A 57,671-nucleotide genomic window follows, 5' to 3' on the forward strand; every position below is an offset into this window, starting at 1 on the left:
CCTCTTGCCTTCATCAAGGAGGTCTTCGCGCAGGAAAGTGAGGTTTTGGCGGATGTCCGCCGGGATGGCTTCATCAAGCGGCGTGAGCGCCCACTCGGTGGCGTTGGGGCCTTGGTCTTTGATGACCTCAATGCGGGGCTGGTTGGCGTCGGTTTTGATGGTGGCGAGAGATGGCGCCAGTGTCGGCAAAGGTGAGGAAAGGTCTTTGATCCGAATGTTGCGGAACTGCACTGGCCCGCGCGGATGAGCTTGGAGGCCGATGAAGCCTGCGGGCTGACGAAGCCCGGTAAAATCGTTGATAACGGTGTCATTCAAACTGACCACAACCCTGTTCCCAGTGACGGTGATCTCCAAATCGTTCCAATCGGCTCGGAGCTTCACTCCCGCCTGAGCATCTTTGAAATTGTAAATGGACCCGGTAGGTTGATCGTTTGCTCCTGGTTCAGTAATGGCGACTTCATTGCCTTGTTTCGATGGGATTGAGGCATCATTGCCTGGGTTTTGAAAACGGAAGAAAACACCCGAGTTGTATTCACGACCCTTTCCTTGAAACTCGAGCCTCAATACGAAATCGGTGAAAGGTTGGGACGAAAACCATGAAAAGCCGTTTCCTTTTGATGAAGACATCGTGGCTTCTCCGTTCGATACGCGCATTCCGCCTGGGCCAACATGACTCCAGCCACCGAGATGATCGTTATCGAAGATGGGCGTGAATCCAAGCTCGACAGTGGCGTGAGCAAATGTTGAGAGAAGAATCAGGGAGGCGATGAGGTATTTCATAGAGCTGGGAGCAGATTCGGAAGATGAAGCGGGAGGTTGCGGGGAAAATGTTGTTTTCAAACAGTGATTCGCAGGCCGAGTGGGCGGGTTGCCAACAAAAACATCACTTCACTGGCGGCGACTGCCGCAGGGCTTCGCGGAACTGGGCGTAGAGGGTGTCGAGGGTCTTGCGCACGGCTGCGGTGCGGTTGGCCCAGTCCACTTTGATGCTCTGTTTTTTCACATCGGCCTCGGCTCCCTGCTGCTGGCGCAGCGCGGTGCGCTGGGACTGTTCCCGCTGATATTGCGGCCAGCTCATCATGTAATTCCGCCGGGCATCCAGGGCCTGGGTGCTGGTCTTCTGATTCGCGTCCGCTTGTGCGGAGCGGTAGCCCGCCGTGACAAGGGTTTGTTCCCGTTCGTCCAGCGCGGCGATCATGGCGGTGCAGAGCTGGTGCGCGGCGCGGTAGGCGTCCTGGCCGGCCCTGGGCTTCTGCTTGTATTCGTCCAGCAAGTCTTCGCGCAGGTAGGTGAGGTTCTGGCGAACGTTCGGCGGCACGCCTTCGTCCAGCGCGGCGAGCACCCACTCGCTGGCGTTGGGCGCGAGCTGGGAGAAGGTTTCCAGCAGTGGCTGGTTGGGATCGAGGGTGAGCGCAGCAGTGGGGGCGGCGGTGAGTTGTTGTGGAGCTGACATGGATGAAGCTCCAGCAGCAAGGGCGGCACCACCCGCTCCAATCACTCTCGGCGAACTGTTGCCTCCGGGTCTGGGCTCTCGTGCATAGGCATCAAATGCGGCGGCAATCCCTGCCTGGGCGGCGTTGCCCCGGTGAAGGATCATGCGGTTGGACAGCACGATGTCTTCCCCCTGCCTGAGGGTGATGCTGCCGTCCGGGGCCGACTTGTCGATGCTGCGCTGACCGAACGGATTGGCGGCGAAAAGTCCGTACGACCGGACATGCCAGCGGGTGGGATAGCGAAAACTGGACGGGTGATTGAGCATGGCGACCCCGACGACTTCCCCCGCCACCGGACCGGAGTAGTCACACCAACTGGCGGCTTTGCCCCATGCATTGTTGTTGGTGTCTCCATGGCTGTTGACGATGGTTCCGCCTTTCCCAGCATCGACGGCCATGCTTCCGGCGATCCGGATGCAGAAGCCGGCTTCCTTGGCATCGAAGACGACGACTTCCCTGCCGGAAGCCGTCAAGCGCAGGTCGGAATCAATGATCCGCGCACCCTGTCCGCCTGAGAATGTCATCCGATGCGCCATTTCGCAGACCTTGCGCCCGGCACCATCGAGAATGTCGCAAAGATCCACGATGACCGCCTTCGCCGCATCCGCGTGCAACTCCGCATACTTTCGATGCTGTATTTTTCCCAGCGTCGGAGCACCCTTGCCTTTTCCGGGCTGGTAAGTTGACGGCTCCTCCCATGTGTCCGCGCCTCCGATGTTCTGATGGGCAAAGTAGATGCCACGATGCTGCGGATGGTCCGTCGGATCGCCTGGGACGCTTTTCATGGGAAAGCCTCGCGTAATCTCATGCCCGCCCGGCGCGATCACGTTTTTCAGGAAGGGTTTGTTGGCCTCGTTCACCACATACTCCGCCAGTGGTGCGCCCGCGTATTCGATGATGGCACCATCTCCCGGTGTGGCGCGGATTGAGAAGCCTGCGGCGGCGTGAGACGAACTCGATGTCGTCCAGATCAGAAAGCAGGCGTATGGCAGAAGGCGAGAGCGGGTCGTTTTCATAAGGTCTTGAGGGAAACAAGGGGCAATGACGGATGCAGAACACGAAAGCAGGCTCATCGCATCGCTTCGCGAAACTGCCGGTAGAGGTTGTCGAGGTAGGAGCGCATCTGCGTGGCGCGGGTGGCCCATTCGACTTTGAGGCGTTCCTTCTTCACGTCGGCTTTGTCCGTTTCACTTTCCCGCAGGGCGGAGCGCTGGGACTCTTCACGGGCGTACTGGGGCCAGCTCATCTGGTAATTCCGGCGGGCGTCGAGGGCTTGATTGGATGTCGCTTTGTTCGCATCCGCCTGAGCTGACCGGTAACCGGCATTCACGCGGGCCAGTTCGCGCTGGTCGAGTGCTGCGAGGAGCTTGTCGCAGTAGTCGGAGGCTAGCTTGTAGGCCGCCGGGCTGGCTTTGGCGGTTTTTTTGCCTTCGTCGAGCAAGTCCTCGCGCAGGAAGGTAAGGTTCTGGCGAATGTCAGCGGGGATGGCCTCGCCCAGCGGCGTGAGCGCCCACTCGGTGGCGTTGGGGCCTTGGTCTTTGATGACCTCGATGCGCGGCTGATTGGCATCGGATTGAATCATCGCCAAAGGTGCGGCGGGTGAGGCAAAGGCTGCGGGGAGGTCTTTGATGCGGACGTTGCGAAATTGCACGGGGCCTTCTGCGTTGCTTTCTAGGCCGATGTAGCCGGACAGGCTTTTGCTCCCAGTGAAATCATTCACGGTTTGGCCATTGAGCTTCACTGTATAGCGCTGGCCGGAGACAGTAACTTCCATCTCGTTCCAGTCTCCAGTGCGGACGGCGTCCAAAAACGCAGGTTGAAGGCCCCAGATGGCACCAGTTGATCTGCCGAGTCCGCCGCTGGAGTGTCGAATGCCGACTTCATAGCGGCTTTCTGCCAACGCATTGATTTCACCTGAGATGGAAGGGATGCGCAGCCACACTCCCGAATTGAACTCCGTTTTCATCCCTTTGAATTCGAGCTTCAAAGTGAAGTCGGCGAAAGACCTGCTGCCAAAGACAGCGACTCCCCATTTTGATGGAGAGAGACAAGTGGCGATTCCGTTTGCGATCTTCATCTGCCCCGGGCCGCTTTGCTGCCAAGCCGAAGCATTTGGTCCTTCAAATAGCGAAACAAACCCAGGCTCCACGGCAGCATGGAGTGAAGTGGCGAAGAGAATGGAGAGGAGTGCTTTCATGGGAGAGGAGTTCAAGTTCAAAGAGTGATTCGCAAAGCGAGCGGCAGGGTTGCAGCGGACGAAAACTTTTTCACCGCAAGTTGGGATAGCCGCATAGCACGGCATGCAGAACGGTTTTTTCTGTGGTTATCTCGTCTCTTGCGGTGGGTGACTGGATTGGGAAGAGTTCATCGCCGCAAGGCTTCACGGAACCTGGAGTAGAGGGTGTCGAGGCTGCGGCTGAGTTTGGCGCTTTGGGCGGCCCAGGCGACTTTTTGGGCTTCGCTGGCCAGGGCGGTGCGGGATTGGTTTTGTTGGGCGAGGGCGCTGCGTTGATCGCCTTCGCGGGCGTATTGCGGCCAGCTCATCATGTAGTTGCGCCGGGCGTCGAGGGCCTGGTTGGTGTGGGTTTGGTTCGCGGCGGCCTGGGCATCGCGGTAGCCGGCGGCGACACGGGCGAGGTCACGCTCGTCGAGAGCGGTAAGGAGGGCCTGGCAGAGCTGCCAGCCGGCGCTGTAGGCGGGAATGGGGGCGGCGGGTTTGGACTTGCCTTCATCGACGAGATCTTCACGCAAGAGTGTGAGGTTCTGGCGAATGTCGGCGGGCACGGCTTCATCAAGCGGGGCGAGCACCCATTTCATGGCGTTCACTGACTGGGCTTTGAGGATGTCGATGCAGGGGGGAGCCGGTTCGGCGGCTGGAGGCGTCGGGACTGGGGCGGGAACCGGCTCCTGTGGCAGTGGTCGCTGAGGTGTGGTCACTGCAGCCGTCGTGGGAACAGGCTTTGGTTCCGTTTTGGGGGGCACGGGCTCGGGCTTCACCTCCGGCGGTTCGCGGGTGGGTGGTGGCATGGGCTGCGTGATAGCGGGAACGGATTCAGGCGGTGGCGAGGCTGCTGTCTGTCGGTCCTTGTTGCCAAAGAGGATGGCGGTTCCCCAGCCGAGTCCGAGAATCAGCAGGGCGAGGGCTGCCCATGTGAGTGCCTCGAAAGCAGAGCGGGTCTTCTTGGGCGGCGGTGCTTTCGGTTTGGGAGCACGGACGGGATGCCGCGGCGCGGGCGCCGGCTGCGGCGGGCGGGTGGTTCGGATGCTGCCCACGGCGTCACGCAGCTCGCTGACACGCTGGTAGCGGCGCTCCGGCTCCTGGCGCATGGCTTTGATGACGACCTCATCCAGCCGGGCATCGATGTGGGATTTGATGGAAGGCAGGTCAAAGGCTCCCTGTGGGCGTGTGCCCGTCAGCATCTCGTAGAGCATGACACCGAGAGCGTAGATGTCGGCGCGATGATCGGCTTTGCCCTGCCACTGTTCGGGTGCCATGTAGTCGGGCGTGCCCATGACGGCATTCGTGGCGGTGAGCTGGCTATGGATGGAGGAAAGCGGGCGGGCGAGGCCGAAGTCGGCCAACTTTGCCCGGCCATCGCGGGTGATGAGCACATTGGCGGGCTTGATGTCGCGATGCACGACGCCCTGCGAATGCGCGTAATGCAGCGCCTCACAGATCTGCATGGTGAGTTCCAGCGCCTGATCCGGTTCCAGCCGCTGACCGTGCAGGAGGTGCGCAAGGTCGGTGCCATCGACGAACTCCATGACGAAGTACAAGTGCCCTTGGCTCGTCTGCCCAAAGTCGAAGATGGCGACGATGCCCTGATGGCTGAGGCTGGCGAGCGTCTGTGCCTCGCGCTCAAAGCGGGAGGTAAACTCCGCATTCGCCGAAAACTCCGCCGGCAGCAGCTTGATGGCCACGGGACGCTTCAGCGAGGCTTGTCTTCCTTTGTAAACCGCCCCCATGCCTCCACGACCGATGAGTGCCTCGATCTGATACTGGGGTAGCATTTCCGCCAACTGTTCCGGCGTGGGCGGCTCCCACGGCGCGGCGGGTGTCGTGCCCGGCACCCCTTCCAAAGCTCCGCGAATCAGATCGCTGGCGGGATTTCCAAACAGAGGATCGTCTTGGGGAGGGAAGTCGGACATGCTTCAAGAAGGGTTTCAGAGAGCAGATTCGGAAAGGCGGGCTGCCGGTTGCATGCCAGATCGAAAAATCAGCAGCGCGGATTCATCAGCTCCCGCAGCTCGGCGGTGACGGCCTCGGGGGTGGGATCATCCAGCGTGGCTGCCACCTGTTCGCGGATGAGCTGCTGACATCGGGCACGCAGGCGGGAGATGTCGCTTTTCAGCGTGCCCTCGGGGCGGCCGAGTTCCGCCGACAGCTCCGCGAGCTTGGCATCGCCTTTCCCAGTGATGAATGGGGCCAGCGCGGCAAAGAGGGCGGCCAGTCCGCGCTGCTCGTAGTCGGCACGGAGCTGCCGCATGGCGTTGGTGACCACTGTTTCCATCCACTGGCGTTGGAAGGCCACGACGGGCGTGGTCTCGTCCACGGGCTCTGCGAGGAGGGCCTGAGTCTCGCTCAGATCGGCCATGCGGGCCACCTGGCCGGCTCCACGTTTCCGGGCCATGTCGTGGCGGTGACGGTCGATGAGGAATCCCTGCAGCTTGGTGATCAGGAAGGCGCGCAGCTTCACTTTGAGACATGACGCATCCACAAAAGCGTTTTTGGCGAGCAGGTGCTCGAAGAAGGCCTGCTTCAAATCCTCCGCTTCTTCGATGGCGTGGCCCTTTCGAAGAATGAAGGCCACGACTGGCCGTTCATAGAGGCGGCAGAGCTCGTTCAGCGCCTGATCCGAGCCGGGGAGACCCTCCGCCACGGCGAGACGCACCATGCTCCACGCCGTGGGCGGAAAAGCGGGTGCCGCTGACTGGGGAGCGGAGGAAGTCATCGCGCCGGGCCTTTAACAACATTTGCTGGCCGGTGGCTAGATGAAATCCCCCCGGATCAGCAGATTGTTGCCTCGATCCTTGGGCGAAACCGGAAGATGAGCCGGTTTGAAGCTTCCCGCATGAGGAGGGCGGGAGGGCGATGTCGTTAATCGTCGCCGTCTCCGGCGGAGATGTTGCCGTAGAGCTCGGGAAAGCGGCGTTCGAGGGACTTTGGCGTGATGTAGCCGATGAGCTGGGCCTCATGCCAGTCGGCGAGGCCCCAGTACTCGTGGGGGAAGGCCATGATGACGGCGGCGCAGGTGGGCATCTTCGGGATGTTCGCACGGGCGAGGATCTTTTCGGCGAAGTCGTGCATGCCGGGGTTGTGGCCGAAGATCATGGCGTGATGCCAGCTCTCATCGAAGGCACGCATGAGGTCGAGGATGCGCTCCGCCTCGGCGAGGTAGAGTCCGGATTCGAGCCTGAGGTTTTCCACGGGGAGCGAGAGCGTCTCCCGCACGACCTGTGCCGTGGTGAGCGCCCTCAAGGCGGTGCTGCTGACGAGGTGGTCGGGAACGGGCAGCAGGGCAGGGGAGCCATTCCCCCCGAAGTAGGTGCGGTGCAGAAAAGTGGCGACTGCGGGTGCGGCCCGCTTTCCACGGTCGTTCAGCGGCCGATCATGGTCCGCGAGCCCAGGCTGTCCCCAGCTGGACTTGGCATGGCGCATGATCGTGAGGTATTTCATTTCGAGCGAAGAGCGGAGGGCGGAGGGCGGAGGGATGAAAATGACGAATGACGAATGGCGAATGACGAATGAATGACGAAGCTCCAATCAACGAAAGCGGCGATGTTGCACGCGTCCGGTGGCGTTGAGGCATTCGGCATTGGGGGTTCGTTCGTCATTCGGATTTCATCATTCGTCATTTGCCAGCGCCGCTGACACAAAGCGTGCCGCAGCACGTCACACGGCGACTTTCTCCAGTTTGATTGGGTAGGTTTGAAAAGCGTTCCACTGGCAGACGATGAGATCACCAGTGTCGAGCACGCAGACATCGTGCCCATGGTCAAAGACACGCTCAGCCTGCATGAGCGGCTTCAATTTGCCGTCTTCATACACAGGTTCGGTGCCGCCGGGGGCGCTGACGACCTGGTTTTTCGCGTCGAGGATGACGGTGAAGCCGCTGGGGTTCTGAGGGAGCTTGTTGATGTCGGGCGTTTTGGACCAGCAGACGCCAGCATAGAGCTCCTGGCCGGCGATGACGGGACGACAGACCATGGCGCCGGGCACGGGCAGGGTTTCGAGGTGTTTGCCGTCGAGGGTGAAGCGCTGGAAGCAGTTGTCCGCGCGTGAGGTGACGATGACTGTGGCTTTGTCGGCGCCGTTCCGGGTGTCGATGGCGATGCCGTGGGCGTTGTTGAGGCGCTGTTCCGCAGGAACGCCGTCCTTGCCGCCGAAGCGCTGGATGAACTTGCCGCGAGCATCGTAGCGCAGCACAAACTGCGAGCCGTAGCCGTCGGCGACGTAGATGTCGCCGTTCGGTGCGATGGCAGTTTCGGTGGGATTGAAGACCATGTCCGGCTCGTAGGCTCCGACACTCATGGGATGGCTGATGGAGAAGATTTCTTTGCCCGTGAGATCGATTTTCGTGATGCGGCCGGTCTGACGATAGCCGCCGCTGCCGCTCTTCCAGAGGCCGCTGTCGGTGACGAAGAGGAATTCCTCGCCGTTTTCATTCGAGAGCGTCAGTCCATGGCCGCCGGGCCACACGCTGCCCCAGGAGTCGAGGATGGTGCCATCGGGCTTGAAGATGAGCATCTGGTTGTCCCAGTGGTCGCCGATCATGAAGAGGCGGCCGTCTTTGACCTGGACCATCTCGTGGCAGTTCAGGATGGGATGGTGGCGGCCCTGGCCGGCGGGCACCCAGTCCTTGTTCACCTTGTAGCGGAACGATCCGTGCCCGATGACGACGTCCTTCTTCGGATCGGGAGCGGCACGCAGCGTTTCAGTGAACGTGGCTGCCGCGGCGGTGCCCAGGCCGGCGAAGAGAAAGTGGCGTCGTGTTTTCATGCGAGTGGTCAACCTTTGTCCCAAGCACGGTCACGCGACTTTTCAATTCCGTTTCATCATCGTGGCGACGCGATGCACGGTCTGCGTGAGTTCGCCGGCCTCGTAGGGCTTTGGCAGCACGCCGACGAAGCCACGCTCCAGGAAGACCATCTGCACCTCCTGGGTGACGCTGCCGCTGGTGCAGACGATGCGTGCCTCAGGATCGAGGTGAAGGATCTCAGCGGCCGTTTCGGTGCCGTTCATGCCGCCGCGGAGGGTGAGGTCCATGAGCACGACGTCGGGCGGGGTGCCGGTGCGGAAGAGACTTTGATAGATCTTCACGGCATCCTGGCCGTTGTCGCACTGGACGACCTCGTAACCGCAGCGGGTGAGGATCATGTTGGCCACTTTGCGCAGGTCGTCCTCGTCATCGACGATGAGAACCTTGCCCTTGCCGTGCTTGAGCGGAACAGGGGCCGCATCGGCGGGACTGAGGGGCTTGGTGCTGCCGGAACCTTCCGCAGCAGGCAGATACACACGGAACTCCGTGCCGACGTTCGGGGTGGAGGTCACGCGGATCTCGCCGCCCATCTCATCGATGAAGCGTTTGCAGGTGGTGAGGCCGATGCCGTTGCCATCCGCCTTGGTGGTAAAGGATTCGCGGAAAAGACGGCCCAGGTTTTCCCGGGCGATGCCGCAGCCACGGTCGCGCACGACGAGCAGCACATGCGGTCCCGGCTTCAACCGGCCATCGCCCGTGCCGCCGACCATGTGGTTGTGCGCCTCGACATCCATGTAGCCGCCGCGTGGCATGGCCTGGATGCCATTCATGACGAGGTTTTGCAGCACCTGGCTGAGTTTCACCGGATCAGCCAGGGCGAGGCGCAGGTTGTCGTCCTGACGCACGCACACGTGGACGTTCGAGCCGGCGCCGGCGAATTCCACCGTGTCGCGCATCAGGGCGGAAAGATCCGTGGGCTCGTGCTTGCGGGGCACCGCTTTGGACGCGGTGACGACCTGGGAGGTGAACTGCTTCGCGCGCTTCAGACCGGCAAACACAGCCTGCAATTCATGCGCGAGCGCGGGATGCTCCTGCACCTGCTGAATCAGTGCGGACAACCGCACGGTGACGGGACCGAGAAGGTTGTTCACGTCATGAGCGATGCCCTGGGCGAGAGCCGCCAGGTTTTCTTTGCGCAACTGCACCGATTGCGCGTCCAAATCTTCCACAGCAGGCTTCGGGTCGGCCTTGGCAGGCGCATTCGGCTGCGCCGGACTGATGAGAATGGTGAAATTGAGCAGCTTGCGCAGGCTGTTGAACACCGCCCGCACCCGCCACTTGCAGGGGATGGGAGCCTGGGTGCGCAGGCTCTGCAAAGCGCACTCACATTCATGGCAGCCGCCGTTTTGCACTGCCTGCTGGAGACTGGCCTGCAACGTGGTGGCATCCTTGTCACCAGCCACGAGATCGTTCAGGCCCAGGCCACGCAGGCCGGTTTCCGGGTCAGCGCCAGCCAGCATCGCGGCGGCGGCGTTGCTGAAAAGGACCTTGGGACCGCATTTCGGGTCACTGGGCTCGCTTTCGACGATGACCACGCCGTCAGTCACCTGATCGAGAGCCACCCGGAGGTAGTAGTTGGCCACTTTGAGCTGCTCCAGGCTCTGCTCCATCTCGGCGACCGAGGCGGGAGAGGAGTTGGAAGCAAGTGGCGCAGTGGTCATGGAATATCCGGTCAATTCCGTTCCATTTAGCAATCTACGATAATTAATACAACTTTAATTTTTGATATTCTGAGTTTTTCTGACTCCCACTTTTGAGAGTGAATGTTTTCAGTGGCTCTTATTCCAAGGGCCTCCCGGTCTCAAAAACACCTTGCCACTCAGGCCTTCTCGTCTAGCATCCGCGCCCCTATGTCCAAAAACGCTGGTATCGCCAAGACGAGGAAAGCTGTCGCCAAACGATTCAAAGTCACTGCGACGGGTAAAGTGCTGCGCCGCAAACAAGGCAAGCGCCATATCCTGCAGAACAAGAGTCGCAAGCGTAAGCGCAACCTCGGCAAAGTCGCCCTTGTGGCGGAAGTCGATGTGAAGGCGATCAAGATGAACCTCCCGTTCCATTGATCCCCTCGCCGGTTCCCAACTGGAACCACGATGTGCTCGCCTGGCTCCCTTCGCACGGAGCCTTCGCTCAGGTGAGGCGGCGCATCCTCTCCCAACAAACAGCCTGATCACTGACAGAAACACATGCCAAGAGCCACCAACTCCCCCGCCAGCCGGAAGCGCCGCAAGCGCGTGCTGGCAAAAGCCAAAGGTTACCGCGGATTCCGCAGCACGCACTTCCGCTACGCCAAAGACGCCGTCCGCAAGGCGGAAACCTATGCAACCCGCGACCGCAAGGCCAAGAAGCGCAGCTTCCGCAACCTCTGGGTCCAGCGCATCAACGCCGCCACCCGCCCGCTCGGCCTGAGCTACTCCCGTTTCATGGAGGGCCTCAAGGCCGCCGGCATCACCCTTGACCGCAAAGTCCTCGCCGACCTCGCCGTCAAGGATGCGGGTGCCATCGAAGGCCTCGTCCAGCAGGCGAAAGCCGCGCTGGAATCGAAAGCTTCCGCCGCGAAAGCGTAACCTTCCAGGCATCACCAGGATTTCCCAGCAGCCGGAGCTCACGCTCCGGCTGTTTTTTTGTGAGGCGTTCCATTGCGGAGAGACATGGAAGTGGAACGAACGCCTGCCGGATTGCGGTGTCAGAGACGGCCCACCTCCGCCTTTCCGACGGCCTCCTTCGGAAGTCTCCCTCTGCTCAATGCGCCCCAAAACATCACGTCGTCAGATCCTTCGCGGCCTCACCGCCCTGGCTGTCGGCGGCTCCTCAGCCGCCATCGCCGCAGATCGCAAGCAACTCCAGATCGAACGCGTCGAGGTTCCTGTTCCTGGTCTGCCTCCGGCCCTGGATGGCTTTCGCATCGGCCAGTTGAGCGATCTTCACCTGGAGCCATACACCACGGCGGAGGACATCTGGAAGAGTGTGCAAGCCTGCAACTCGCTGAAGCCGGACCTCATTGCCCTCACGGGAGATTTTGTCACCAATAACACCCGTGCAGCGCCGCTCGTGGCGGACATTCTGTCGCACTTGGAGGCACCGCACGGCGTGCATGCCAGCCTGGGCAATCACGATTTCTGGAGCGGTGCCGCGGACGTCGTGCGTGCGTTGCACGAACGGAAAATCCCCGTGCTCAGCAATGACACGCGCCGTGTTCAGACCGACGTCGGCCCGCTCTGGCTCGGTGGAATTGATTCCGTTTACGTCAACAAGCCGGATGTGCGCAAAACACTGCAGCACTGGAAGCAAACCCAGCCACTGGTGCTCATGATGCACGAACCTGACGCGGCGGACGTCATCGCCGCGGCTGGCGTGAAGGCCCTGCAACTCTCCGGCCACACCCACGGCGGACAGCTTGTGTTTCGCGGCAAGGAACCCATGTCTCTGCGCCGTGCACGGCATGGCAAAAGATACCTCGCCGGCCATTACCGCGTGGGAGGGCTGGAATTGTATGTGAATCGCGGCATCGGCTGTGTCGGTCTGCCGTTGAGAATCGGCTGTCCGCCGGAAGTGACAGAGCTGGTGCTGCGCAGTCCGGAAATCGCCCGGGCGTGAGGCGTCGAGGCGGCACATGGCGCCCTCCCGAAGGTTGCGCGTGGCCCTGGGCGCAGCTAAGTGGCCGGTTCCAATGCTCTCCCAACTCGATTCCCTCAAAACCGACGCCCTCGCCGCGCTTGTCGCCGCGCAGGATGAAGCCGCGCTCGAAGCCGTGCGTGTGAACTTCCTTGGCAAAAAAGGCAGCGTCACCGCGCTCAGCCAGGGCATGAAGGACGTGCCCGTCGATCAGAAAAAGGAAGTCGGTGCCAAACTGAACGACGTGCGCACCGCCATCACCGACGGCATCGAGTCAAAGAAACTCGCACTGCAGGCCGCGCTCGATGCAAAAGCCGTCGAAGGCATCGACATCACGCTTCCGGGCCGTCCGGGCACCGGCAATGGCGCTTTGCACCCGCTCACGCAGATTCGCGATCTCGCCATCCGCACGCTGCGTCGTCTCGGCTTCATTTTGGCCGAAGGACCGGAGATCGAGACCGAGTTTCACTGCTTCGATGCGTTGAACACACCCGCTGATCACCCCGCCCGCAACGAGAAGGACACCTTCTACCTCCCCGATGGCCGCCTGCTGCGCACGCACACCTCCAGCGTGCAGATTCGCACGATGGAAGCCGCGAAGTCGCTCCCCATCCGCATCATCGCACCCGGCGCCGCGTATCGCCGCGATGAGATCGACGCCACGCACCTCAGCGTCTTCAACCAGCTCGAAGGCCTCTACGTCTCCAACGACGTCAGCCTCGCCGATCTCAAAGGCACGCTCGAAGCCTTCTTCCGCGAGATTTTCGGCCCGAACACCGCCGTGCGCTTCCGCCCGCATTTCTTCCCCTTCACGGAACCGAGCTTTGAGATCGATGTGAAACTCGAAGCGAAGGGCAAAGACGCTCGCTGGATCGAAATCGCCGGCTGCGGCATGGTTGACCCCGCCGTCTTCACCGCCGTGAACAAATCCCGCGGCGACAACCTCTTCGATCCCGAGACCACCACCGGCTTCGCCTTCGGCCTCGGCCTCGACCGCCTCGCGATGATCCTCCACAGCATTACCGACATCCGTCACCTCATCGAAAACGACGTCCGCTTCCTCCAACAGTTCGCCGCTTAAAACTTCATGGACGCTCGATTTCACCGCAGAGGAGCAATGAGGCAGAGGACGCAGAGAAATTCATAAAACTCTGCACTCTCTGCTCCTCCGCCCCTCTGCGGTAAATCCGAACGTCTCACCGATCTCTTTCCAGCTATGCAAGTCTCCCTCTCCTGGCTCAGCACTCATCTCGATCTCAGCAGCTACACCGTTCCGCAGCTCTCGGATCTCCTCACCTTCGCCGGTGTCGAGGTCGAGGGCATCGAAGAACGCGGTGTGACCACCGACAAGGTCGTCGTGGCGCAGATCGAGTCCTTCGTGCAGCATCCGAATGCCGACAAACTCAGCGTCTGCCAGGTCAACGACGGCACCGGCATCCGCCAGATCGTCTGCGGCGCGAAGAACTTCAAAGCGGGCGACAAAGTGCCGCTCGCGCTCCCCGGAGCCGTTTTGCCCGGCGGATTCACCATCAAAGAAGGCAAACTCCGTGACGTGGCGAGCCTCGGCATGATGTGCAGCGGCAAAGAACTCGGCCTTGGCGAAGATCACAGCGGCCTGCTCATCCTGGATGCCGAAACGACCATCGGCACGCCCTTCAACCAGCTCGTGCCCTCCGATGTCGTCTTCGACCTCGAGATCACACCGAACCGCCCCGACCTCCTCAGCCATCTGGGCCTCGCCCGCGAGCTCAGCGCCCTCACCGGCATGCCGCTCAAAGGCCAGCGTGATTACAACAAGACGTCCACGCCGACGAAACTTGAAACTTTAAACCTGAAACTTGAAACTCCCTCCGCCTGCCCGCTTTACACCGCACGCCTCATCAAAGGCGTCAAAGTCGGCCCCAGCCCCGAGTGGTTGCGCCGCCGCCTCGAAAGCATCGGCCTGCGTCCCATCAACAGCATCGTGGACATCACGAACTTCGTCATGATGGAGATGGGCCAGTCGTTGCACTGCTTTGACCTCGACAAGCTCAGCGGCTCCATCGTCGTGCGCAACGCCAGCGAAGGTGAGCAGATGCTCGCGCTCGACGGCCAGAGCTACACGCTGCTGGCCGACGATCTCGTCATCGCCGATCAAAAACGCGCCGTCGCCATCGCCGGCGTCATGGGTGGCGAAGAAACCGGCGTCACCGAAGCCACCACCAACGTGCTCCTCGAAGCCGCGTGGTTCACGCCTTCGAACATCCGCCGCACCTCGCGCCGACTCGGCCTCAGCAGCGACAGCAGCTACCGCTTTGAGCGCGGCATCGATCCGCAACAAGTCGCCGGCGGTTCCGAACTCGCCACCAAGCTCATCCTCTCCATCGCCGGCGGCACCGCGGAAGACGTGCTGCACGTCGCCGGTGAAGCGCCCGCTTTGACCGGCGAGGTCACGCTCGATGAAGACCGCGCCCGCAAGCTCCTCGGCACGCCCGATCTCACCGGCGATGAAATTCACGCCATCCTCGAAAAACTCGGCCTCGGCAAAAAAGCCGCCACGAAGCACGAGAGCCGCTGGCACATCCCCAGCTATCGCGCCGATTTGCAGCGCCCCGTCGATCTCATCGAGGAAATCGCCCGCGTCATCGGACTCGACCGCGTTCCGTCGAAAATGACCGCCGTCGCCGTGCCCAGCGATGCCACCGATCGCGCTTACGACTTCGCGATGACGATCCGTCAGGCCTTGGTCAATCGCGGCTGCTTTGAAGCGCAAACACTGCGCCTCATCGCCGATGCGCAATTGCCCGACACCCTCGGCGGCGGCACCGGCGTCGCCGTGAAAAATCCGCTCAGCGAAGACCACACCACGCTGCGCCCCAGCATCATCCCCGGCCTCATCGCCACCGCCGCGCTGAACATCCGCCAAGGTGCCGACCGCCTGCGCTTCTTCGAGCTCGGCCGCGTCTTCCTCAAGCTCCCGAACGGCAACAGCCGCGAAGAAGAACGCCTCGCCATCCTCATCAGCGGCCCAGTCAGCCCATCGAGCTGGCATGCCCGCACGCCGCAGGCCGCCGACATCCATGAGTTGATGGGCATCATTACCCATCTGCCCGGCCTCAGCCGCGTGAGCATCGAGCCCAAAGCCGTCAAAGAATCCCCCGCGAACTTCCTGCTCACCAGCGAACTCCGCGCCGGCAATCGCAACCTCGGCTGGATCGCCCAACTGCATCCTTCGCGTGCTCGCGACATCAGCGCCCGTCATCCCGTCTATGTCGCCGAATTGCTCCTCAGCGCCCTCCGCCAGGGCAGCACCGGCCCCGCGAAGTTTGAAGAACTCCCGCGCTTTCCCGGCATGACCCGTGATGTCGCCATGGAAGTCCCCGCCGACCTCCCCCACGCCAAAGTCGCCGCCTTCTTTGCCAGCCAGAAAGAGCCCCTCTTCATCGCCAGCGAAGTCTTCGACGTCTTCACCGACCCCACCGGCCAAAAAATCGCCAAAGACCGCAAATCCATCGCCTGGACCCTCACCTACCGCAGCCCCGAAAAGACCCTCGAAACCGCCGAAGTCGATGCCGCCCACCAGCGCATCCTCGCCGCGCTGGAGAAAGCTTTGCCGGCCACGGTGCGGCGGTGAATTCTCTTCAAAAGGGCAAATCGCCTTCTTCCAGCGGTCGGCGTGAGTGATGTCGCACTGATAAGATGACAACGCCCTTGCCTGTGATGGTGAAAAGAATGCGAAACTGGCCCCGACGTTTGCGGAAGAGCAACTGGCGGATCTCCACAGGAAATCTTCGGCTTTCCGGGGCCAGGCGATGGCGTTGTGGTTCTTCAGCCAGAGATTCCACCTTGGAGATCAGCTCTTCCCGCCAGCGCTCGGCTGAGAGAGGGGCGCGGGATTTGATCCAAAGATAGACATCCTCCAGCTCCTGCTGCGCGTGCGCTGTGTAGGCGACATCGAAGCTCATAATTTACGCAACCGCTGGTGCACGGCCTTGGCGGGGATTGTTTTGCCTGCGGCCATCTGCTTGAGGCTCACTTGGATTGACTTGATCGCTGCGAGTTCCTCCAGCGCCTCGTTCAACTTCTCATACGTCTTGCGTCCCAGAAGCACTGCCTCAGCCCGCCCATTGACAGTAAGTACTTCTGGCCGCCCGGTTTTGTTCACGCGACTCAGGTGAGTCTTGGCGTTGCGTTGAAAGTCTGTCAGTGGGTGGATGTCTTCGAGCTGGAACATGCGCAGGAGTAAGCATGGAATTCCATGCGAATCCAGCGCGCATTCCGTCAAGCGAGTTGGCCAATCACCTTCGTCACGCGATCCATCTCGGCTTCGGTGTTGTAGAAATGCGGGCTGAAGCGCAGCAGCGGTTGCCCGGCGCGGTTGTGGCGCAGGGAGGTGGCGATGTGGTGCTCGGCGAGGTGCTTGGAGATGTCTTCGAGCGACCGTGACAGATGCTGGATCGTGGTGATGCCGGAAGCGTGGATGCTTTTCGGGTCAGGGCCGAGGAAGGTGAACCCCTGCGGTGCCAGACCGGCATGCAGACGGGCTTTGAGCTTCAAGAGCTGGGCGCTGATGGCTTCGAGGCCGACTTCCTGGATCAAGTCGATGCCAGCCTTCATGCCCAGGATGCCGGAGATGTTGAGCGCGCCGGGTTCATAGCGACGTCCGCCGCGTTCGAAGGCGATTTCCTCCTGCGCGATGAAGTTCGGGCTGCGCACGTTCCAGGAACCGAGCAGGCTGGGCCGCAGCATGTCCTGCAGCTCTTCCCGCACGTAAAAAATGCCCGCACTCATCGGTCCGAGCATCCATTTGTGCGAGTCGGCGGAGAGGAAATCGACATGATCGACGCGGGTCTCGAATGCGCCGACGGTTTGAATGGCATCGAGGCAGAACAACACGCCGCGTTCGCGCAGCATGCGGCCGATGCGGTCGATTTCGATCCGGTAGCCGCTCAAAAAGTGGCAGGAGGCGAGTGCGACGAGCTTCGTTCTCGGCGTGAGCGCCGCTTCGACAAGTTGGGGCGTGATTTCGCCGGGAGACTTCGGTTGAAGACGCTTCAAGACAACGCCGTGGCGTTCGAGATCGCTCCACGGATACACATTCGCGGGATAGTCATCGAGATAGCTGACGACTTCATCGCCGGGCTGCCACGGCAGGCCGTTGGCGACGAGACTCAAACCGACGGAAGTCGGGCCGATGAGCGCAATCTCGCTGGCCTTGGCACCGATGAGCTTCGCGGCGACGACGCGTGTCTCATTCACCGCACGCCAGGCTTCAGGATACTCCTGCATGCGCAGGCAACTTTGCTCCAGGTAATCCTGCATCGTGCGTGCGACACGTCGTGGCAGGATGGTGACGCCGGCGTGGGCCAGGAAGAGGCTGTCTTTGATCACCGGGAACTCCTGCTGGCGCAGAGATTCGTCGGAGAGAAGGGCGTCGAGAGTGAGCATGGCGGCAAAATGACGAATGTGGAATGACGAATGCCGAATGATTACGAATTGCCAGACTCATTCGTCATTCCGTCATTCGGAATTCGTCAATCTGGGTGCCTAGGCGACCTTCAGCGTCTTGGCTCCCTCATCGATGAGGTGCCAGAAGTTCTTTGACTGGCTGAGTGCCTCGTCTTCGCCGCCGCCAGGGAGGTTGCTGCGGAAGAGGAAGTCCGTGAGCGTGTTTTTGTGCAGCACGCGATGCACGCGCACATTGCCATCCACGATGGCGAAGTAGATGCGGTGGTCGCCGGCACGGCAGCGGTAGAGCTTCTTGCTGCCGCGTTCGAGCACGCCGTAGCGTTTGGCCAGGATGGCGTCGTCGATGTCCGCCGGCTGTATGTTCAGGGCTTCAAGAAGGTGAAACTGCACCTGGGTGGGCAGTTGGGAGAGCTCGGAGGCGCTGATGTCGTTGAAAACGATCTGGATCACGGCGGTGCGTCGGGTTTAGAGCCTTTTGATGACGTGCTTCTTGCGCACGCCCTCCATCCACTTGTCGATGTTGCCCTTGGATTTCTCCGCGTTGATCAGCTTTTCGATCTCGGCGCGTTTGTCGGCCAGGGAAGGGGCGGTGCCGAGTTTCTTCGCGTCCAGGGCGACGATAATGTAGCTGGCCTCCTGATCGACGATGGGGCTGATGCCGCCGGTCTTCAGCTCCATGGCCGCGTTGGCGATGGCGGGCATCATGTCGGTCTTGGCCATCCAGTCCCAGGAGCCACCGTTCTCAGCACGGCTGTCCTGCGAGTAGGTGCGGGCCGTGGCGGCAAAGTCAGCCCCGCCGACGATCTTCGCACGCAGATCCTGGGCCAGCTTCTTCTGCTTCTCAGCCGTGGAGCCTGCCTCGCCGCTGAATTTCGGAATGGTGATCGTCGAGATCTTGAGCTGGTCGCCCTCGCGCCACTTGTCCACGTTCTTGTTGTAGTACTCCTCGACCTCGCGTGGCGTGGCGGGCGGGTGCTCGCCGGAATTGCGGGCGCGCATGACGTTCATGATGACCATCTTTTCCCGCAGCTCGCGGAACTTCCGCAGGGACATCCCGGTCTTGTTCAGCTCATCCACGAAGGCGTCGCGGTTGCCTTTGAAGCTCTCGCGGATGATGGAGTTGATGTCGTCATCGACGTATTGCGCCTTGATGACGCCGCCGAGCTTCTTGAACTCGGCCAGCAGGATCTCGCGGTCGATCAGGCTTTCGAGCGCGGACTCGCGCAGGATGTTCAGCTCCTTCTCGGCACGGGCCGGGTCGTTCATGAACTGGTAACGGATGATCTGCTCCTGGGCCTTGACCATGTCGCGCACCTCGGACGCCATGATGGGATTGCCATCCACCACGGCGACGATGCGGTTGGAGTAGGTCTGGGCCGTGACGCTGGTGCATAAGGCGGCGGCAAAAAGGACGGGCAGGCAGGAGCGCAGGGAAATCATGACACGGGGAAGCGCCATCCTATGGCTCAGGGGCCTTGTGGCAAGATGAAGTTGACCTCTTGCTGCCGTGGTTTGCAGCTTCGCCTTGCGTCGTCGCCGCTCCGCTTTCTACTCTGCGCCTCCAATCGCCGACCCCTCCCCAGCCATGAGCAAGAAAGCCGCCGCCAAAAAGCCTGCGAAAGCCGCGAAAGCAGCCAAACCCGCCAAGTCAGTCGCCAAAGCCTCCACCACCTCCTCGAAGAGTCTGCTCGTCGAGAATCGCGTGTTCAAGCCGGACGCGGGTTTTGTGAAGAAGGCCCGCATCAACTCGATGGCGCAGTACAAGGCGATGCACGTCGAGTCGCTCAAGAATCCGGACAAGTTCTTCGGTCGCGAGGCGAAGGAACTCACCTGGAGCAAGCCGTTCACCAAAGTGCTCGATTGGAAGTGCCCGAACGCGAAGTGGTTCACCGGCGGCAAGCTCAACGTCAGCGAGAACTGCCTCGACCGTCATCTCAACGGCCCGCGCAAAACGAAGGCCGCGCTCATTTGGGAAGGCGAGCCCGGCGAGAAGCGCGTCTATACCTACCAGCAGCTTCATCGCGAGGTCTGCCGCTTTGCCAACGTGCTGAAGCGTCACAAGGTGAAGAAAGGTGACCGCGTCATCATCTACATGCCGATGATCCCGGAGGCTGCGATTGCCATGCTGGCCTGCACACGCATCGGCGCCGTTCACAGCGTCATTTTCGGCGGTTTCAGCGCGGAATCGATCAAGGACCGCGTGCTCGACAGCGGTGCCTCGATCATCATCACCGCCGATGGTGGCTACCGTCGCGGTGCGGTGGTGCCTTTGAAGAAAAACGTCGATGACGCCCTCAAGGCCAAAGACACGCCAGTGAAGACCGTGGTGGTGTTTAAGCGCACCGGCCAGGACATCCACATCGAGGAAGGCCGCGACGTGTGGTGGCATCGCGAACTCGAATACGTCGATGCGAAGTGCCCGGCGGTGGCACTCGATTCCGAGGCGGATCTGTTCATTCTCTACACCAGCGGCAGCACCGGCAAGCCGAAGGGCATCCTGCACAGCACTGCGGGCTACCTGCTGCATGCGCAGATGACCTGCAAATACGTCTTCGACCTCCGCGACGACGATGTGTACTGGTGCACCGCCGACATCGGCTGGGTCACCGGCCACAGCTACATCGTCTATGGCCCGCTGGCTCTCGGCGCGACCTGCCTCATGTATGAAGGCGCGCCAAACTGGCCGGAGAACGACCGCTTCTGGAAGATCATCGAAGAATACGCCGTCACCGTTTTCTACACCGCGCCGACTGCGATCCGCGCCTTCATGAAATGGGGCGACGAATGGCTCAAGAAGCACGATTTGAGCAGCCTGCGCCTCCTTGGCACCGTCGGCGAGCCGATCAATCCCGAAGCGTGGATGTGGTATCACCACAAAGTCGGCGGCGGCAAATGCCCCATCGTCGATACCTGGTGGCAGACCGAAACCGGCGGCCACATGATCACGCCGATCCCCGGCGCGGTGCCCACGAAACCCGGCACCGCCACGCTGCCCTTCTTCGGGGTCGATGTCGGCATCGTCGATGACCTCGGCAACGAAGTCGGCACGAATGAGCAGGGCAAGCTCGTCATCAAGAAGCCCTGGCCGTCCATGCTGCGCGGCATCTGGGGCGACAAGAAGCGCTACCAGGAAACCTACTGGAGCGACTTCAAAGGCTGGTACTTCGCTGGCGACGGAGCGCGTCGCGACAAAGACGGCTACATCTGGATCATCGGCCGCATCGACGACGTGCTGAACGTCGCCGGACATCGCCTCGGCACCGCCGAAGTCGAGAGCGCCCTCGTTTCGCATCCAAGCGTCGCCGAAGCCGCCGTCGTGGGCCGCCCGGATGAACTCAAAGGCCAGGGCGTCGTCTGCTTTGTCACCGTCAAAGAAGGCATCAAAACCGGCCGCGACCTCAGCGAAGAGCTCAAGAAGCACGTCCGCAAAGTCATCGGCCCCGTCGCCACACCGGATGAGGTCCGCTTTGCCGCAGCGCTGCCCAAAACTCGCTCCGGCAAGATCATGCGCCGCCTCCTCAAGCAAATCGCCGCCGGCGAAACGCTCAAAGGCGACACCACAACGCTCGAAGATATCAACGTCATCGCCGCGCTCTCCGCGGCGAGCGGCGAGGATTGATCCGCGCCCTGCCGCAGCATCACGGAGCAGCCAGTCATGAGTGCTTTGATCTCCAAGGCACTCGTGAACGGGTGTTGCGGCTCCTTTCCCGGGAGCCGCTGCAGTGGGTGAGGTTTTCGTTCGTCACTGCCGGCAAAGCTTGCCTTCCGACGCGCCCGCGTGGCAAGGTTGGCTCCCATGAGCACCGTCGCAGACGATTTCCTCACCTGGGCCACCGATTCCTCACGCACTTTGGAGGAGCGCTTCGGCATCCTGCGACTCGTCGAGTGTGTTTACTCCAGGTACTACCGGGGGCCGGACAAACGCCCCGTCAATTACGAGGCCGAACGGCACCGGCTGGAAGACCGCCGCTACAATGCCGTCTTCGAACCCGTCTGGGACGATGAGGATCTTCGTCTCGCGGCCGGCCTCCTGCCCCAGGTGCTGGAGATTGACCTGCATCAATACAGCAACGACCGGCCCCTGCGGGATCTGGGCTTCCTGCGCTTCGTCCCTCATCTCACGTCGCTGAAATTGGCCCAGATCGAGGTCGAATCCCTCGACATCCTGCGCCATCTGCCTGCGCTGCGCAGCTTTCAGGCGTTGCTCATGGACCGCGTGGAAGACTACAGCGCCCTGGCGTCCTGCCGGGAGCTGACAGCGCTGCATGTGCAGGGCCAGCACCCCTGGCCGGTCTTCAGCGGGCTGGAGAGCTTGCCGCTCCTGGAAGACGTTGCCTGGCATCTGCCGTTGCGTGCCTTCACGGAGATCCCGCGTCTGCCGGCCGTGAAACGGCTCGATCTCAGTTGTTGGAACTCCGATTCCCTCGTTGGGTGCCTGCGGGACTTTCACCAGCTCCCGGAGATGCCCTTGCTCGAGCATTTTTGGGGCGGCGGCTTCTACCGGCTCGAGGGTATCGAGCGCTTCCCCCGCCTCCGCACCGCCCGCATCAGCGGTTTCTTCCGCACGCTGGCCCCCATCGCCCGCATGCCCGCGCTCACCCACCTGCGCATCGTGTGCGACGAACTGCGGGACATTGCTGCCGCCGCTGTCATGCCCCGGCTGCACCAGTTCGTCCTCCGCAGCATCCGTCCGCAGGACTGGACGCCCCTCATGGAGTCCACCACCCTCCGCGAGGTCCTCACCGACGGCTGCGAGACACCGCAGCCCGACTTCGACACCCTCCAGATCGTCCTGCCATCCCGCGACGATGTCTTCGCCGTTTCCACACCCCGCCCCCTGCCTCTCCTGCGTCTCTTCAGCTTTGATCGGCAGTGCAAAGACCGTTCCCTCGTTCCACCGGACGACGGCTTTCCAGACGGGCCGGCTGGCTGGGATGGCTGCCATTTCATGCGCCAGTCCGAGGAATGGTGGTTCACCGACCTGCTGAGGGAGTCGCTTCGCGAGGCCGGCCTGCTCAAGCTCCCGGGCGTGCGTGTCGGTTTTGGCAGCCGGCGGCGGGACCGCCCTTCCACGGCCACCCACGGCAAACCGGTGATCGCCTACCGTCACATCACGCTCCGCCTGCTCCGGACCGAGGCCATCAGCCATCTGCGGGACTTGGTGAAGGCCGCGCGCACAGCCCTCTCCCGCACCCGCTTTCCCTGGCAGGTCAATCTCATCCTCAACGCTGAGGTCGATGCCGACGAGTGGGACGAAGACTGGCGGGACAGCGACGACTCGCCCCAGGAGCGTGCCATGGAGCATCTGCGGGACGAACAACAGCGTGAACGCGAGCAGGAGCGCCTCCGCCTCTTCCTGGCCGATCAGCACCGGCTGGCCCTCCTCCAGGAGCAGGGGACCACGCCCGCTCCCGGAGACATCGGGCCCCGCCGTCTGCCTCCCGCCAGACCTCTTCCGCCCGTCTTTCAGCCCCCAGCCGAGCCAGGGAGCCCTGGGCAGCAGGACGATGACGATGAGGCATTCTCCTCCGACGACAACGAGGGTGGCATTGCGGAGGCCGAACCCGGCCAGGACGATGGTGAGGATGAATCGTGGCTCCCGCAGGTCGAACTCAGCGACCCCAACTTCCGCTGGAACCAACTGACGCTCTTCCTGACGCTCACCGAAGACGCCCTCTGGTGCCCCACCCATCGCGGTGACATCGAGGCGGCCAGCTACCTGATGGATCTGCCCATCAAGCAGCCCCCCGGTTCCGGCTCCGCACCGGCGTGATCCGGCAGTTGACCGATTTTACACTCCTGCCACACAGGTCACAGACTGCGGCGGCACGTCAGGTAGCTCGAAATTCCGATTCCGAGGCAGGAACATCGCGGAATTCAGGTCGCCGCAGTTCAGTCCGAACCGTGAGGAGACTGGCAACTCCTCCGCGTTCAATCCGGCAAACAACGGACATGGATGCTCCATGGCGATATGAGCTCGGTCCCAAAGGCGAAGATGCAGGACCTGCAAAGTCAAGATGCTAGGTGGCGACACATGGTTCCGTTTCACAAACGAATCCAAATAAACTCCCTCACCCTGTTCACGCTCGCTCTTTTCACCAGCCTCGCCATGGCCCAACAACCCGACGCGGGCAAAGCAGCGAAGAAGGGCAGGGGAAAAGCCAAGACCTCCTCCGCGGAACTGGCGAAGCGGATGACGACGTGGTTTACGGAGTTCGACCACACGCCGGACATTGTTTACAAGACCGTGGGTGATCAAAAGCTGCAGCTCGATCTGCTCACGCCGAAGGGACTCCAAACTGAAGCCGCGCCGCTGCTGGTTTACATCCACGGTGGCGGCTGGGGAGGTGGGGATCGCTACCGCTGTGCTCGACCCGACATCAGCGGCGTTTTCAAGCGTTGCGCGGCGGCGGGCATTCTCTGCGCGACGATCGAGTATCGGCTGAACTCGCCCAAGGCCACCGCGTTTGACAGCGCCACGGATTGCAAAGACGCGCTGCGCTTCCTCGTGAAGAACGCGAAGCAGTATCGCATCAACCCCGAGCGCATCGGCACCATCGGCGGCTCCGCAGGCGGGCATCTCTCGCTCGTCACCGCGCTCGGTGATCCGAAAGACTTCCCCGGCGATCCTGCGCTCGCGGGCTTTGATCCGAAGTCGCTGCGGTGCGAGATCGCGCACTATCCGGCCACCGACTTCACCGACGTGAAGCTCGCCGAGCGCTTCGTCGGCTCGAATCGCGCCGTGCTCATGTTTGGCGGCCCAGCCGATCAAAAAGCCGATGTCATCCGCCTGCTCAGCCCCGTTCAGCTCATCAAAAAGGACTCCACACCGGTGCTCTGCTTCCACGGCGACAAAGACACCGTGCTGTCCGTTGAAAACGCCCGCCGTCTTTTCGCCAAAGGCAAGGAAGTCGGTGCTGACATCCAATACATCGAGGTCAAAGACGGCAGTCACGGCTTCGGTTCCAAGGGAACACCCAGCATCGATGAGATCGTCACTTTGGCCTCCGACTTCGTCATTTCCAAGCTCACCAAGTAACTATGATCCGCACCGCACTCTTCATCGCCCTCCTCGCCAACACCACCGCTCTCGCGCAACGCGTCACCACACCCGCCGGGCCACCTGCGACGCTGAAGGCCGAGTTTGACCTCGTGTATGGTAAAACGCCCGAACAGGAGCTGAAGCTCGACGTTTACCGCCCGAAGAGCGACGCCGTGCTGCCCGCGTGCGTGCTCGTGCATGGCGGTGGCTGGACCGGTGGCGACAAGGAACGCTTTCGTGCGCTCGGCTTCGCGCTCGCGGAGAAAGGCTATGTCGTCGCGAACGTCGAATACCGGCTCGCCGGTGCGGCGAAGTATCCGGCGGCCGTGCAGGATTGCAGCCTCGCCGTGCGCTGGGTGCGGGCGAACGCGGCGCGCTTTGGCCTCGATCCGAAGCTCATCGGTGCGTGGGGTGGCAGCGCGGGCGGGCATCTCGTCGGCCTGCTTGCCGCCGCGCCGCAGCATGAGCGCTTCCTCACCGCCGAGCTGAAGGACGTCTCTGCCGCCGTGCAGGCCACCTGCATCATGGCCGGCCCCACCGACCTCACGAGCGCCACCTTCGTCGAGTCGCTGCGCAAGGCGAAGGAGAAGAGCAACAGCTACACCTGGTTCGGCAAGCTCTACGACGACGCGCCTGACCTCTACCGCGACGCCTCACCCCTCACCCACTTCACCAAGACCGCCAGCCCCATCCTCTTTCTCACCGGCGACCTCGACAACCCCGCCCGCGACCAAGCTGCCATCGAAAAACTGAAAACACTCGGCGTGCCCACGAGACAAACCATCCTCAAAGACGCCAAACACGGCTGCTGGATGCAGAAGCCGTGGTTTGAGCCGTGTGTGAACGCAGTGGATGGGTGGTTTAAGGAGCACTTGAAGTAGTGTTTGGCTGCTGCCCGTCGAATAGTCGTGGCGCATTCTCCTCCCCTTCTTGAACCCGATCTTCTGAAAAATCACCATGCCCAACGCCAAAGCCTTCGCCGCCTCCAGCGCCACCTCGCCGCTCGCTCTTTCCAACATCCCGCGCCGTGAACCGACGGATCGCGATGTGGAGATCGACATTCTTTACTGCGGCGTCTGCCATTCCGACCTGCATCAGGTGCGCAATGAATGGAGCGCGGTGCCTACGACCTATCCCTGCGTGCCAGGGCATGAGATCGTTGGCCGCGTGACGAAGACCGGCTCCGCGGTCACGAAGCATCGCGTGGGCGATGTTGTGGGCGTGGGCTGCCTCGTCGATTCGGATCAAAAGTGCCCGAGCTGCGCCGCGAACCGCGAGCAGTTCTGCCCGCACGCCACTTTCACCTACAACTCGCCCGACAAGCACGGCACCGCGCCGGTGACCTACGGCGGCTATTCGACAAGCATCGTCGTGAATGAGCATTTCACACTCAAGGTGCCAACGAACCTGAACCTCGCCGGAGTCGCGCCATTGCTCTGCCGGCATCACCACCTACTCGCCCATCCGTGGCTGGGGCGATGTGAAGGGTAAAAAGATCGGCGTGATCGGCCTCGGCGGTCTTGGACACATGGGCGTGAAGTTTGCGCATGCCTTCGGCGCTCATACGGTCGTGCTCACCACCTCCGCGGGCAAAAAAGACGACGCTTTGCGCCTCGGCGCCGACGAGGTCGTCATCACCCGCGACGCGAACGAGATGCAAAAGCACGCCGGCAGCTTCGACTTCATCCTCGACACCGTCTCCGCCGATCACGACATCAACGCCTACCTGGACCTCCTCGTCACCGACGGCACGCTCACGCTCGTCGGCCTGCCGAGCAATCCGCTCTCCGTGGCGGCGTTTGGCCTGTTGCTCGGCCGCAAACGCCTCGCTGGATCGCTCATCGGCGGCATCGCCGAGACGCAGGAGATGCTCGACTTCTGCGGTGCGAATCAAATCGTCTCCGACGTCGAAATCATCGCCATCCAGCAGATCAACGAGGCCTACGAGCGCCTGCTCAAGTCCGATGTGAAGTATCGCTTCTCCATCGACATGGCCTCGCTGAAGAACGGGTGATTGCTGAAAGTGTTTCGTGAGTGTGGATTCGCAAAGAGCGAGTGTGGATGTTCGTTCTTCCATTCATGCGCATTCACATTGTTTTGTCGTTGTTCTTCACCGCCTCGCTCCACGCCGCTGATTTCCACGGCTGGGCCTGCGAGAGTCCGCGCGATGAAATCAGGCCGCAGTTCAGCAGCAGCGGCGAAAACACGCTCATCATCACCCACGACGCGCGCGAGGGCCTCGACGGCTGGTTTCAAAAGAGCTTCGAGGTGAAGGGCGGCACGTTTTATCGCTTCGAGGCACGGCGAAGAACCACCGGCGTCACGAACCTGCGCCAGAGCTGCCTCGTGCGTGTGTTGTGGCAGGACGAGAAAGGCAACGGCGTGAAGCTCGATGCCGCGCCGGAGTATCTCACGCCCGGTCTGCCCATGCCCAGCGCCGAGCCCGAATATCCCGCCGATGGCCAAACGGATGCCGAGGGCTGGGCCACCGTCAGCGGCGTGTATCGCGCCCCGTCAAAGGCCGCGAAAGCCATCGTCGAGCTGCATCTGCAATGGGCACCCGGAGGTCGCGTCGAGTGGCGCGGAGCCCATCTCGCGACCACCGAGCCTCCCGCGCCGCGCAAGGTGCGCCTCGCCACCATCCATCACAAACCCAACGGCAAATCACCGCGCGAAAACTGCGCCGAGTTTGCCCCGCTGCTCACCGAGGCCGCGCAAAAGCACGCCGACCTCGTCGTGCTCGGCGAGACGGTGCCCACCGCTTCGGCAGAGGTGAAGTCATTGAAGATCCAAGAAACCGCCGAGCCCATCCCCGGCCCCTCCACCACCTACTTCGCCGGACTCGCCAAACAGCACCGGCTGCACGTCGTGCTCAGCCTTTACGAGCGAGACGCCCATCTCATCTACAACACAGCCGTGCTCCTCGGCCCCGATGGCACCTTGATCGGCAAGTATCGCAAAGTCTCCCTCCCGCCCGGCGAAGCCGCGAAAGGCATCGCCCCCGGCAAAGACTATCCCGTCTTCGACACCGCCTTTGGCAAAGTCGGCATGATGGTCTGCTACGACGGCTTCTTCCCCGAGGTCGCCCGCGAACTCACGAAGAACGGCGCGGAAGTCATCGCATGGCCCGTCTGGGGCTGCAATCCGCTCCTCGCCCAGGCCCGCGCCTGCGAAAATCATGTCTTCGTCATCAGCAGCACCTTCATGAAACCCGACGACGGCTGGATGTATTCCGCCATCTACGACCAAGGCGGCCGCCCCCTCGCCAAAGGCGAGCAATGGGGCACCGTCGTCGTCACCGAAGTCGATCTCAACCAACCCTACTACGGCCCCTACAACCTCGGCGACTTCCATTCGATGATCGCGCGGCATCGCCCGCCGGTGCCGACGGGGAAGTGAGGAATGTGCGTCCTTTCCCACAGGATGGATCGGTTTGAATGTGTCCTTCGGAAAAGGACACTTCCCCCAAGCTCAAACGCTACCTCCGCTTCCACGCCGACCGCGATTTTGACAAAATCATTCGCTGGCTAACTCACACAAAGAAGTCAGATCAGGCAGTAGAGCCGAGTAAAACGAGACAGATGACCGCAGGTCACCCGAAGGGCAGCGAAGCGCCTCCCTTGCGGATGGAGCACTATAATCAAGTGCGTAGAGGAACATTCAATCTGCATGACTTTGGCACGGTGATTGCCATCGCATTTGGTGCCGAGTCTACGTTCTCTATGATCTCGTTTCTCGAAGAGTATGGCTTTTCCTGCAAACCAACCAGTTAATGAATCACTTGCTCCATCAGAAAATCGGCATTCTGAACAAACGTCCCTCGTCACCATCATCATGAAGGTTCCGGACCACTTCGCCAGGAGCGAACTCGTGAACAGTGTCATCAGCATTGCGTGGCAATTCGTGCTGAATAGCGCTCAGGATGTATTGAATGCCAAAGTCACCACATAGCCGTTGCACCAGCTTTAGGAGGGCGATCTTCTTTCGGTCGTCTTCGCCTTCTAGGGCTCCATCGTGGTAGATGAAATGGTAGAATCGATTGCCTGCGTATTCGGTGAGAATCGCCAAATCAAAAGCCATGCAGAGCAGCTTTTTGAAGGTTGTGCCGTCAGCCTCGCTGCTAAACTCCCCGGTGCCGCTCGTCTGCTTGACCTCGACGTGGAAGTCGAGGTTGCCCAGTTCGTTCTGTTTCACGAATAGCACGGCGGGAACGTGAAGGAACTCGTCGGCGATCTTTTGGAAGCGTTCTCTAATGGAACGGTATCGCGCAGAGGGCGGGTGAATGCGTTTCTTGATTTCGCTGGTGAGTCGATCTGATTCCTGCTGAGCTAACAGAGCTTTTTCTTGCAATTGAGCCATCTCTTCCACGCGGGCCAAGTGCTGCCGAAGCTGACCGAGACTTTCCTCCGAGCGAACCAGTTCCATCTGGAGGGTCTTGAAACGCTGAAGTGATTCCTGATTCTTGAACACCTCAAGGTATCGCTGTCGCTGATCGGAGAGCGCTTTGTGGGTTTCTGATTCCTTTGCGAGTGCCGTCTCCAGAGACTTGATGCGCTGCTTCAAGTATTTGTTTCTCTCGCTGGCCAGTTTGCGATTAAACTCAACCAGCTCCTCATACGACTTCACCAAGAGGTCGGGCAGCACCAAGGCACACTCGTCATAGGTGCTCTTAATCTCACTGAGATTGAACTCAAGGGGGCTGGCTAAGCCGTCCTTTGCCGCCTGGAGATCTCTTTTTGCGTAATAGACTTTTTGCTCGGACTCCCTGAGTCCGGCCTCCACGTTTTTCACTAGGTCATCGGAGACCTCCATCTCCATATCATGAAAAGAGAACTCTTGAAGCTGTAATGCCTTTCTCTGAATGGCCGACTCTGAGAGGCTAATCTCGGCTGAAAGGCGGTCACCATCGCTTTCCGTGTATCCACTATTACCTCTTAGAATCTTTGCCGCTTCCTGGCTGCCTTCGGCGACCCGATCCGATTCATACTTGGCGAGAATCATGTCTCCTGGTAGCCCAAGCAAATCCGCCATGTATGGCTTCCAATAAATGTCAGCGCTGCGTTGAAACTTCTCCACGCGGAAGACATCCCGGTAGTCGTTCTGAGTTCGCAGGAAGTATGACAGCCCTTTGCGGTAGTCCCATCCCGGAAACGCATCGAAGGCAAGCCAGCCATTCAGAATGTCCTTGGCCTTCCCGATCGGGATATTCCAGTGGTCCCACGCCTCTTCCTCAGCAGCTAGAAGAGGCGCGGAATCATCCAATTGGCCGTGTGATTTAAGGGCAATTTTTGTGTCACCCTTGGCCGCGCGGCGAATCGTGGCGTGTGTCTTTCCGTCCGGCAGGAGAATTTCGAGGAAGAAAACGAAGCTTTCAAAGCGCTCTTGATGCTTCCGCATGAAGAAGTCTCCTTCGACCTCTTTGAGCAACATGAAATCGAGAAGGCGAGTCAGCAACGTCTTGCCAAGGTTATGGTCGCTCTTGGTTCCATCTTCAGGAACCCGGACTTCGGCAAGAATGACGTTCAGTCCAGGCCCGAACGGAATCTCGGGGAATATCTCCTTCTCGTTGGCGTAGATCCGAACAAGCTTCATGAGGCCACGCCTCCATCGTTTTGAAGGTTAGTGCGAGCGGCTTCAATGTATTCAATGCGATCAGCTTGCGGATGGTATTCAATCCGACCGACAAGGAACAAGAAATTGATAGACGGCAGGAAGTTAACGTCCGCGTCAGGCCCCATGGATCTGGCCAGCCGATCCCGCAACTTCGCGACAGATGCGACTCTCTCGCGGCGCAAGTAGCTCAACAACTCGGCACCCGCACGGAGGACGCAGAGGTTTAGATCAAGATGTTTCTCCGGTGTGATCATGGCTTCTCTTCCGGGGTTCGGCGACCAAGGTCGCAGTGGCAATACATGTAGTGCAAGAATGCGTAAATCAGCGCATCCTGACCGGCCAGTGCTCCCCTTGCTTGAAGACGATCAAATATGTCGTCGAAGATCTTCTCAAAGGCACCAAACTCATTGCGATGAGCCTCATACTTGTTTTTGAACTGCCGAGCTATGTTGGTGTAGCGCTTTCGCCACTCCTGATTCCTCGGGTTGATCAGGAATGCCCGGATCGCCTTAAACTGCGGCATGTCATCAACGACACTCGATTGAAAATACTCCTCACTCAGGTTGTTGATCTCATTCTTTGCCTTCAGCGCTGGAGCTGCAAATTCAGGGTCATTAGTCGCAGTCGTTAGCTCGGCGAACAAATCGACGTTCGAGTCGAAAAACAGGATGAGCTTTTCCAGGTCTTGCGGGTGGATCACTACCGCAGGTCCGCTCATGATCTCTACAGGCCAGGTTTCTTTGAGAACAAGACGACAGAGATGGTGCTCGCTGGTGAAGTAATCACGATCCACTCCCTGCGTCTTGGTGAGCCAGACGGCGTAGGCTTCTTGGCCGGGTAGATCGTCTGCCGTCGGATCAGCTGGGTGTTCGGGTTTGAAATGGGCTGTCGCTTTGGCGTGATCAAACCCAAAATAAATGCTCAAGCGCCTTTTGTAATAACGCGCAAAATGGACTTCCCACTGCGTGTATGTCGCCTTGGCTATTCCAGCAGGCAGGACATGTGCCCACTTGGCAGCCGCTGCCTCTGGAGGGTAAGAACCACTGCGCTGTCCAACAAGAGCGATAACCGCGTCTGCTGTGCGGACATACTGCTCAAGCTTGTCCAACGTGGTTTCGGTGTTTTCCTCCTGACGGAAATCAATCTGAACCTTTCCGATGACGCCTTTGCTTCGCAAGTCGGCTGCCAGCGCCTCAGAGACACGGCCATACTCACCTGTCACCCGGCTGATGAAGATGTGAAATGGACGGTGTTGCTCCGAGGAACCCATGACGGACATCGTGAAGTTTTAGGGAGCAAATTGCAAGGTTGATGTGGACTGTTCTTGATCGGTGTAGGCGCGGGTCTTGCCGACGCCGCCCATGCCGTGGATGGCGGCAGGACGAGCCTGAATGACGAAATCCGAATGACGAATGTCGAAGGGAATGCTGCTGCTCTGTGAGGTGGTGGGCGTCCCTCCGAGGACGGTGATGTCAAACTCGGTGAGGTTCGGGCTGGGTTGAGAAAGCGGTGCTGCGCGGGATGCTTTCCAGACGGGGATGGGATGGCAAAAACATGGGTGGCAAAAGATGGATTCGATTTTTAGCCGCCCATCTTTTTGCCAGACGATCAGTGAACCAATGCTGCCAAGGAAACACTGAACAATGCCACACCGCGAGAGATCAGGATGGCGCGAGAGAATCAGTTCGGAAGGCTCTCTCTAGCGCCTTCATGGTCTCTCGCGGTGCAACCTGATTTTAATCAGCGTCTCCCTAATGCTCGGCCAACAGGCCCTTCACACTGAATGACTGGCAGGCAAGAACCTCACGAGGCGGTTCTTTGCCGAAAAGATCACCAAACCCGCATCTGAAGCAGCGTTGATTCTCATATTGCCCATGACCTCCCTCCGCCACCTCCCGCTTCTCCTGCTCCCCACGCTCGCTCTCGGCTGGGGTGGCACGGAGCATTCGCAGATCACGGCGGAGGCGGTGCGGATGATGCCGGAGGAAGTGGCGACGATCATCGCGCCGGAGTCTGGGGCGTTGACGCACATCTACTGCGAGTTTCCGGACCAGAACTGGCCGGCTTACGGGCAGTGGGGCGATGGGAATGCGGAGCCGTATCTGCCGCGGTTTGCGGACACGCGGCGGGAGTGGGACATCTCGTTTTACTGCGGGTGGAATCCGGTCACGCGGGAGGGCACGGGCTATCCGCACAGCACGCCGCAGGCGTATGAGGCGGTGCCGAAGTATTTCCTCCGTGCGGTGGAGGCGCTGAAAGCCGGACGGCTTGAGGACGGCGCGCGGTTTCTCGGCGTGGCGATGCATTACATCGAGGACAGCGCGGCCTTCGGGCATTTGCAGGCCGTGCATCGCAGCTTTCACTGGGACACGAAGTCGCCGCTGAACGCGGGCGACTACTCACCGCAACAACTCGGCGACACGCCGGAGCAGGCCGCTGAACAACTCGTCGCCCGCATGAAGGCGATGGTCGAGATCACCGAAAAGGCTGTGGACCCGATTTTGACGAAACTGGGCATGCCCATGACCGAGGTGAAGCGGCGGTCGAAAGACGATCCGTATCCGAAAGAGGCCGTGCGTGCCGTTTTGACCGCCAAACACGAGTTCGCAGCCGAAATGGACGCCGCGGCCCGCACGAGCGCGAGCGCCGCCGCGCACGTCTGCGCGGACATGCTGTTCACCGCGCTGAGTTTTGCCCCGAAACCCTTCCCGCAGCCGAAACCGAACGCCACGGGCGTGAACCTCGTCTTCAATCCGTCGTTTGAACAAGCGGGCGATGAAAACGCGGAAGGCTGGTGCATCGGCTGGCTCGATCTGAACGACAAAACGGGGCGTGCCGAGTGGTATCGCGCCGGAACGCACTGGGACAAGCCGGTGAAGCAAGGCGCTCGCTCCGCGATGGTGCTCTGGGCACCGGAGAAAGGCATCCAGTGGCGTCAGACTTGGCGCAACGCTTTGCGCGTGAACCCCGGCGAGGTCTATCGCGCCAGCGCGTGGGTGAAAAGCCGCACGGAGAAAGGCCGAAGCCATCTCACGCTCGAACTCAGCGACACGCACTACCACACCATCGCCCAGCCGATCAGCAATGAAGCCGAAGGCAAAGGCGACTGGACGGAGCTGAAGCTCGAAACCACCATCCCGCCCGACGCCCGCTGGCTCCGCGTCATCCTCCATTCGAATGCGGACGGAGCGGCGTGGTTCGACGAGGTGAGTGTGGAACGGGTGAGGTGAGGGACGCCCGGACGCTCGATGAACTCAGCGGCCGAGGTCTTCGAGATCGAGTCGGAGTTCCGGCGAGAGGGCGCGGGCATGCGACAGCGACTGGCGCACCTGCTGATCACGCATGGAGGCAGGACGCGTGTCATCTGGCAGCACGGTGGCGGCGATGGCGGTGGCGAGGTAGTGATTGGCGGCACGGATGGCCTGGAGGAGGTTTTCGGCCTCGCTGGCAGGCAATTCGCAGGAGGGAAAGCGCGGCTCGGGGAAGCGCCGGCCGGCCCAGTTGAGGAAACGCACGCCGTAGAGCCCCTGCTCACGTGCGTGAACGGCCGGGCCGAGGAAGGCGAAGAGAGGATGGTCGTCCGTGATGAAGGGGGAACTGCCAAAATGGGGACTGGCTGTGCGCAGATCACCGAGGAGGAGCATCTGGGCATGGCGGCCGGATTTGAGAAAGGGGGAGCGGTCGATGAGGCCTGCAGCTTCGATCCGGTGCTGGAGTTCGGAGGCGGACACATTCATGGGCCGTGTGGAGCCGAGGAGGCCGGCCACCGGCTGCATGGGATCAAACGAGGCACGCAGAAGAACGGCGTGCGGGAAGACTTGGAGAAAGGTGCGGGTCACGAGATCCGCAGTGGCGGCGCTGTGCTGGTAGCAGGGCAGCCAGAGGCAGAAGACGCCGTTGTCGGCGAGCCTGGAGCGGGCGAGTTCAAAGAGTTCGCGCGAGTAGAGGTGCGACGTGGCCTCTTCCGCCGGGAAGAAGAGGTCGCTGATGATGGCGTCGTAGGAGCTGGCGGCGCGGGCGAGCACCTGGCGTCCGTCATCCGTGATGACGTGTGCCCGCGGATCGCTGAAGAGGCGTGAATTCCAGGTGGAGAAGTGTTCGCGCGCAGCCGACACGACTTCGGGCACGAGTTCCACGGCGTCGAGGTGGCGGACGGGAAAGTCGAGCACCGCGTCCGCGGAAATGCCGGCGGCCATGCCGATGGTGAGGACGCGCTCCGGCCGCGGGCAGAGCAGCAGTGGCGCCCAGCTCTGATGCTGCTGGGATGCCAGCGCACGTCCGGTGCCGCTGAGGCGCTGGCGGCTGTTGAGGAGGATCTGGCGCGAGCCGTCTTTCTCCACGACACTGACCGGGCCGTATGCGCCGCAGCGGCTGTCGATCAGATTCAGATCGGGTGTGACGCCGGGCGGCGGTGACGGCATGGCGGTGAGCCACAATCCGCCTGCGATCAGCGTGATGGCCCATGACAGACGAGGACGAAGCACCAGGAGCGCGATCAGGGCATAGCCCCAGGCGACCGCGTGGGTGGCCGTGGCGAGGCTGGTGCAAGGCAGAATCACATGCAGCAAGAGCAGGCCGCCCGCCGCGGCACCGAGCTTGTTGCCGGCCAGCGCCAGCCCCAGGGTGCGGCCTTCGCCACGCACGCTGTGACCCAGCAGTTCCCAGGCGAGCGGAAAGATGCCGCCGAGGCAAAACACCAGCGGCAGCGCTGGCAGGCAGAAGCCGAGCACCTCCAGGCACTGGCCCAGGGGCGTGGTGGCCGTCAGTGGCGGTGGCTCCAGGCTCCAGCGTCGGCCAAACCAGGGCAGAAGAAGGAGCCACACCGCACCAGCGGCGGCAAAACGACGCATCAACACGCGCAGAGACACACCACGCCGCCGCAGGGCGCCGACGGCCAGCGCCCCCAGGCCGAGTCCGGCGATAAAGACCGCCAGAACGCCGCTCATGGCGAAGAGGGAGCCCTCGAGCACTTGCCGTGTCCAAAGCAGCAGCAGGGCCTGCGCTGCGAGTGAGAGCAAGCCGGAGGCAACAAGGCAGAACCACCCGAAGAGGCCTCCGCCTGGCTGTGCGGGCCGCGGCTTTGCTGACAAAGAGGCGGGAAGCGGTGCTTTGACACTCATGGCGAGACCACCGGCGATGAACTGCACCGCCGCCGCCACGAGAAAGGTGCCGAGAATGCCCAGGTGCCATGGCAGCAGCACGCCACCCGTGATCACGCCGAGCGTGGCTCCGAGCAGATTGACTCCATAAAAGGCAGAGCCTGATGCCGCACGCTCCGCAGGTGTGGCGACAAATGATTCCGCGAGGCAGGGAAAAGCCACGCCAGCACACAGCGAGGCCGGACCTGCGAGCAGGAGCGCCACGCAGAGGTGAAGCCATGTTCCTTGCGGCCAGTGAGCCAGATGAGGCCACAGTCCGCGGCAGAGCAGCAGGCTGAGCACCGCAGTGATCGCAGCCAGCATTTCAAAGCGTGCATAAAGCCGCAGCGGAGCCGTTCCGGGCCTCAGCAGTCGTGCGCCGAGCAGATTCCCGCCTGCCGCCGCCGCGAAAAAGACGGTGGTCACGAGCGTGGCGGCTGTGACCGTGCTGCCAGCCCACAGCGCCATCTCCCGCATCCACACCAGCTCGAATGTCAGGGTGCTGAAGCCAGACAGGCCCCACAGCGCCAGCATGCGGCGGCGAAGCGGAATCGAATGGGTGAGGCTGGAGGGCATGTCTGTCGGCTGGGAGCGGTCAACGAGCAGCGCAGGTGGCACCGGCATGCCAGGTGCCTTGAATGAGCGTGAGGCGTGGGACGGCGGGCAGCCCCTTGCGTCCTTGCTCGATGGCTGCGGCGAGGGTCTCGATCAGCGTGGCGGCGATGATGTCCTCCCGCTGCCAGATGCCGGTGTTTTGATGATGGGGGTTCACTCCCTGCCACGCGAGGCCGATGTCCTGCGGCACGCGCAGTCCGGCCGATTCGGCCAATTCCTTCATGCCGCGCACCTGGGACACCATGCAGTCCACGCGGTGTTTTTTGATCCAGCGGGCCATCTGCCGGCCCGAGGCGGGGCTGAGATCGGGCAGCAGGCAGGCGGGGATGTCCGTGAGAGCCGGATGACTGAGCACGAAGCGGCGCTGGGCGGCGCTCAGGGACCAGTTCATGGCCTGCTCGATGTCCGCGAGGGTGCAGATGCCGATCCGCCGATAGCCGAGACCGACGAGTTCATCGAACAGCGTGCCGCAGTTCGCGGTGTCGTCCCCGTCCACACTGTCCAGGGTGGCAGGGGACTGCATGCTGCCGCTGTGAACGACGGCAAACTTGGACCAGTTGAAGGCCCAGTCGGAGAGCTGGAAGCTGGATTTAAACTGCTGAATGACGAAGCCCTGGATGCCCGCGGCGTGCAGGCGACGGCTGATCCTGCCCGCCTGATCCGGCTGGACAGCGGAGTGGCACTCCAGCTTGTATCCGAGCTCCTCAGCACGGCGCACTGCGGGGTCCCAGTAGAGCGCGTGGGCCCTCGCCTCCTGGGGCAGGGAAAGGTCGTGATCCGTGAGCCAGGCGAGCGTCCCCTGGTAGGCACGTTGCTTCGTGGCACGCACGTGGCTCATCAGCTGCGAGAGCTTCGGATCGCGGCGGTAGCCGAGCCTGGCGGCGGCGCGTGCCACGCTCTTTTTCACCGTGTCAGTGATGCGCGGGTCGTTGCGCAGGGCGCGGGAGACGGTGGAGGCGGAGAGTCCGAGATGGACGGCCACATCACGGAGCGTGCAGGATGGCTTGGGAAGCATGGGAAGGCACGCAGACTGAACGCGGCCCGCGTTTCGTGCAACGATTGCATGAAATAACCCTTCAACGTTGCCGCGCGGTCTGGCATCATCCGCGCCTTCCGACCATGAACCGTCTTTGCAGAGCTTTTTTCCTGCTCGTCCTGCTGTGTCCTTCCGCCTTCCTTCGTGCCGCCGTCACGCAGGACTTTGTGATCGATTTGAAAGCCACCATCTCCGACACCGCGCCGCACATCGTGCTGGGCTGGACGCAGCGGGTGCAGAGCAACATCACCGCACAGAAGATCCACCGGCGGCTGAAGGGTGAGACGACCTGGGTGAAACTGGCGGACCTCACGACGACGCAGACGAGCTACACGGACACCACCGCCACCACGGGCGTGGAGTATGAATACTGGATGGAGCGGACGCTTTCCGGCCTGACGCCGAACACGGCGATGGGTTACCTCAGCGCCGGGGTGAAGGTGCCGGAGGTGCATGATCGCGGGAAGATGCTGCTCTTGATCGATGGCACGCTGGAGGCGTCGCTGGTGCCGGAGCTGGAGCAGTTGAAGGCGGATCTCGCCGCGGATGGCTGGACGGTGCAGGGCATCACGGTGCAGCGGACGGACACGGTCGCCGCCACCAAGGCGCTCATCACCGCGGCCTACAACAGTGATCCGGTGAATTTGAAGCAGATCTACCTCTTCGGCCATGTGCCGGTGCCGTATGCGGGCAATTCCGCTCCAGACGGGCATGGCAACCACGTGGGAGCGTGGGCGGCGGACGGATTTTACGGTGAGATGAACGGCACATGGACTGACACGACCGTGAACAACACCACGGCCTCGCGTGCCGAGAACGACAACATTCCGGGGGATGGGAAATTCGACCAGACCAGCTTTCCGAGCCTCGTGGAGCTGGGGGTGGGCCGTGTGGACATGTACCGGCTGGGGCGCTCACCCTCCGCCATTTCAGCGACGACGGAGGTGGAGCTGTCACTGATGCGCCGCTACCTGCAAAAGGCGCATGAGTTCCGGCACAAGACCCTGCGTTATGCCGCCATCCCGCGTCGCACGCTGATCCGTGATGGCTTTGGCCACGCCTTCAGCAGCGAACCCTTCGCCGTCACGGCCTGGGCGGGCGCTTACAGCTCCGTGGGGCATCCGCCGACGTATCCGATCGATGCGGCACCGACTTACACCTGGTTCACTCCCGCTTATGCCGGCGGCCAGGACTACCTGTGGGGACATGGCTGCGGCGGCGGCAGCTATGAATCCGCCAGTTCATTCGGCAACTCGACGGACCTCGGTCACCTGCCAAGCCGGGTGGTCTTCACCAGCATCTTCGGCTCGTATCACGGCGACTGGGATTCCGACAGCAACCTGATGCGCTCGGTGCTGGCGGGCACGGCTGATGGCGACTCGCTGGGCCTGTGCTGCTTCTGGCAGGGACGCCCGAACTACTTCGTGCATCACCTCGGCATGGGTGAGACGCTCGGCCACATGACGCGGGCGTCGATGAACGCGGGCGTGACAGGCGGTCCGGGCTACACGCCAGGCGGATCATCCTTCCGCGGCACGCATCTCGGGCTGCTGGGAGATCCGGCGCTGCGCATGCATCAGGTGGAGCCGCCGCGAAAGCTCGGCGCGCGCAGTTCTTCCGGCCAGGTGGAGCTGACGTGGGCCGCCTCGACTGAAACAGGTCTTCAGGGCTATCATGTGTATCGTGCGGCCACTCCCACGGGTCCGTTCACCAAGCTGACAGCCAATGCGCAGGCCGGGACCACCTACACCGACTCGACAGCGACCGCCGGGAACACCTACAGCTACCTCGTGCGCACGTTGAAGCTCGATTCGGTGCCAGGAGGCTCGTATTACAATCTCAGCGTCGGCTCCGCTGCCACGATCACCGCCAGCAGCTCCCCCAGCGCACCGCCGGCCAATCCGAGCGAGCTGGTGATCGTCTCACAGGGCAGCGCCACGAGCGCGCAACTGGCGTGGCAGGACAATGCGGGCGACGAAACGGGCTACCGCATTGAGCGAAAAGTGAACAGCGGCGGCGCGTGGACCACGCTGGCGGCTCTTCCGGCCAACGCCACCAGCCACACGGACAGCGGCCCCTTCACGCCTCTGGCCGCCTATTTCTACCGGATCGTCGCCACCAATGCCGCGGGTGACTCGGTGCCATCGAACATGGCGTCCTTTGAAGCGAGCGCCGGCTTCATCGAAATGACCGCGCGGGTCATCAACGTGGACAAAACAGCGGGAACGGTGACCGTGGCAGCCAGACGTTTCGGTGGTGCCACCGGTGCGGTGACGGTCAGCTACGCCACCTCCAACAGCAGCGCCACGGCGGGAACGCATTACACCAGCAAGAGCGGCAGCCTGGGCTGGGCGGATGGAGAAAGTGGCGAGAAATCCATCACCGTGAACATCACCAACACAGCCAGCCCCCAGCAGGAGCGGCAGTTTTATGTGACGCTGAGCAGCCCGGGCAATGGCGCACGGCTGGGCGTCTTCAACCGCATCTCCATCCTCATTCAGGACGCCAGCGCCACCCTTTCGGCCCCATGGGCGCAATCGTTGCTCGGCAGCGCCGCGTCCTATCCCTACGGCACCACCGCCTACAGCGCCGCGGCGACGGATGCGGAGGGCTTCATCGGCTCCAGCATGATCGGCGGCAGTGTGGCCAGCGGCGGGACGACTGACTCCTGCCGGTTCATCTACCAGCAGCGCACGGGAGACGGTGTCATGACCGCCTATGTGCGCAGCACATCGCCTGCGAATTCCAGCGCCCGCATGGGCCTCATGATCCGCGCCACGGCCACCGCCAACTCCAAACTGGCCGGCATCATGGCCAGCTCCTCCACCGGCACGTCCGGCTACGGCACGAAGATCATCTCCCGCAGCAGCACCACGCTCTCTGAGAGCCCTTCCACCACCAATCAGCTCGTCACACCCTGCTGGGTGAGGCTGACGCGTCTCGGCGACCTCTTTCTCACGGAGCATTCCACCAACGGCAGCACCTGGACCTCGGTCGGTCAGGCCACGGTGACGGGCATCCCCTCCACGGCGGTTTGGGGCCTGTTCAACATGGCTGGCGGCGTGGCCATCTCCTCCGACCATAGTGCGAACTACCAACTGGCCGGTTTTGAAAACATCAGCTTCGACACCATTCCCGCGCCAGACACACCGGATGGCGTCACGGCCACCGCCGTGTCCAACACCTCCGTCACCGTGCAGTGGAACACCAGGCCCTACACGGCCGCCTATCTCGTGCAGCGCCGGGCGGAGGGCGAGGACTTCGCCACCATCGCCACCGTGGTGGCGAATGCGTCCGTCGCCACGCAAACCAGCGCGTCCAGTGCTGGCGGTGACACCCCCTATCAGTTCCGCATCATCGCGATGAATTCGTCCGGCCAGAGCGCACCCTCCACCGTGCTGAATGTCGTCACACCGCCGGGGGATGTGGAGGTGCTCCGCACCGCCGAGGCCGATGCCACGGTGTATTTCACGGACCAGACGACGAATTTCGGCGCCGCAGGCATCCTCACCGTCGGCGGCCTTGATCCGGTGGACTTTGATCTCAGCACCAGCGCCAAGACTTATCTGCGCTTCAACATGGCCGGCCTGCCCTCCGGCATGAAGAGCGCCCAGTTGCGCCTCAGTCACGTCGCGAATCGCTTCCTGGCGGAGGCTGGCTACTACTACATGGCGACTTTCAGCCTGAACAACGACGCCTCGGATGCTTGGAACGAAACCACGCTCACCTGGGCGAACGCACCGCAGAATGACACGGCTGACGTGGGCGTGCTGACGCCTTCGAGCAATCTCGGCTACGGCTACCTGCCCTCGTTTCCGGCCGTGGGGGCGCAGTCCAGCTTCACGCTCACCGCCACCAATCTCCAGGCCTCTGTCGGCGCGAACAATCTGCTCACGCTCGTCTGCTTGGAGGAATGGGAGACCGCGCAGGCCGACTGGGCGTCCAAGGAGAACATCAGCCACGCCGCTCCCACCCTGCGGATGACTTTCACCAATCCGCTGCCGCGTCGTCCGGGCTTCCTTGCCGTCACGCCCGGCACCGGCAGCCAGATGGTGCTGGGCTGGACGGATGGCGCCACGGATGAGACGGGCTTCGAGATCGAACGTCGTGCCGCGAATGGCGCGTGGACATTGCTGGCCGCACCTGCGGCCGACTCGACGACCTACACGGACACCACCAGCCAGCCGGGCGTCATTTATGAATACCGCATCCGCTCCCTCGGCGCTGCCGGTGCCTCCTCATGGAGCACGCCCAGCACCACGATGGGAAATTCCGTGGCGCTCATCACCGATGCTGCCACGTCCCCGGACGGCGTCACGGCCACGCCTGCGGGCGCACCGCCGGGCAATGGCTTTGTACCTGTGGGCTTGCAGTATTACCCGCCTGCCCAGGCCTTTGTCAGCAGCGTCACGCTGAGCACTTCCGCCCTGCGAAACAACTTCAACGGCTGGCTCGGCACCAAAATCACCACGGGCTCCAGTCCGGTGATCGTGCGCGAACTCGGCCGCTGGGTGCTCAGCGGCAACTCCGCCGCCCATACGGTGAAAATCGTCTATGCCACGCCCGTGTCCGATGTGCCCGGCGCCTCCGTGGTCGTGAACACGGCCGGAGCACCCGTGGGTTTCCTCTACGTCCCGCTCGCCTCGCCGGTCACACTCCCGGCGAACACCGCCTGCTACATCGTCAGCCAGGAAGTGAGCGGCGGGGATCAATGGTATGAGGGAAACAACACGCTCACCTATGCCACCAGCATCGCCACGGTGAACCAGTCCGTGTATTCCAGCAACGGCACCACCTACACCACCTCCTACAGCGCCAACAACAGCTACATCCCCGTGTCTTTCCGTTGGTCGGAGCCTCGGCAGCCCTTCGTCACCAGCCATGGCATGACCACGCTGCGCAATGATGTCTCTGGCTGGTTCGGCATGCAGATCAAGGTCGGCTCCACGGCGATGTTTGTCGCGGAACTCGGCCGATGGGTGGCACCCGGTAACAATGGCACCCATGCGGTGCGTCTCATCGGGCCGGGCGGCACGGTGCTGGGCACCGCAAACGTCGCCACTTCCGGCATCACGCCCGGACAATTTGCCTACGCGCCGATCACACCGGTCACTCTCAGCGCCGGTGGCACCTATCATGTGCTCAGCCAGGAGACCGCGGGTGGCGATCAGTGGTATGACTTCATCACGCCTGCCGCCGGCACGGCGACCGCGTATCAGCAGTGGCTGCTGGCCAGCAACCTGCCCATGGACGGCAGCGCGGACGGCTCCGCCACGGCCACCCCCGCCAACGACGGCCTGCCCAACCTCATCAAGTATGCGCTGGGCCTCGATCCGGCCAGCAACGGTCATGATGGCCGTCTTGCCCATGGAACCACGACGGATGGCGGCCAGGACTACCTCACCTTCACCTACATCCGCCCCGAGCCCGCGCCTGAGGGGGTGAGTTATGCCGTGGAAAGCAGTGCGGACCTGAATCCGTCCACATGGAGCACTGCTGGCATCGTTCCGGTCAGCAGCACCGTGAATGGTGGCCTGCGCACCATCACCGTGCGTGACACCACCCCGATGAGCGGTGGCAACAAGCGGTTCCTGCGCCTCAAAGTGTCCCAGCCGTGAACGCTGGTGCTCCGGTGATCGTTTTCGTGCTGCCATGCAAGAACTCCGCCTCATCACCCTGCTTTCCATCCTTCTCCTGCCACGACTCGCTGCAGCGTGGGGAGCGGGGCATGATGATGTGGCGCGTGAGGTGATGGGTCGGCTACCGGAGGCGCTGCGGACGAAATTCACGCCGGAAATCATCGAGGAGGCGATCAAGCATGACAGCCATTACCCGGACAGTTTTCAGCCGTTTTTGCCCGAGGAGGTCGGAGAGAAGGCCGTCGCAGCACTGAAGCAGGCGGGGCTGAAGTCGCGCTACGATCTGCATCTCGATCATGGACGCGTGGCGGGCTTTGCGCAGCTCGTGGAGGCGATTCGCGAGGGCGATGCGGCGCACATCGCGCACTGGATCGCGTCGCATTCGCACGTCATCGCGGACATGGCGGCGTGCAATCACGATCCCATGGTGCACACCGCGACCTACGGCTGGGGTCCGTGGAAGGTGAAGCTGCCGCATGAGGGTGATTTCTCGAAGGTGGCCCCGCTGCTCGATCTCGGCGGCTCGGGGCACGACACCGCAGGCGGTGCGGAGGCCTTCGCGGCGGCGATTGATCGGATCATGCTGCGTGATGACGGTCGCGATGCCGCACGGCAGATTCAGGAACTGCTACTCTATGGACAAGAGGGCGCACGCTTTTGTAGTTCGCGTGGGGTGAAGGTGCTGCAAGGCGCGGCGGCCTGGATCGACACGCAGGACCTGAAGGGCCGCGAGATGCTCTGGCAAAACATCGGCGAACTCGGTGCCTGGGCCGTGGTGCGCACTTTGCGCGATGTGGAGGTGGCGATGCGTTTCGCCAAAGACGGCACGCAGGTCCAGCTCACGCCCGAGGCCACCGCGGCGGCGAAAAGCACCATCGAGTCGCTCATGCGTGAGCGTCGCCTGGATGAGGACGCGCTCTTTGCGCCTGTGCTGCGTGAGTTGCAGCCAGGTGATGCAAACATCACCGGCATCGTCCTGGAGCCCACATGGGACATGAACGATGCCATGCTCGGCTTCTCCAGCCGCGTGCAAAGTGCCGCCACGGTGCGCACGCTGCAAAAACTCGGCCGCCCGCATGCCACTTTCGATGTGCGGCGATTGCTCGCGGAGGGTTTTCCAGAGCCGAAGCAGGTGCCGCTCATGATCGTCGTCGCCACGCAGTTCACCAGCTACCACTGGATGAAGACGGACGTGCTCGAAACGGCGCTCGCCGATTATCTGAAGCGCGGCGGACGCGTGCTGTGGATCATGGGACATGGCGGATGGCCGAAGAAGGTGCTCGCGCCCTTCAGCAGCGCCTTGCAGCGCACCGAGAAGGCCTACCTGCCAGTGCCGGGGAAGCGCTTCACCGGCTCCAAACTCATCGCGCATCTTCCCGGAGACCCCGCGTGGCAGATCGTGAACACGCCCGAGACTCCCGCCGGCTGGCAGCGCCCCTACTGCCCATGGCGACTGGAACCCACCACCGACACCGCCCTCGAACCGCTGCTCACCCTCGAAAGCGAAGGCGTGAAGCACCTCGTCGGAGCCTGCACCTCCGATCATCGCCTCGCCCTGCTGCCGATCTATGCTGTGACGCCGCATCTCCTGAGCGGAGAAAGCCGTGTCACCTCGCCCTCCGAGCCGGAGCTGGATGAAGCGAGCACGAAAGTGCTGCTAGGAGTGATGGAGAAGATGGTCGGGAAGTGATCTGCCAAAACGCTATTCACCACGGGCCTCCACGCCCTTCTTCAGCACCTCCATCTGAAGCTCGCGCCAGGCTGCGGTGCCGTGGCGGGCTTTGACGGGCTCGATGGTCAGGGTATCGCCGGCTTCGAGGAGGTGGCGCTGGACTTTCACGGGATCGACGGCTCGCGGGGCGATGTTTTGCTGCACGGCGAGCGCGGCGATGACGCCGACGGCCTGGCCGATGTTCAGGGTGTGGGGTTGCAGGCGCGTGGCGCCGTTGACCATGCGGCTTTGGCTGAAGTTTTTCTCGGCGGGGAGGAAGCCATCGAGCGTTTCGGGGATGAGGCACTCGAACGGAATGGCGAAGGGGCCGACGCCGCGTTCGCCGAACTTGTGCGGGATGTCGCTCTCGCGGTCGAGCTCGGGTTCGAGCCATTCTTTGCGCATGGAGCCGTGCAGGTCGATGGCGTAGTCGCCTAGCGCGATGGTGTGGCGAAATTGCAGCGGCTTGCTGGTCACGCGTTCGATCTCGGCGGGACGCAGCGTGTGCAGGCCGACGATGCGGCGGCTCTCGCGCGTGTAGGGGATGACGCAGAAATGCACGAGCACCGCGCGAAACGGCGCGAGTTCTGGTTGCTCCTTGATCCACGCATCGACCTCGGCGCAATGCGCGGGCGTGTCGTAGCCTTCGTCGTTCGCCACTGACCAGTCGGTCTTGCCGAGCGTGGCTTGGATATAGTGGAGAAGATGCAGCGTCTTGAGCTGCATGACGCGATTCATCGCGAGACGTGCAGCGGGATCTTCGATCTCGGCGACGGTGGAATGCACGTCGTTGTTGTAGTTCAAATGCGTGCGCGTGATGACGCTGTTGTCGGCCGGGCGGGCGCTGTCCGGCATGCCGCGATAGCCGATGAAGGTGGCCCAGTTCCACGGTTTGGCCTTCAAATCGACCTTCTCACCGGCGACGAGCGATTTGGCAAAGGTGGCGTGCACCTTGTCGGTGTAGCCGGGTGGTTTTTCGCGCACGAGCAGCTCATCGGGCACGCCCTGCGGATACTGTTTCACCACGGCGGTCCAGGTGTTGGACTGCACATGGCGTTTCGGGTCGATGGCATCGCTGAGGCAATTGCCCACACGATAGCGGGCTCCGGTGATCGGGATCACATCGCCCCACTCGGTGGCATCGACGAGCACCTTGCAGGCGATGCGGCGCGTCTGGCCTGCATGGCTGATTTCGACGCCGGTGATCGTGTTGCCATCCTTCGTGACTTTGGAAACACGGGCGAGCAGGGCCAGATCGAGCACGCCACGGCCTTTCGCATCGCCCAGCATGACGTGGAGCAATCGACGGCCCACGCGTGGCTCGACGCCGACGTGACCATGCCAGTAAGCCGTGAGATGATTCACGCCGAGCGGCCGGTAATGCGCGGCGATGAGCCCGCAAAGCTCGCGATAGAGCCCGCGCTCGCGCACCAGCGTGCGGCCCTCGTCCATCGAGGTCACGCCCGCAGCCATCGCCTGACCGCCGATCCAGTCCGTCTCCTCCAAAAGCAGCACGCTGGCTCCCAGTCTCGCTGCCTGCACCCCTGCACCGACACCACCCATGCCCGCACCGGCGATGACGACATCATAACTCTCGCGCAGCTCATCAAAGCTCGTCGCCTCCAGCGGCGTGGCATTCACCGACTTCGGCGGATCGACCGGCAACTGCGCCGCACCGCGAGTCAGCACGATGGCGACATTTTTGCCGACGCACACGCCGCCGGGAATCGCCGTCTTCTTCCAATAATCCGGCGAACCGAGCACGCGCTGCTTCGTGAGCACTTCGAGCGCCTCATCCAGCGTTTTCACCGGCTTGTAGATGCCCGCGATTTTGATCAACAGCGACCCCACACGAGCGCCATCGCATTTTCCGGCCTCGGTAGCGTTCTCCCGCCAGTAATCCGGCGACTCGATGATGTGCTTTTCCGCCAACGCCGCTAGATCCTCCTCCGTGAACTGCGTGCTGGCAGCCTGCGATGTGAGCGTGAAGGCGAGAAAGAGCGAAAAGAAGGCGCGGAGGTGCATGATGAGGGGCGAAGACGGTTTATTCCCTGCGGGCCTGCTCACTTCTGACGGAGGCGATACTTTTGCAGGCTGCTGTTCGGTTTGTCAGGCAGCGTGCGCTCGATCAGGCCGGCCTCCAGGGCAGGTTGCAGGTAGTTTTTGCGGAAGGTGGGCCGGTGGGCGAGGCGCAACTTTTTCATGCAGGCCAGCGCGGTCAATGGCTGTGCAGCGAGGCATTTGAGAAGCGCTTTGACTTGGTCGCTCACTTGATCGCCGACTTGGTCGGTGGCGGAGGCTTCGTGCAGGGCTTGCAGCTGGGCGGAAAGGAGGAATTCGATGAAGGCGGTGGAGTTGCCCGCCCTGTCGGAGGTCGCGAGCGCCGCGTAATACTCGGCCTGCCGCTCCCGGATCACGGTTTCGACCGGCACCCAGGCCAGCAGCGGCTTCCACCGGCTCAGGATGAGCGTCTGCCAAAGCCTTCCCATGCGCCCGTTGCCATCTGAGAAGGGATGGATGAACTCAAACTCATAGTGAAACACGCAGCTCGCGATCAGCGGATGCGCATCGGTGTTCTTGAGCCAGTTGAGCAGCTCGTTCATGAGTCCCGGCACGCGGGCGGCAGGCGGAGCCAGATGCACGATCTTTTTTCCCTGGGCGATTCCGACGCCAGTAGTGCGAAAGCGTCCCGGATGGTCCACGAGGCCGCTCATGAGCAGTTTGTGAGCGGTCAGCAAATCTTTGGATGACCACGGTTTCCATGCCGGCATCGCCTCGTAGGCGGCGAAGGCATTGCGGACCTCCTGGATTTCCTTTGGTGGTCCCAACACTCGCTTGCCCGCGATCACTGCGGTAACTTGCTCGAGTGTGAGTGAGTTGTTCTCGATGGCCAGAGAGGCTTGGATCGACCGCAGGCGGTTTCCGCGGCGCAAAGTCGGCGGAGTAGGTGAGCCCGCTCGCCCAGTGAGCTGCCCCAGCGCCTCACCAATATCTGCCACCAGCGCGAGGACGCGCGGTGTCAGCGTGTAGGGTGGTTGGTAGGACGTGCCCATGGGCAGTCATTAAAGCATGAGGAAAGCGCGGATGGAAAGCGTTGTGTGTGCTTCTAATCCCCAATCATGACTTTGAGGCTTCTTCTTCCTGTTTTTCTCGCCGCAGCCGCTTTCGCGGCGGATGGGCCGGTTTCCGGCGAAATCTCCGTGGCGGCTTATCCGTCGATTCAGGCGGCTTTGGCGGCGAATCCGGGAAAACTCGTTTTTGTGCCGGCGGGCGATCATGGGATCACGGAGAAGATTCGTATCCGGGGCGAGCGGAGCGGGCTTTATGGGCCGGGGCGCATCATTCAGCAGAATCCTGAGCAACCGATTATCGAAATCGAAAACGCCAAGGGCATCGAGATCCGCGATGTGACGCTCACGCGGCCGGATGACAAGACGGAGACGCAGACTGAGGCGCTGCGGGCGCAAAACTGCCGCGATTTGGTCATCGAGAACGTGAAGGTGATCAACAACCGCACGAAGTCGGGCGCGATTTTGGTCACGGACAGCCGCACGACGCGGATCAGCCGCTGTTTGGTGCGCAATTACATGAAGGTGAGCATTGATGACCGCACGCAGGGCGATGTTTCCGGCTACGCGTTTCGTTGCACGGACGGCACGGGCATCATGGTGCGGTATTGCCAGGGCACACTCATCGAGGGCAATCACGTCATCGAAGAGACGTATTTCCCGTCGAAGGAGAGCCGCGACAAATTCAAGCTGGGTGTCTTTGTGAAAAAGAACCCGCAAAAAGGCCCGCATCTCAGCCAGCAGGCCTGGGACGCCGGTTACACGGACAATTGGCGGCAAGGAAGCGCCATCCAGGTGACCGCGCCGGAGACCAGCGACTTCACGCGATTGCTCGGCAACCACATCGAAAATGCCGCGCAGGGCATCGACCTGCACTGCGACCATGTGATTGTCTCGAACAACATCGTCAATCATGCGCACATCGGCATGAAGGCGATGCACGGCAGCCGCAACGTGCTCATCACGGGCAATCAATTCAGCCGCAACGACCTGTGGGCGATCGGTTTGATGCCCGGAGCGGCGGCACATCCGGCGCAGGACGGCAAACCGGCGAATGCAGACGGCGGATCGATCATCGCGAACAACCTCATCTCCGATTTCGGCTATGGCGATGCGCACTGGATGTGGGGCGAGGAGCGTTCGCCCTTCAAATTCGACGCGGGACAGGACCCGGACGATCCACCGCTCACGGAAGTGCTCATCCAGGGTAATCTTGTGCATAACACAGGTGCGCCGCGCTACATCTACGACGTCCTCATCGCCAACGAGCCCAGTGGTCCGCAGGGACTGCATTTCAGCAACAACGTCTTCCCACCGGGCACACGCGGCGTGTGCAATCAGGAGATGAAGCCGTGATGCATGGCTTTTGTCGAAACGCAGGACTTGTCTGGCTGGAGAGCTGTCAACCTGCGCCTATCTCATGAGGTCATGGGATAGGGATTGTGGCTCCGCTGACCTAAACCGGTGCTGCTGAAAGAAGACGCACCCAGGGGGATCTACAATTCACGACTTTTCCGGCTCGTTGCTTTATCGCAAGCTTGCGCGGTGCTCACTTCGCCCGTGTCTGGAACGTGCGTGAGTGCTTCTGCGACGGCACATTCACCGTGTAGCTCTTTGCGTCCGCGGTGACCGTGCAGTAGATGTGATGCGCGGCGCAGCCATCAGCCAGATCGCCGTGATTGGCGATCATGGCCTTGTCAGCGGTGTTCTCGTGGTCGTCGCGGATGTTCTCATGCACCTGATACATGGCCTGGATGGTCGGCGTGGACTTCAGGGCGTCCATGGCGCTCTTGCTCGTGCCTTTCTTCGGGCCGTTGTTCATCACGGAAACCGTCGGCTGCAGGCTGCGAACGAGGACGGGGTTGCTGCTTACGTCGAGGCCGTGGTGGTTGACCTGATAAAGATCGACGGTGCCGACGAGGTTGAAGGGCGTGACGAGCTTCTCCTCCACATTCCAGGTCAAATCACCGCCGTCAAAGAAGCGGAAGTCGCCGAACTCCAGCAGCAGCACGACGCTGTTCGCGTTGTCGGTGGGATCAGGCGCTTTCGGCGGCACGGAGCCGGTGAGCGGGTTCTGCGCTTGATCGGGATAGGGTGGGATGAACTTCTGATTTGCCCCGAGGCAACGCAGCTTCAGTTTCGGGCCGCTCTCACTCTGCTTGAGTGGAATCACATCTCCTGCGGCCAGCGTCACACGCTTTTCCACCTTCGCATCGCGATACGGGCGGCTCATCAAGGTCCAGCGCATGTCCTTGCCTCTGCCATCGGGGCTGTCTTCCGTGATGCCCTTGTCGTAAAGCGCGCCCACGGGCATCAGCGCCGCCAGTTCGGCCAGACCGCCGAAGTGGTCGCCGTGGAAGTGCGTGATGACGACATGATCGATGCGCTTCAGCCCGGCGATCTCGGTGGCAACCTTCTGAATGCGCTGCGGATCGCGTCCGCCCGGATTCCCGGTGTCCACGAGCACGGATTCGCCCTCGGGTGTGACAATCAGCGTCGAGCCACCGCCTTCGGAGTCGATCCAGTAGATGTCGAGCGTCTTGTCACGAGCGACGGCGGTGAGAGTGAAGGCGAGGAGGGCGATGAGGGTGCGGATCATGGCAGGTGGTGCGTTGTTCACGGTTGAGTGAGGAAGAGTCTCTCGGCGTAGATTCGAGTGTCACTCGAATCCCTGAGGCTTCGATTGCCAATCGAAGCTACCGTCCCGGCGGATCGACTTCCTTCACGGTGGCGCCGTGGGTGTCGCTAAGCACGAGGATGGAGAGCTTGGAGACGTTGTTGAGCTCCGCGGGCTTCAGCATCGGGTAATCGAGGCCGTTGGCAGGCATGTCGGCACTTGGCGGTGCAGCCCCATTCTCCGGTGCATTCAGGCTGGCGTAGTCAAAGCGGCCGCGGAGGTCGGTGTAGCCGTCTTTGAAGAAGCGGACGGTGCCGTTGTTGAGCTTCGCATAGACCTTCACGTAGGCCTTCGGCAGCGGTTTGTCGGTGGTGACGTCGCGCGTTTCGAGGCGGCCGTAGTTTTCGGTGAGGGTGAGCTTGAGCGTGTTGGCGTGGTAGGCCTGCGTCTGGCGTTTTCCGGCACCGATGACCTCCACGAGCACGTTCGCCTTCGCGAATTCGCCCGGCAGCGGCATGTCGAGCTTGGTGGCGTCTTTGGGAAGGGCCTGCGTGGTGGTTTTGTTCGGCTTGATGATGCTGAACCGGCCCGCGTCCTGGCTGACGAAGGGATTGCTGCTGAAGCTGAACTCCGGATCCATCAGGTAGTAGTTCAGCGTGACCTCGGAGAGGTTTTTCCAGTTGAGCGAGATGGTCTGTTTTTCGACCTTGAAGTCAAAACCGGGCTCGGTGGCCGTCAAAGCTCCTTGCTGGGCCTCTCGGTCGGGTTGGTTGGGTTTTTCGGGCTTCGTGGCTTTGCCGTCGATTTCGTCGGTTTGGGTCAAAACATCCGAAAAGAGCGTTTTCCAGCGTGGAGGCAGTTCCGAGCCTGCGAGCCGCTTCGAGGCCACACCGCGTGCTGCCGCCACATCCCCCTCGTAAAAGGCCGCGTAGCACTGGAAGTAGTCGTGTTGGAGGCGCGTCGGCAGTTTCGTGGCGTCGATGGCCTTGAAGCGTGCCAGAGCCTCCTCGACGCGGTCCTGGAGGAAGAGGTGATAAACCACGCTCATGCTGTCCATGGCATCGAGCTGCGGCTTGTGCGCCAGCGCGGTGAGGAGCTGCGTGTATTGCTGCAGCACCGCGGGATTCGCGATGCGCCACTCGCTGCCGAGTCGATGGGCGCGTTGATTGACGAGCGGGCTGTATTCGAGGTGCTCGTAGCTGCGCAGCTCGATGGGTTCGATGGTGAGCAGCTTGCTGGCGAAGTAGGGGCCGTAGCCATCGTCGTCCTTCAAAAGCTGCCCGAGCATCGCCGCGTCGTTGTGCAGGAAGGCGTAGCTGAAGACCGCGTCGTTGCCGACATGATGCTGATTCATGAAGCCGACGAGCTTCTGGTAGAAATCGCCCTGCTTGCAGCGCCAGGCGACGCGTTCGAGGTCGAGCGCTTCAAGGTTGTTCTGCTCCAGGAAAGCGAAGACCTCGGCCTCGGTGCTGTTTTGCGAGACGTAATCCCACGAGGCCTTGTCCACCTGCGTGAGTTTGGCCACGACGTTGAATTCCATCGGCTTCGCCGCCGCACCGCCGACGTTCACGGGGAAGTGCGCGAACTTCACGCCCGCCTTCGCGGACACCGCAGGGAAGTAGAAGTGATACTCAAAGGTCTGCGTCGTGTAGGGCTCCAGGCGCACCTGTTTCGAGTCGGTGGCCTTGCTGCCGAGGATGGGAAGCGCGCCCTGCGGGATTTGCAGCAGCACGGCGGCCTTCACGCGACTGCTCGTCGGGTTCGTGACGACGACATTCGCGCCGTAGGTCACGCCGGTGAGGAATTCGTCCGTCACATACTTCTCGAACTTCTCATTGCCCTCCATCCGGTAGCGGTCGCCCTGCCGGAAGAAGCTCTGCGAGACGAGGAGCTGGCCCTGCGCCGACTTGTCGCCATCCACGGGCTTGATCTCCTTGTGGAAAAGAATGCACGGCCCGCCCGCGGTGAAGGTGAACTGGCCGTTCTCCGCCTTTGTGGTGTGCTTCGGTGCCTCAAACGGCAGATCGAGCACCGCCAGCGCCAGCATCATCTCCGGGAAGCTGTGGCAAGCCTCGGCGAAGTTCGGTGAAACGAAGCCACCCTTCGATCCCGCCGCCACCCACGCGGCGTAATCGTGCCAAAAGGCATTCACCGTGATGAGATCGGCGTTCTGCTCGGTGATGCGCCGCTTGTAGTAATTGTTCTCCGCCCATTCCTTCGTCGGGCCAAGGGCGCGGTAGAAGACGCGGACGAGTCCACGAGCGGCACCGGCGGCATCTCTGCCGAAGTATCCAAATCCTGCAATGGAACCAGCTCGCACAACCGGTTCGTTTAGGTCCACCCAACCGTTCAAAGCCAGTTCGCGTCCACTTCTAAGCTCTTCCAGTTCTTTGCGTCCAGCCATGCGATCACCATCTGCATCAGCTTTTCTCAACTCGGGAAGACGCTGGAGTTCATCTGCGGTCATTGAGCGGCGAAGGGCACCTGGGGCACCACCGACTCCAATGCCTTTGCCGAAACCACCACCAGCAGCAGGAGCCTCCGCTGCGAAACTATCCGCCGGGGCCGCAGGTGCTGCTGCGGGCATCGGCGACATGGGTGGAGGAGGAGACTTCGCCGCAGCGTCATAAGCGGCCTTGTCGAATCCATCGAGGTCCCCTTTTTCCATCGCCCGGCCGCGCAGCGCCGTCTCAAACAGGCGGTCCGCTTCCTCCGGATTCGGCGGGATCATTTCCCAAAGCTCACGCACATGCCGTGCAGCATTTGGCGCTTCGTTTTGAAGGCGCTGAGCCAGCAGGATGCGCTCGACGATGTTCAGGCGGGCGTAGGCCCAGGGTTCGAGGTGTTTCGAGAGATCGAGGCCGAGCAGATACTCGTCCATGAAGGTCTTGTCCTTCTTGTGGGCGAGGTAGGGCTTCACGACTTTGTCGAAGAAGGGCTTGTCCTTGTGCTGGAGGAAGAGGTTGAGCTCGTGGCAGGCGTATTCGCCGTATTTGGCGAGCTTTTCGTCGTCTTTGAGCTTCGGCCAGTTCAGCACGAAGGCGAACTCGGCGAGGTGAGGATTGAGCGTGTTCAAGAGGCTGTACACGCCGCTGAGCGTCTCGTAGGTCTCCAACTCGCTCGTGAGGATGTCGGTGAGGGTGAGTGACTTGCCGGTATCGAGCACGGTGATCTCTTTTTTCTGCGTGAAGGGCTTCGCGGGATCGAGATTCCGCGCGAGGCGCTGATCGGCAAATTTCGTCGGCACCTCCGGCAGCGTGAGCGTGCGCCACGAGGCGTTTTGCAGGTCCTCGGCGTAGATTTGCACGTGCTGGCGGTCGCCGAACATCTTGCGCTCGATGCGCACGACGCCTTCTTTGTCGGAAACGAGGTTGTAGATGACCGGCGCGGCGCTGGCGATGAAATCGAGGTTCGTGCCGCCTTGCGGGCCTGCCTGGGCCTTCATCTTCTTCGCGGGCATCGCTTTGGGAGCTTCGACCGCTCCAGCGGCTCCACCGCGAGTCATGGACGCGCCTTCACCGGCTTGATTGGCGAGCGCATCGAGATCAGTGCTGCGAATTTCCCACGGATTGAGCAGCAGGCCGGGGCGGGTGAGCATGTTGCCGGGGAAGAGCTTCGCGTAACGGCGTTCCAGGATGTAGCGGTATTCATCGCCGATCTCGCGGTCGGCGGAGTAGAGGTTGGGATTGCGTGCAGGTGTGCCAGAAGCCGCGCCGAAGCGTGCGAAGCCGCCAAGACCGCCAAAAAGACCGCTGCCAGGATCGAATCGCGATGCAGCAACATGCACGCGGGCAAACGGGCTGCTGTTCGCGAGTTTGACGGTGATGAAGTCTTTGTCGGTGGTGGTCTCGGTGATTTGGAGCGGCGAATTGCCTTTGAGTTCGAGCTGGCGGTGCTTGCCGAGGACCCAGCCGCCGATTTGGGTGCCTGCGGTGACTTTGATGGTGATGAGCGGCTGGCCGGAGATTTGCAGGGAGTAGTCCCCGGGTTTGAGGCCGGTGATGGTGAGGAAATTTTTTTCTGTTTGGAGGAGGGAGGAGAGGTCGGCGGTGTAAGTGCCGGAGGTTTGGGCGAGTAAGGAAGCGATGGGGCGTTGCGCTGCTGCTGCGGGTTGGAAACCCGTGCTCCACGGAATGTGCGCGGTCTCGCCCTCTTTGAGGTGAATCGTAGCAGACGGCGTCGTGTCGGCTTCCTCAAGCGGCCAGGAGGACTGGCGACCGTTGGGGATTCTTGCGGTGATTTGCTCGATGCCGTCGAGATTGCCGAGGGCGACGCGGCCTTTGTCGTCGGTTTTGAGGGCGTGGGTCTGCACGCGGGTGAAGTCGCGATGCTTGAAGGTGAAGATGACTTGCTGGTCGGCGACGGGTTCGCCGTTTTTGCCGAGAAGCTCAAAGACGCGGCTGCCATCGAAGGTGCTGAGATGGCCGTCGTTGGTGGCTTCGGTTTTGTCGATGCCGTTGAGCGTCCAGGTGTGGCTGGCGTTGAGATCGCGCTTCGTGCCACCGGCACTGAGGACATCCACCTTGCCACTGAGCGTGACGCTGAAGCTGGCGAGACGCTCGGGCACGGTGAGCGTGTGCGTGAGGACGCTGCCGGCGCTGAGTTTGAGGTCTTTGACTTCACGCGTCGTCGAAATGCCGTCGTGGGTGATGCTGGTGATGGTCAGCTTGGGCTCGGTGAGCAGTTCGGGGGCGAGATGTGTCTCCCCGAGCATCAAGGCGGTGCGCACGGCCAGCGTGGCCTCGCGACGCGCGAGGAGTTGCTCGCGCTCGATGTGGAATTGCGCATCAAGACGGTATTCCTCGGCGTGGTGGTTAAATTGCGTGAGTGTGGCGAAGGTGCCGGCGGCATCGCCGATGATGAGGTTCTTCGTGCCGGGCTGATTCGTGAACGGAATGGCGATGCGGCCGAGTTTTTCATCGACGGTGAGTTTGCGCCCCTCAAACCATGCGACGGCGTCTTTGACGGGCTGGTTCTTTTCATCGAGCACGAGCACCAAATCGCCCGCGGGGCCGGTTTGCTGCAAAAGGTGCCACTGGCCGGTGCGGATGAGCGCACGGCTGCTGCGGCCACCGCCGATGAATTCGATGATCCAGGCCCCGCGTTTGCCTTTGAGGTCGGGGAAGGCGAATTTTTGCCGCGTGCGCGTGAACGGGCCGCCATCGAAGGCGTGCGTCTGCTCGCTGTTGGCGACGAGGCCGTCGAGATTGAGGTCGGTGTTGAGCTGGCGCTGCTGCGTCTGGAAAAAGTTGAGCGTGTTGAGCTCGAAAATCTTCACGATGAGCTTCGGCGTGTTTTTGACGACCACATCGAACGCGATGTCATCGCCCGGCAGGAACTGCGGCGCATTCGTGGCGGGGAATTCGATGTCCACGCGGTCTTTGAGCGCCTGAAACTCCGTCGGCGTGATGAGCGAGGCCCAGCGTTCGGGATTGCCAATGCCATTCGTGATGAGCGCCTCGGCAAGGATGGGCTTCAGCCAGGTGTCGCTGACGTGCTCGATCCACGGGGCGAGGAGATCGCGCGGATTCGAGTCGGCTTTCGCGGATGTGGCAAAGAGGTGGAGGAAGTAGTCGCGGACGAGTTCTTCATCGTTGTGGACGGGGGGCGAGCTGATGAGCGGATCGCTGAGGTCGGCGTCGAGGTCGCACCAGTCGGAGTTGTAGGTGCGGAGGAACTCCTCGTTGATGTAGGCCATGCGGCGCGGGAGCTTCAGGTAGGTGAGGAAGCGCTCGCGATCATAGACGCCCTTTTTGCGGTCGTGATCGAGGCGGAGGTAAAGGATGCGGGCTTTGAGGGTTTTGTGCGAGTTGACGCCCTTCGCGAAGGCCCACACGCGGTCGAGCCAGGCCTCGCGCTCCGCTTCGTCGAATTCGAGGTTCACATCGGCGCTGGGGGCCAGTTTGCGCAAATAAGTGTAGATGAAGGCCGTGCTGCCGATGTTCTGGCCTCTCAGCTCATCCAGCTGCGTGAGCAAAAGCTGCCGATGAATCGGCAAATCGCCAAAACCGATGCTCGGCTCGGCTTGGAAGTCCGCTTTCACCGCCTCGATCAGATTTGGCACATCGGGGCGCTGGAGCTTTTGCAGCACGCTGCGGCGTTGATCCGGCGTGAGCGGCACCTGATCGCGAATGAGCGAGGCGAGCGCCTCCTGCGAGAGGCTTTGGAGGCCGCGGTCGTTGTTCAAAGCATCACGCAGAAAGACCTCGCGGCTGATTTTCGCCGGATCGAGGCTGGTGGGCAGGTCCGGCTTCGCATCCGGCACCTGGCGCTGGTGATCGTGGCGGATGCCGAGGCGCTCGATGAGGTATTTGAGGGTGACGAGCGGCTCCTTCTCATAGTTCAAGATGGCCTCGCGGTTCAAAATGACGCGGCGTGCCTCGTTTTCGTCCGGCGTGCGCTGCCGCCACTCGTTGAGCAGATTGTTGAGCTTCGCCGTGTCGCGGACGTTTTGGTAATGCAGCGCGTGGAAGAAATAGTACTCCTCCGAGCCCGGCACGAGCTCCCCGAGGGCTTTTTCGCGGTCCGCCGCGAGAGCGAAGCGCTCGATGAAGCCGATTTCGTTTTCGGCGTGGAGGGGGTAGAACAGGCCGAACGCGAGCACGAACGGAAGGAAGCGAAGGCGTGAGAAGGGGATGGCAGATTTCATGGCCAGAAGTCAGGTTGTGGACAACGATGCGGCCAGCATCACGGGTAAGGCGAGCTTTTATTGTAAAGCGACTGTCAATTCGCAGGCAGTGCGCAGCCCCGGTGCCTGCGTCAGGTGGCAAAAAAGTGATTGAAAGAGGGGGGGCGGGAACTACTGTCGCGGCCCTTACCTCCCAGACCCATGGCAGACGCAGCAAACAAATACGCCCACAACGCAGCCGGAGCTTATTATGTCGATGACCAGTGCATCGACTGCGATCTGTGCCGTGAAACCGCCCCGGCGAACTTCAAACGCGACGACGACGGCGGCCATTCCTACGTTTACAAGCAGCCGGAGTCCGATGAGGAACGCAATCTCTGCGAAGAGGCGCTCACGGGCTGCCCGGTCGAGGCCATCGGCCGCGACGGCGAGTGATTTTTTCCGGGATGCCGACGGGCCGGACGCTCTCCGGCCCTGTTTTTGACCCAGGATCAAGGCAGGACCAGCCAACGGGGGGTGATGACCTGCTCCAGGCGCACGCACTGATTTGACTGGGCGTCCGGTGGGAAGGAGACCATGAGGGTGTAACCCCGGAAACCGGTGGGACCGGTGCCGGAGAGGTCCGTCTCCAGCCAGCGGCAGAGGTCCGTGCCGCGCTCGGTGTAGGCGTAGAGGGAGCTTTCCCCGTTTTCGGAGGTGAGCTTCACGCAGAGATACCGTGACGAGTCGGAGAACTCGAAGTTGTAGTACTCAAACAGGCGCACGTAAGCCCTCATGCGCACCGGTTTGACCGGCCGCGTCTCACGGAAGGCCTGAAAGGAGAGCTCGCCGTAGCCGGTGACGCTTTCCCAGTCGATCAGGAACTTTCCGTCCGGTCCACGGCGCATGGCAACCTCCAGGGATCCTGTGGGGCGGTTGCTGGCGTAGCTGAAGTAGAGGATCTCCGTGCCATCGATCTCGTAGCGTGCCTT

At 61.9% G+C, this 57,671-nt stretch carries 39 protein-coding genes and 1 pseudogene (1 of these 40 running past the window's edge); 17 read left to right on the forward strand and 23 right to left on the reverse strand.

Going from position 1 to position 57,671, the window contains the following annotated elements; all coding sequences use genetic code 11:
- The 8 genes from IAE77_RS27460 to IAE77_RS27495 all read right to left on the reverse strand — a co-directional run.
- Window positions 1–780, reverse strand: a 780-nt coding sequence (locus IAE77_RS27460; RefSeq protein WP_294233903.1) for a DUF1080 domain-containing protein, incomplete at its 3' end; no start/stop codon positions are given.
- A gap of 103 nt (window positions 781–883) precedes the next feature.
- Complete coding sequence (locus tag IAE77_RS27465) at window positions 884–2,509, reverse strand: PmoA family protein (RefSeq protein WP_294233906.1); 1,626 nt, start codon at window positions 2,507–2,509, stop codon at window positions 884–886.
- Window positions 2,510–2,562: 53 nt separating this feature from the next.
- A complete protein-coding gene (locus IAE77_RS27470) occupies window positions 2,563–3,690 on the reverse strand; it encodes a DUF1080 domain-containing protein (protein ID WP_294233908.1) in 1,128 nt (375 codons plus the stop codon).
- Between the two features lie 167 nt (window positions 3,691–3,857).
- Window positions 3,858–5,642: a serine/threonine-protein kinase gene (locus IAE77_RS27475; RefSeq protein WP_294233910.1), complete on the reverse strand. Its 1,785-nt coding sequence runs from the start codon at window positions 5,640–5,642 to the stop codon at window positions 3,858–3,860.
- 68 nt (window positions 5,643–5,710) lie between these two features.
- Entirely contained in the window at window positions 5,711–6,445 is a 735-nt protein-coding gene (locus IAE77_RS27480) for a hypothetical protein (protein ID WP_294233912.1), read from the reverse strand.
- A gap of 146 nt (window positions 6,446–6,591) precedes the next feature.
- Complete coding sequence (locus IAE77_RS27485; RefSeq protein WP_294233914.1) at window positions 6,592–7,170, reverse strand: histidine phosphatase family protein; 579 nt, start codon at window positions 7,168–7,170, stop codon at window positions 6,592–6,594.
- 216 nt (window positions 7,171–7,386) lie between these two features.
- A complete protein-coding gene (locus tag IAE77_RS27490) occupies window positions 7,387–8,493 on the reverse strand; it encodes a hypothetical protein (RefSeq protein WP_294233916.1) in 1,107 nt (368 codons plus the stop codon).
- Between the two features lie 42 nt (window positions 8,494–8,535).
- Window positions 8,536–10,194 carry an ATP-binding protein gene (locus IAE77_RS27495; protein WP_294233921.1) on the reverse strand — a complete coding sequence of 553 codons (1,659 nt, stop codon included), beginning with the start codon at window positions 10,192–10,194 and terminating at the stop codon, window positions 8,536–8,538.
- Window positions 10,195–10,383: 189 nt separating this feature from the next.
- Here IAE77_RS27495 and rpmI point away from each other — a divergent pair, with 189 nt between their 5' ends.
- The 5 genes from rpmI to pheT all read left to right on the forward strand — a co-directional run bounded on the left by rpmI (window position 10,384) and on the right by pheT (window position 15,758).
- Window positions 10,384–10,593, forward strand: a complete 210-nt coding sequence (rpmI, locus tag IAE77_RS27500) for a 50S ribosomal protein L35 (RefSeq protein ID WP_294233924.1) — start codon at window positions 10,384–10,386, stop codon at window positions 10,591–10,593.
- A gap of 123 nt (window positions 10,594–10,716) precedes the next feature.
- Window positions 10,717–11,097: a 50S ribosomal protein L20 gene (gene rplT / locus IAE77_RS27505; RefSeq protein WP_294233927.1), complete on the forward strand. Its 381-nt coding sequence runs from the start codon at window positions 10,717–10,719 to the stop codon at window positions 11,095–11,097.
- A 178-nt stretch (window positions 11,098–11,275) separates the two neighbouring features.
- Window positions 11,276–12,127, forward strand: coding sequence for a metallophosphoesterase (locus tag IAE77_RS27510; RefSeq protein ID WP_294233930.1), 852 nt, complete (start codon window positions 11,276–11,278; stop codon window positions 12,125–12,127).
- Window positions 12,128–12,200: 73 nt separating this feature from the next.
- Window positions 12,201–13,226, forward strand: a complete 1,026-nt coding sequence (pheS, locus tag IAE77_RS27515; protein WP_294233932.1) for a phenylalanine--tRNA ligase subunit alpha — start codon at window positions 12,201–12,203, stop codon at window positions 13,224–13,226.
- A 135-nt stretch (window positions 13,227–13,361) separates the two neighbouring features.
- On the forward strand, window positions 13,362–15,758 hold the full coding sequence (gene pheT / locus IAE77_RS27520) for a phenylalanine--tRNA ligase subunit beta (protein ID WP_294233934.1): 2,397 nt from the start codon (window positions 13,362–13,364) through the stop codon (window positions 15,756–15,758).
- 7 nt (window positions 15,759–15,765) lie between these two features.
- Here pheT and IAE77_RS27525 read toward each other — a convergent pair whose 3' ends face one another.
- The 5 genes from IAE77_RS27525 to IAE77_RS27545 all read right to left on the reverse strand — a co-directional run bounded on the left by IAE77_RS27525 (window position 15,766) and on the right by IAE77_RS27545 (window position 19,033).
- Complete coding sequence (locus IAE77_RS27525) at window positions 15,766–16,089, reverse strand: type II toxin-antitoxin system RelE/ParE family toxin (RefSeq protein WP_294233936.1); 324 nt, start codon at window positions 16,087–16,089, stop codon at window positions 15,766–15,768.
- Window positions 16,086–16,358, reverse strand: a complete 273-nt coding sequence (locus IAE77_RS27530) for a type II toxin-antitoxin system Phd/YefM family antitoxin (RefSeq protein WP_294233940.1) — start codon at window positions 16,356–16,358, stop codon at window positions 16,086–16,088. The genes IAE77_RS27525 and IAE77_RS27530 overlap by 4 nt, the downstream gene beginning before the upstream one ends.
- A 47-nt stretch (window positions 16,359–16,405) precedes the next feature.
- Window positions 16,406–17,572, reverse strand: a complete 1,167-nt coding sequence (locus IAE77_RS27535; RefSeq protein WP_294233943.1) for an aminotransferase class V-fold PLP-dependent enzyme — start codon at window positions 17,570–17,572, stop codon at window positions 16,406–16,408.
- A 99-nt stretch (window positions 17,573–17,671) separates the two neighbouring features.
- Window positions 17,672–18,043, reverse strand: coding sequence for a hypothetical protein (locus tag IAE77_RS27540; RefSeq protein ID WP_294233946.1), 372 nt, complete (start codon window positions 18,041–18,043; stop codon window positions 17,672–17,674).
- A gap of 15 nt (window positions 18,044–18,058) precedes the next feature.
- Window positions 18,059–19,033: a peptidylprolyl isomerase gene (locus IAE77_RS27545; protein ID WP_294233949.1), complete on the reverse strand. Its 975-nt coding sequence runs from the start codon at window positions 19,031–19,033 to the stop codon at window positions 18,059–18,061.
- A 145-nt stretch (window positions 19,034–19,178) separates the two neighbouring features.
- On the opposite strand from IAE77_RS27545, the gene acs reads away from it, so the two are divergent.
- The 7 genes and pseudogenes from acs (at window position 19,179) to IAE77_RS27585 (ending at window position 28,408) form a co-directional block, all read left to right on the forward strand.
- Window positions 19,179–21,212, forward strand: coding sequence for an acetate--CoA ligase (gene acs / locus IAE77_RS27550; RefSeq protein WP_294233951.1), 2,034 nt, complete (start codon window positions 19,179–19,181; stop codon window positions 21,210–21,212).
- A 177-nt stretch (window positions 21,213–21,389) separates the two neighbouring features.
- On the forward strand, window positions 21,390–23,366 hold the full coding sequence (locus IAE77_RS27555; protein ID WP_294233954.1) for a hypothetical protein: 1,977 nt from the start codon (window positions 21,390–21,392) through the stop codon (window positions 23,364–23,366).
- Window positions 23,367–23,702: 336 nt separating this feature from the next.
- Window positions 23,703–24,632, forward strand: a complete 930-nt coding sequence (locus IAE77_RS27560; RefSeq protein ID WP_294233960.1) for an alpha/beta hydrolase — start codon at window positions 23,703–23,705, stop codon at window positions 24,630–24,632.
- A gap of 2 nt (window positions 24,633–24,634) precedes the next feature.
- The gene (locus IAE77_RS27565; protein WP_294233963.1) at window positions 24,635–25,516 is read left to right on the forward strand and encodes an alpha/beta hydrolase; all 882 of its coding nucleotides are present in this window, start codon (window positions 24,635–24,637) and stop codon (window positions 25,514–25,516) included.
- A 76-nt stretch (window positions 25,517–25,592) separates the two neighbouring features.
- Window positions 25,593–26,649 (forward strand): annotated as a pseudogene (locus IAE77_RS31000) (NAD(P)-dependent alcohol dehydrogenase).
- Window positions 26,650–26,714: 65 nt separating this feature from the next.
- Window positions 26,715–28,034, forward strand: a complete 1,320-nt coding sequence (locus tag IAE77_RS27580; RefSeq protein ID WP_294233971.1) for a carbon-nitrogen hydrolase family protein — start codon at window positions 26,715–26,717, stop codon at window positions 28,032–28,034.
- Window positions 28,035–28,072: 38 nt separating this feature from the next.
- The gene (locus IAE77_RS27585; protein WP_294233973.1) at window positions 28,073–28,408 is read left to right on the forward strand and encodes a hypothetical protein; all 336 of its coding nucleotides are present in this window, start codon (window positions 28,073–28,075) and stop codon (window positions 28,406–28,408) included.
- A 16-nt stretch (window positions 28,409–28,424) separates the two neighbouring features.
- Here IAE77_RS27585 and IAE77_RS27590 read toward each other — a convergent pair whose 3' ends face one another.
- From IAE77_RS27590 to IAE77_RS27600, 3 genes are read right to left on the reverse strand one after another with little or no spacing between them, the layout of a single operon-like run.
- Complete coding sequence (locus tag IAE77_RS27590) at window positions 28,425–30,227, reverse strand: DUF2326 domain-containing protein (RefSeq protein ID WP_294233975.1); 1,803 nt, start codon at window positions 30,225–30,227, stop codon at window positions 28,425–28,427.
- Window positions 30,224–30,502: an ABC-three component system middle component 8 gene (locus IAE77_RS27595; RefSeq protein WP_294233978.1), complete on the reverse strand. Its 279-nt coding sequence runs from the start codon at window positions 30,500–30,502 to the stop codon at window positions 30,224–30,226. Before IAE77_RS27595 ends, IAE77_RS27590 begins: the two co-directional genes overlap by 4 nt.
- The gene (locus tag IAE77_RS27600; protein WP_294233981.1) at window positions 30,499–31,518 is read right to left on the reverse strand and encodes an ABC-three component system protein; all 1,020 of its coding nucleotides are present in this window, start codon (window positions 31,516–31,518) and stop codon (window positions 30,499–30,501) included. The genes IAE77_RS27595 and IAE77_RS27600 overlap by 4 nt, the downstream gene beginning before the upstream one ends.
- Window positions 31,519–32,122: 604 nt before the next feature.
- Between IAE77_RS27600 and IAE77_RS27605 the strand changes: the two genes are divergently transcribed.
- Window positions 32,123–33,478, forward strand: a complete 1,356-nt coding sequence (locus IAE77_RS27605; RefSeq protein WP_294233984.1) for a carbohydrate binding domain-containing protein — start codon at window positions 32,123–32,125, stop codon at window positions 33,476–33,478.
- A 24-nt stretch (window positions 33,479–33,502) separates the two neighbouring features.
- Here the strand turns inward: IAE77_RS27605 and IAE77_RS27610 are convergent, their stop codons facing one another.
- Entirely contained in the window at window positions 33,503–36,010 is a 2,508-nt protein-coding gene (locus IAE77_RS27610) for a fused MFS/spermidine synthase (protein ID WP_294233985.1), read from the reverse strand.
- Entirely contained in the window at window positions 35,982–37,016 is a 1,035-nt protein-coding gene (locus IAE77_RS27615; RefSeq protein ID WP_294233988.1) for a LacI family DNA-binding transcriptional regulator, read from the reverse strand. Before IAE77_RS27615 ends, IAE77_RS27610 begins: the two co-directional genes overlap by 29 nt.
- Window positions 37,017–37,120: 104 nt before the next feature.
- Between IAE77_RS27615 and IAE77_RS27620 the strand changes: the two genes are divergently transcribed.
- Together IAE77_RS27620 and IAE77_RS27625 are read left to right on the forward strand one after the other, a co-directional pair.
- Entirely contained in the window at window positions 37,121–42,655 is a 5,535-nt protein-coding gene (locus IAE77_RS27620; protein ID WP_294233991.1) for a Calx-beta domain-containing protein, read from the forward strand.
- A gap of 34 nt (window positions 42,656–42,689) precedes the next feature.
- Window positions 42,690–44,366, forward strand: a complete 1,677-nt coding sequence (locus IAE77_RS27625) for a hypothetical protein (protein ID WP_294233993.1) — start codon at window positions 42,690–42,692, stop codon at window positions 44,364–44,366.
- A 12-nt stretch (window positions 44,367–44,378) separates the two neighbouring features.
- On the opposite strand, the gene IAE77_RS27630 is transcribed toward IAE77_RS27625, so the two are convergent.
- Together IAE77_RS27630 and IAE77_RS27635 are read right to left on the reverse strand one after the other, a co-directional pair.
- Window positions 44,379–46,412 carry an FAD-dependent oxidoreductase gene (locus IAE77_RS27630; protein ID WP_294233995.1) on the reverse strand — a complete coding sequence of 678 codons (2,034 nt, stop codon included), beginning with the start codon at window positions 46,410–46,412 and terminating at the stop codon, window positions 44,379–44,381.
- A gap of 38 nt (window positions 46,413–46,450) precedes the next feature.
- Window positions 46,451–47,440: a Fic family protein gene (locus IAE77_RS27635; protein ID WP_294233998.1), complete on the reverse strand. Its 990-nt coding sequence runs from the start codon at window positions 47,438–47,440 to the stop codon at window positions 46,451–46,453.
- A gap of 66 nt (window positions 47,441–47,506) precedes the next feature.
- On the opposite strand from IAE77_RS27635, the gene IAE77_RS27640 reads away from it, so the two are divergent.
- A complete protein-coding gene (locus IAE77_RS27640) occupies window positions 47,507–48,811 on the forward strand; it encodes a right-handed parallel beta-helix repeat-containing protein (protein WP_294234001.1) in 1,305 nt (434 codons plus the stop codon).
- A gap of 193 nt (window positions 48,812–49,004) precedes the next feature.
- Here IAE77_RS27640 and IAE77_RS27645 read toward each other — a convergent pair whose 3' ends face one another.
- Window positions 49,005–50,054 carry an MBL fold metallo-hydrolase gene (locus tag IAE77_RS27645; RefSeq protein ID WP_294234004.1) on the reverse strand — a complete coding sequence of 350 codons (1,050 nt, stop codon included), beginning with the start codon at window positions 50,052–50,054 and terminating at the stop codon, window positions 49,005–49,007.
- A gap of 97 nt (window positions 50,055–50,151) precedes the next feature.
- Complete coding sequence (locus IAE77_RS27650; RefSeq protein WP_294234007.1) at window positions 50,152–56,721, reverse strand: hypothetical protein; 6,570 nt, start codon at window positions 56,719–56,721, stop codon at window positions 50,152–50,154.
- Window positions 56,722–56,901: 180 nt separating this feature from the next.
- Between IAE77_RS27650 and IAE77_RS27655 the strand changes: the two genes are divergently transcribed.
- Window positions 56,902–57,135, forward strand: a complete 234-nt coding sequence (locus tag IAE77_RS27655; RefSeq protein WP_294234010.1) for a ferredoxin — start codon at window positions 56,902–56,904, stop codon at window positions 57,133–57,135.
- Between the two features lie 56 nt (window positions 57,136–57,191).
- Here IAE77_RS27655 and IAE77_RS27660 read toward each other — a convergent pair whose 3' ends face one another.
- Window positions 57,192–57,671 carry the 3' portion of a hypothetical protein gene (locus IAE77_RS27660; protein ID WP_294234012.1) on the reverse strand. 552 nt of this gene lie beyond the right edge of the window, so the window shows 480 of its 1,032 coding nt (coding positions 553–1,032); its start codon lies off the right edge, out of view — the gene reads right to left on this strand; its stop codon occupies window positions 57,192–57,194.

The organism is Prosthecobacter sp. (assembly GCF_014879935.1).
In the GTDB taxonomy this organism is placed as follows: Bacteria; Verrucomicrobiota; Verrucomicrobiia; order Verrucomicrobiales; family Verrucomicrobiaceae; genus Prosthecobacter.

Coding starts and splice junctions, on each gene's coding strand:
- IAE77_RS27610 (WP_294233985.1), bottom strand. CDS start 36,010: ATGCCGGTGCCACCTGCGCTGCTCGTTGACCGCTCCCAGCCGACAGAC.
- IAE77_RS27650 (WP_294234007.1), bottom strand. CDS start 56,721: ATGAAATCTGCCATCCCCTTCTCACGCCTTCGCTTCCTTCCGTTCGTG.
- IAE77_RS27475 (WP_294233910.1), bottom strand. CDS start 5,642: ATGTCCGACTTCCCTCCCCAAGACGATCCTCTGTTTGGAAATCCCGCC.
- IAE77_RS27600 (WP_294233981.1), bottom strand. CDS start 31,518: ATGGGTTCCTCGGAGCAACACCGTCCATTTCACATCTTCATCAGCCGG.
- IAE77_RS27635 (WP_294233998.1), bottom strand. CDS start 47,440: ATGGGCACGTCCTACCAACCACCCTACACGCTGACACCGCGCGTCCTC.
- rplT (WP_294233927.1), top strand. CDS start 10,717: ATGCCAAGAGCCACCAACTCCCCCGCCAGCCGGAAGCGCCGCAAGCGC.
- IAE77_RS27530 (WP_294233940.1), bottom strand. CDS start 16,358: ATGTTCCAGCTCGAAGACATCCACCCACTGACAGACTTTCAACGCAAC.
- IAE77_RS27560 (WP_294233960.1), top strand. CDS start 23,703: ATGGCCCAACAACCCGACGCGGGCAAAGCAGCGAAGAAGGGCAGGGGA.
- pheT (WP_294233934.1), top strand. CDS start 13,362: ATGCAAGTCTCCCTCTCCTGGCTCAGCACTCATCTCGATCTCAGCAGC.
- IAE77_RS27535 (WP_294233943.1), bottom strand. CDS start 17,572: ATGCTCACTCTCGACGCCCTTCTCTCCGACGAATCTCTGCGCCAGCAG.
- IAE77_RS27480 (WP_294233912.1), bottom strand. CDS start 6,445: ATGACTTCCTCCGCTCCCCAGTCAGCGGCACCCGCTTTTCCGCCCACG.
- IAE77_RS27525 (WP_294233936.1), bottom strand. CDS start 16,089: ATGAGCTTCGATGTCGCCTACACAGCGCACGCGCAGCAGGAGCTGGAG.
- IAE77_RS27645 (WP_294234004.1), bottom strand. CDS start 50,054: ATGATCCGCACCCTCATCGCCCTCCTCGCCTTCACTCTCACCGCCGTC.
- IAE77_RS27595 (WP_294233978.1), bottom strand. CDS start 30,502: ATGATCACACCGGAGAAACATCTTGATCTAAACCTCTGCGTCCTCCGT.
- IAE77_RS27630 (WP_294233995.1), bottom strand. CDS start 46,412: ATGCACCTCCGCGCCTTCTTTTCGCTCTTTCTCGCCTTCACGCTCACA.
- IAE77_RS27510 (WP_294233930.1), top strand. CDS start 11,276: ATGCGCCCCAAAACATCACGTCGTCAGATCCTTCGCGGCCTCACCGCC.
- IAE77_RS27605 (WP_294233984.1), top strand. CDS start 32,123: ATGACCTCCCTCCGCCACCTCCCGCTTCTCCTGCTCCCCACGCTCGCT.
- IAE77_RS27465 (WP_294233906.1), bottom strand. CDS start 2,509: ATGAAAACGACCCGCTCTCGCCTTCTGCCATACGCCTGCTTTCTGATC.
- IAE77_RS27490 (WP_294233916.1), bottom strand. CDS start 8,493: ATGAAAACACGACGCCACTTTCTCTTCGCCGGCCTGGGCACCGCCGCG.
- IAE77_RS27565 (WP_294233963.1), top strand. CDS start 24,635: ATGATCCGCACCGCACTCTTCATCGCCCTCCTCGCCAACACCACCGCT.
- IAE77_RS27655 (WP_294234010.1), top strand. CDS start 56,902: ATGGCAGACGCAGCAAACAAATACGCCCACAACGCAGCCGGAGCTTAT.
- IAE77_RS27485 (WP_294233914.1), bottom strand. CDS start 7,170: ATGAAATACCTCACGATCATGCGCCATGCCAAGTCCAGCTGGGGACAG.
- IAE77_RS27625 (WP_294233993.1), top strand. CDS start 42,690: ATGCAAGAACTCCGCCTCATCACCCTGCTTTCCATCCTTCTCCTGCCA.
- IAE77_RS27615 (WP_294233988.1), bottom strand. CDS start 37,016: ATGCTTCCCAAGCCATCCTGCACGCTCCGTGATGTGGCCGTCCATCTC.
- pheS (WP_294233932.1), top strand. CDS start 12,201: ATGCTCTCCCAACTCGATTCCCTCAAAACCGACGCCCTCGCCGCGCTT.
- IAE77_RS27470 (WP_294233908.1), bottom strand. CDS start 3,690: ATGAAAGCACTCCTCTCCATTCTCTTCGCCACTTCACTCCATGCTGCC.
- acs (WP_294233951.1), top strand. CDS start 19,179: ATGAGCAAGAAAGCCGCCGCCAAAAAGCCTGCGAAAGCCGCGAAAGCA.
- IAE77_RS27555 (WP_294233954.1), top strand. CDS start 21,390: ATGAGCACCGTCGCAGACGATTTCCTCACCTGGGCCACCGATTCCTCA.
- IAE77_RS27590 (WP_294233975.1), bottom strand. CDS start 30,227: ATGAAGCTTGTTCGGATCTACGCCAACGAGAAGGAGATATTCCCCGAG.
- IAE77_RS27580 (WP_294233971.1), top strand. CDS start 26,715: ATGCGCATTCACATTGTTTTGTCGTTGTTCTTCACCGCCTCGCTCCAC.
- IAE77_RS27495 (WP_294233921.1), bottom strand. CDS start 10,194: ATGACCACTGCGCCACTTGCTTCCAACTCCTCTCCCGCCTCGGTCGCC.
- IAE77_RS27640 (WP_294234001.1), top strand. CDS start 47,507: ATGACTTTGAGGCTTCTTCTTCCTGTTTTTCTCGCCGCAGCCGCTTTC.
- rpmI (WP_294233924.1), top strand. CDS start 10,384: ATGTCCAAAAACGCTGGTATCGCCAAGACGAGGAAAGCTGTCGCCAAA.
- IAE77_RS27620 (WP_294233991.1), top strand. CDS start 37,121: ATGAACCGTCTTTGCAGAGCTTTTTTCCTGCTCGTCCTGCTGTGTCCT.
- IAE77_RS27545 (WP_294233949.1), bottom strand. CDS start 19,033: ATGATTTCCCTGCGCTCCTGCCTGCCCGTCCTTTTTGCCGCCGCCTTA.
- IAE77_RS27585 (WP_294233973.1), top strand. CDS start 28,073: ATGTGTCCTTCGGAAAAGGACACTTCCCCCAAGCTCAAACGCTACCTC.